Raw genomic sequence first — 56,485 nt, 5'->3', positions numbered from 1 at the left:
CGTTTTGATGAACGCCCCGAGCATGGGCTCTCGTGCGACCAGCCGCGCCTTGAATTCAGCATTCGTCATCATTTCCAGTACACTCCTTGGCCCTTAAGCCGTTTGCATTTCGACATTTTCCGCAGCGCCCAAGGCTTTGCGAGAGAAGACCACCAAGACCGCGAACACGACCGCGGCTGCCGCCGTCGCCGGCCAAGGCGGCATCAGCGCAAGCCCAATCGGCACGACCCAAAGCAGCCGCGACAGACCACCCCAAGGCAGCCGTGCGCCGCCCAGAAGATGCGCAACGCCCAAGGCGAAAACGCCTCCGGACAGGATGGCACGCAGGATGTCTCCGGCTTCGCCACCGCCCAACATTCCGGGATAGGCGAGGAACAGCATCGGCAAGGCATATGCGGTCGCCCCAAGGCGCAACGTCTCGCCCGCGACCTTCATCCACGGCGCCTGCGCAATGGTCGCCGCTACGAAAACACCAAGGCAGACAGGCGGCGTGATGACCGACAGCGCCGCGTAGTAGAGCACAAACATATGCACCACGAGCGGATCAATACCCTGTTGGATCAGCGCCGGGGCAAAAACAGCCGCGACCATGACGTAGGCTGCCGAGGTCGGCAGGCCCATGCCCGCGATCAGGCAGACAATGGCCATGAGCCCGGCAATGAGCCAGATTTGCCCCTGCCCGATCGACAACACCGCTGCTGTTACGGCGACACCAAACCCGGTGAGGTTGATCATGGCGACAAACACCTGTGCGCCGACCAGAAGGATCCCGACAATGACAACACCTTTTCCGCCCGCTTCCAGCGCACGAATGATAATGCCGATGACGGCACGGGGATCCTCACCACTCGAGATCCGCGCGACAAGGACGGCCACCAACATGGCAATCATGCCGTAACAGGCCGTCAGCTCGACGGAATTGCCGTTAAGGACGCCAAATCCAAGCCCCAGCAGGGCGGCGACAATAGGGGCGAGCCGCGCAAAGGTCATGGCACCGCGCCAGTCGGGTAGATCTTCAGACGTCACCGGACGAAAGCCCTGACGGCGCGCGATGACGTGAACGGTTGAATAGATGCCAAGGTAGAACAACAGCGCAGGCACAACGCCCGCGAGCGCGATAGACCAGTAGTTCACGCCCACAAGCTCGGCCATGACAAAGGCGGCTGTCCCCATGATCGGGGGGGCGAGCTGCCCGCCGGTCGATGCAATCGCCTCTACCGCGCCGGCATAGGCAGGGGGGTATTTCAGCCGCTTCATCAGGGGAATGGTGAAGTTCCCCGTCGTTGCGACATTGGCGACGGTCGAGCCGTTGATCGCACCAAAGAAGCCCGATGCGAAGGTCGCGATTTTCGCCGCCCCACCGGGCCGGGAGCCACCCAAACGGGCCGAGAGGTCAAAGAATGTCTCGCCTGCGCCCGTGTGCAACAGGATCGCGCCGAACAGCACAAATGCCGCCAGCGTCGTCGAGGCCACATTGACCAGCATACCCCATAGGCCACGGTCGGACAGGAAGATGATCTCGGTGAGATAGCCGGCGTCAAAGCCACGGTGCCCGAATTGGCCGGGGATCAAATAGCCGAAGAATGCATAGGTCACAGCCGCGATGACGATAAGGGGGAACACCCAGTTGGAGCTGCGCCTTGCCAGTTCAAGCACGCAGGCCAGTGTGCCGAACCCCATGAGCATATCCCAACCGTTCGCCCAAGGCAGATCGTTCATAATGGTTTCGTAGTTGGCTATGATATAGGCACCTGACACCGTCACCACGCCGACGATTACCGCATCGATCGCGATACCAAGCGGGCGCAGCCGGCTGCCTTCGAAAAGCGGGTGCATCAGCACGGCCAGGGCGGTGATCATCATCACAAAGATCGCACGCTGCACGAGCGATTCAAACGGCCCGTTGAAAGAGGTGTAGAACACAAACACCCCCAGAAGCACTGCAAGAGCCGCGATGGCGGTCTGTCGAAAATGAGCGAAGATCGGAAGATTATGCATCACGGCACCTTGGCGAAAATGGTAAATAGAGGGGCGACACGCGCCGCCCCTTTTGAGATCAGGTCTTTTACTTGAGGCGCGCGGGCACGGTCAGGCCGATTTCCTCGTAGTAGCGGATGGCACCAGGATGCAGCGGGCTGGTTGCGTATTGCAGGGTCAGCTCTGGCAGGTTCAAGCCTTTTACCGTCGGGAAAGCGGCGGATTGCTCGTCCATATTCTCCATCACGGCTTTGGTCAGGTCATAGGCCGTCTGGTCGTCCATATTGGGGCGCGCAGAGACACCGATCATGAATCCCCAGACCTTGTAAGGGCCCGTATTTTCCATCTCGCCGCCCGGCATGTCCACGATGGAAAGCTCCGGCAGCGCTTCGCGGATCTTGGCTTCTTGCGCGTCGTCGATGCCAAGCGCAGTCAGCGGCGTGAAGGCCGCGATATCGGTGGTAAGTGCATCGAAGGACGTTCCCACGGCGCTTTTGACAAAGCCTTCAGACCGGCCGTCTTTGATGGCGTTGGCCTGTTCGCTGTTGGTCCCGCGCACCCAATCAGGCGAGATTTCCAGCAGGTCGAACACAGCCAAGGCCGTGGCTTCGGTCGAAGATCCACGCATGCCCGGTCCGAACTTCTTGCCGTCGATATCCGACAGTTTCTCGATACCGGAATCGCGGCGAACGACTGCGTTCTGCGGTGCCAGAGAATAGGCCCACAGGAGTTTGGATTCGATCGGTTTGCCGTCGAAGCTCTTGATGCCATTGTAGGCGTGATACAGCGTCGACGTCGTGATCAGCCCGATATCCAACTGGTCGCGCGCCATGCGTTTGAGGTTATCGACCGTAGCACCCGTTTCCACGACCGAAGCCTGATAGGCGTCCGGATAGGCAGAGTTGATGATTTTCGCGAGCGAGGCGAAATAGGCATAATGCGCGCTTTGCGAATTGGTCGCACCGAAAGCAAGCCGCGTTTCAGCCTGAGCAGGCAATGCCACCCCAAGCCCGGCAAGAGACAGTGCAGCGGCGACAGCGAAGTTGCGTAGTTTCATGGGTATCCTCCAAATATCATGAAACGATCCCAATAGGGACGTTCGAACGGAGGTTAGCCACAGTGCATAGCCGCTATGCAATTCCTGTCTGCGTTAATGAAATAATTTCACTACCCGCTTTGACGTTCTTGGAGTTCACCCGCCAAAACACGGATATCACCGGTCCCGACATAGCTCTCGGCGCTTAATATGATATCGACCGCTTGATCCAGCATGCGGCGCAGTGGCTGGCGCATTGTGGTCAGCCGGTAGGATTCCCACGCCGCCATCGGAATGTCGTCGAACCCGATGACAGCCAGATCACCGGGGACCGAGATGCCTTTGTTTCGTGCAGCATCGAGCATGGCAATCGCCATGATGTCATTGGCGCAGAACACGGCGTCCGGCATCGGACGCTGGACCAACATTTCTTGCGCAGCGGCATAGGCTTGGCGGCAGCTGAACCCGCCGTCGAACTGCACAGCGATCTCGCGTCCGGCCTCTTCCAACTGGTCGCGAAACCCTCGCATGCGTTCCAGATGCGTCGAGGTATCACGCCGCCCACCGATAAAGGCGATGCGCTGTCGGCCACCGTCCAGAAACCGCCGCGCGATTGTCCGTGCGCCCCCGTAATTGTCGCAGCACACCGCCATCATGGTACTGTCGGTCTGTACCCGATTCAGCAACACGGCGGGAATCCCGTTCTGACGACAGGCACGCGCCAGCCCGGAGGTGATTGTGGAGCTTGCCAGAATGACCCCCTGCGTGCGGAAGTCGATGACTTGCCGGATCATCGTGTCCACATCTTCGGCCGCTGGCACCACATGCATAATCGCCTTGAGCCCGCGCCCTGGTAGCATTCGGGTCAATTCGTCCATCACAATGGGGTAGAACGGGTTGCGCATTTCGCTCAGCACCATCGAGATCGTGTTGCTGGATTGTTTGGCCAACACCTGATCGACTTTGCTCACATAGCCAAGCGCCGTGGCAGCAGCAAAGATCGCTTTGCGCTTATCCTCGGCAATCGGGGCATTCCCCCGATACGCGCGCGACACGGCGGACACCGAAACGCCCGCGCGGGCGGCAACATCTTTGGCAGTGACCTTTTTCATATCGATTGCCTTACCCGATTGCAGCGCTTGCCCGAAATGGGGACCGACGGCTGACCTCGCGCATAGTTTGACGAAGCAATGGCATGGGTGCAATTGTGAAACGTACCCGCCATTGTGTTCAAACACTTGGATGAATGCTGCCGAAAAGTAGCACGCTCAGAAAGCCCCCCCATGCCAGACCGTACAAATTTTTCGACCATTGTTTTCGACGTAAACGAAACCCTTCTGGATATCTCGACACTAGAGCCGTTTTTCGACCGCGTGTTCGGCAATGCCGCGGTCCTGCGCGAGTGGTTTCCAGAGCTGATCTTGTATTCACAAACAGTGACCTTGTCCGGGCTCTATGCGCCCTTCGGCGATCTGGCCAGCGGTGTTCTGCGGATGGTTGGCGACAATAAAAACATCGCCATTCAGGACAGCGACGTATCCGAACTGAAGTCACTGATTGGATCGATGCCCGCCCACGCCGATGTGGCCCCGGCCTTGACCAAATTGCGCGACGCGGGGTTCACGCTTGTAACCCTGACGAACTCCGCCCCATCCCCCGCACCGACACCCCTTGAAAAAGCCGGCATCGCAGCGCTTTTTGACCACCACTTTAGCGTAGCCGAGGTTGGTCACTTCAAACCACATCCGTCGACATATCAGATGGTTGCCGACCGTCTGGGCGTCGACATCTCAGGCCTGTGCATGGTCGCATGTCACATCTGGGACACCATCGGCGCGCAGTCCGTTGGGTGCCGCGGTGCCTTTATCGCGCGGCCACATAACAGCACCCTGCACGTGCCCGGCGTACCGGAACCTGACTTTACCTCACATGATCTCGCCAAGCTTGCCGAGCAGATCATTCAGGCACAGAAGTTGACTAAGTAGGCAGCAAAAAGCCCTGTTCGCCGTCGCGGTGCCGCAGGCCGCGGCCGTGTCGTAACGTCACCAATGTCTGTGACGCGGTACATGTTGTCGGGTGCATTTAATTCATATACGAACAAACTAGTTCACATGCGAATTGATTTATGGCCAATACATTCAAGGTTTTTCACAAGCTCCAGATCGCACATTCAGCGCTCTTTCGCGCTGCCGACCGTCGCACGCGCAATAAGATAGGGCTTACCACGTCACAGCTTGCGGTGCTGTTGATCCTGTCGCGAAGGGACGGGCAGCCCATCAGTGATCTCTCTTCGACCCTTGCAATGGGCAAGTCGAGCTTGACCGGTCTTGTGGATCGCATGTGCGCAAAGGGTCTGGTGCGTCGGTCACCGTCGCCGGTGGATGGCCGTGTCATACATATCTACCTTGAACAGCCGGGCCGCGCGGTGCTTGAACAGGGCGCGGGCGAAATCAGCCAGTTCAATGCGGCGCTGCTTGCGCCTTTTCCTGCTGAGGAACAGGTCATTATTGAACGGTTTCTGACGCATCTGGCAGACAATGCGGACGGCATTGTGAACGGCCCTACCCCGCCGAAGAAAGGGTCAGCCGATGACTGAAGACATTACCCAAACGACAATCCGCTTCGCCGCCACCGATGGATGGGAGCTGGAGGCGGACATCCATACCTCACCTTCGCCCAAAATCGCGGTATTGATCTCGGCCGGCACGGGGTTCCCGCGTCAGTTTTATACCGGCCTCGCGATGTATCTGGCCCGCCAAGGTGCCGTTGTCCTGACCTATGACTATCGGGGGATTGGGGGATCGAACGGCAAGGATCTGGCCGGATCCGGGATCGACTACCCTGACTGGGGACGGCTTGACGCACCCGCCGCCCTAAATACGTTGGAGGAGGCGGCACCGGGCCTGCCGCTGACCCATCTGTGCCACAGTGTAGGCGGGCATTTTGTCGGCCTCATGCCGAACCAGTCCAAGATCACCCGACATGCGTTTGTCTCTGTCGGGACCGGATTTTTCGGCGGCCACCACCTGCGCAATATCCCGTCCGAGCTTTATTTCTGGTGGGTGTTGGGCCCCTATTTGCTGCTGCGCTACGGCTATATCAAACCGGCGGGCGGCTGGCGGGGCGAAGCGCTGCCGCCGAAACTGTTCAAGACATGGTGCCGGTGGAGCCAGCGCCGCAGCTATTTTCAACCGGACCTCGCAACGAAACTGGCACCGCATCACTACGACGAGGTCAAAGCCCCTATCCGGTCTTGGATCTTTCCCGATGACCCGATTGCGACGCCGTCAACCGCATCCGACCTTTTAAAGTGTTATCCAGCCGCCCCGCACGAGGTGATCATCCGCAAACCATCGCAGGTCGGTGTAACGCGGATCGGGCACGAGGGCGCATTGCGCAAAGGCCGCGACGCTTTATGGGCCGAATTCAGCGATTGGCTCATGGGCGCGCCTTCAACCGCAACCGATTTCCACCGCCATTCAAATCAACAGGATCAAACATGACCGAAAACATCAAGCTACACACCGACCAACGCGTCACGACCATGACCATCGCGCGCCCCGAAAAGCGCAATGCCATCACGCAGGATATGTATGCCGCCATGGCCGACGCGCTGGAAGACTATGCCCAGTCCAACGCGGTACGCGCCTTCGTGATCACAGGTGCGGAAGACTACTTTACGTCCGGGAATGACTTGCAGGATTTTGCCAAGGGAACCCGCAGCGACGGTGTGCCGCCCGTTATCCGGTTTCTGACCGCGATCTCCACCTGCCCCAAACCATTGATTGCGGCCGTAAACGGCCCGGCCATTGGTGTCGGGGTGACGATGCTACTGCATTGCGACCTGATTATCGCCGCCGACACGGCCACATTCAGCACGCCATTCGTCCAACTGGGACTGGTGCCAGAGGCCGCCTCGTCGCTTTTGCTGCCCGCCACCGTCGGCATGGCCGTGGCGAACGATATGCTGCTGGCCAATCGCGTTCTTGATGCGGCAGAGGCGCTGCGTTTTGGGTTGGTGTCGCGTGTCGCTCCCTCGTCCGATTTTGCCACCGAAGTCGCGTCGCTTGCGGCTGGTTTGGCGCAGGCGGCACCGACCTCGGTTATCAAAACCAAGGCGCTGATCCGTCATGGCAAAGACCAGATGACCGCCCAGATGGAGCGTGAGTCACTACTGTTCGCCGAACAACTGAAATCTCCGGAATTCGCGGAGGTCGTCGCCGCCAAGATGCAAAAGCGCCAGCCGGTCTTCAAATAGCGCGTAGCCTTGCGCCAAGGCACCCGGCAGGCGAAGCTGAGGGTTCAACCCGGTTTTCCGGGCTGAACGCAGGCTCGCTTGCCGGGTGACGGGTCATATCTCGAAGGCATGACCGAAACCTATGCAAGCGGCCAGCCACTTAGGGCCTAGTTTCTTCAAAACGATCGTGTCAGGCCGATGCTGGCCGTTGCGTTGCGAAACCTGTTGATTGAGATGGTGGAGCGTTGCTCTTCAAACCCGAGCCTCAGAACCTGTGTAAAGCCCTTGTAGCTCCAGTTCTGGTTGGACAGGTTCAGCATGACGCTTGATTTCTTGTCGACGCGGGCAACGCCGAAGATGGGATGCACGCCGTCAAATTCGTTCCGGTCAAACGACAGGTCCAGCCCGACCCGAAGACCGCCGGCAAAGGAATAATCGCCGCCGATGGTGACGCCCGCCGCATGGCCCGCGACGGGGCTGTAAGAGCTGGCACGGGTTTCCGCGCGCATACCTACGCGAAACACAAGCTGCGACGATGCCGCATAAGCGAATTGCGCAGCACCTGCTGTTCGGTTCACGTCGACACCGCTGCCATCGTAGGTGATACGTTCGCGCTGAAGCACCGCCGTGGCGCGGGCGCGGGTGCCGAGGTTGCGCGTATAGGACAGGCCAAGGCCGTAGGTATGCGCATAGGCCGCGTCATCAATCCAGCGCTGCGATCCATAGATCTCGGCCGAGACAAGACGCCCCTCATTGGCGAAATGCAGCAATGATGCACTGGTCCGAAGGGTCACTTCATCGGGCGCACGCCCGTCGAAAAGCCGGGCATCCAGATCCAGCGCGAACCTGGCGCGTAAGGCGTCCGTAAGACGCGGCACGGTCGCGACGCCCGTGCCAATCTCGAACGCTGTGGCGGATTGGGCGCGGGAATTCGGGTCCAGCCGCAGCACAAAGCCGCTGAGGTTCACCGTCTCTGCAGAGGTCCGGCGGGCGGCATTGCTTTCGGGCACAATGGCAAAACGGAAATAGCCCTGCCATTTTTTCGGTTTGGCCAAACGGTCAAGCTCCGCCTGCACTTTTGCCTGGACAGGGGGCGACAAACCCGCACCTTTGGCCAGTTCAAGGTGATATCGCGCCCGTTCGATCTGGTCGCTTTTCACCAATGCGTTCGCCAGCTCAAGCCGGAACGTGGGATCGTCCGGCCGCAAGATCACAAGCCGCGCCAGCGGGGCAACAGCTTGGTGTGATTTTCCGGAACGGTTGTAGGCGACCCCTAGAATCCACATCCGGCGCAGGGTCTCTGTCTCAGTCTTGGGTGAATACCCCTCGAGCAATGGAATAACCTCTGCGGCTTTTCCCTTGAGGATGCTTTGTTCTGCATCATCAAGGGAAAAGGCCGCTAATGGCGAGGCCAGTAAGATTAAAAATAGATTGTATAAAATTCGCCGCATCAAAGACCTCGGCTGCCGCGGGGAAAGCGGGTTTTTGCGGCCGGTAATTGACCGCATCCAAGAGACCCGCTTATCCGTCGCTTCTATTTCTTGTTGGCGTAGAATGTACCACCGACGCCCGCGTCGAAAATCTGCGGCGAGGGATTGTTCACATCGTTGATACCGCCAGATACCGGTCCAAGCATCGATTCCGCACCCGGCCCCATGAAGTTGCCGCCGAACTGCAAGGTGGCGTCCCCTTCATTCTCGCCATTACTCAGCCGACCGGACATATGGAACAGCATCGCACCGGTGTTTTGCTCGGGGACATTGACGCCCGCGACGACCTGCGCCGGAATGGTGGTGCGGCTGAGCGAGGCTGGCAAGCCTTGATCGACCGTCAGCGTCCCGTCCAGTTTGACGGAGTTCGAGGTGCCCGCCTCTGTCGCGACGATGTTGGAGGCGGTTCCGGTGAACGGATTGGTGGTCTGCCCGTCGGTCCAATCCACATCGACTGCCAGATCGCCAATGATTTCCGCGCTATTCGCATCGATATCGGTGCCGAAAATCTGAGCCGATCCGCTGTTCACGCCGACCTTCATCTGACCTTCGTAGCTGGCTTTCAGCGACGTGGGCATATCCGAAGTGGGGGCCTTTTGACTGACAGCGTTAAAGGCTGTCTCAAAATCCTGCCCGCCGCCAGCAAGCCCGCCGGCAGAGCTGCTTCCATTGCAACCAGACAAGACCGTCGCCACCCCAAGGCTTGCAATAACAATACTAAGACGTGCGTGTTTCATGAAATTCCCCTTGCTTGATTTAAAAAATTCTTCTTCACTTTTTAGATACCTACTTCATGAAATCGTCTCCCCCCTGTTCAGGGGGTGTCCTTGGACAAGAGTATTTTGAGAAGATGAGCCGTATAGAATGATTAAATTTGCAATTATAAATTTCGCTGTGTGGTCCATAAGATGACACGTCCACATGTCGCCCCAGGAGCCGTTTTCGCGCTTTGCGTCGTGCTCTATCTGGCCGCCGCCGCTGCCCTGACGTGGGTGGCGACGGCCCAGCCGTGGCTCGGGCTCAGGCTTGGCGTGGTGGGGCAAAGCGTTGTCGTCACTGACATCGCGCAGGGCAGCGCCATGGATCGCGAAATGATCGGTAAGCGGCTTTTGAGCGTTTCAGCGGATAACCAACCCCCAATCCCGGTGACACCCCTAGACCTGATAGAAGAGCCCGACGGGATCAGCGATCAAGAGACCCTGCGTCGGTTCTTTGACCGTCAGGATCGCTTGCATGACGCGTTGCGCAGCGGCGCAGTCACCCTGACGTTCGACCAAGCCGACGGCCCTGAAAGCGTATCGGCAAGGGTCCAGGAAAGCCGTCCGGTTTCGGATCTGCCGATGAAATTCTGGACGCAAATTTTTGTCGCGTTCGTGGGCATGTTTATCGGGACCTGGGTCGTCTGCCTACGCCCTCATGAACAGGCCGGATGGTGGTTTCTGCTTTCCGGGATCGGGCTGGCCTTGGCATCGTCGAGCGCCGCGATCTACAGCTCTCGCGAGCTCGCGCTTAGTCTGAAGGCCTATTCGGTGGCCTGCCGGGTAAATCCCGGTGGATCGCTGCTGTTCGGGATCGGTATGGTGACGTTGTTCCTCTCGTACCCGCGGCGCATTGTTCCGAAACCTGTGCTCTGGCTACCGACACTTCTGATCGGTGCCTGTATCCTCTTGGTGCTTGGCCCCGGCTGGCCGGACAACCTGAACAATGCCCCGGATTTCATCGCGATCATCATGGTGGCCCTGTTGCTGGTCATTGCCGCACAAGTCGCCGCCAATCGCCGCGACCCGGCCGCGAGGGCGATGCTGGGCTGGCTTGGCGTGTCGGTTGCAGTTGGTGCGGGTGGCTTTGTGCTAACGTCCATCCTGCCGACGCTCATGGGGTTGGCCCCGGTGATCGAACAAAGCACCGCGTTTTTGTTTTTCCTGATTATCTACGCCGGTATTGCCCTGGCGGTGACGCGCTACCGTCTGTTCGACCTGGCGAATTGGTCCTACGGCATCTTGTTCTACGGCCTTGGGGTGGCTTTGCTTCTGGGGCTTGATGCCGCGCTCATCTACGGGCTTTCGGTGGGGCGCGCCCCTGCATTTGGCATCGCACTCGCGGCGATCTGCATGGTTTACCTGCCCTTGCGCGACAAAGTCTGGGTGCTGCTCAAGCGCAACCGCGAGATCCCGGCGGAAGAGCTGTATCGCAGGGTAACCCAGATCGCCCATGCGAGAGACCCCGAAGACAAGCAGAGGCTGCTGCGTAAGTTCTGGTCCGATATTTTCAATCCGTTGCGCATCAAGGATCAACCGGCGTCTACCACGATCACCGCACTGCAAGACGATGGCCGTATCCTGACGCTCGCATCTATCGGCAATCTGCCAGCACTGTCGCTTGAGCTGGCCGGGCAAGGATCGCGCCTTTTCTCGTCGCGCGATCTGGCGCGGGCCGATGCGATCCTCTCGTTGCTTGAGGCCAGCCTGTCCCAGCACGAGACCTATCTTCAGGCCGTCAGCGCAGAGCGGCTGCGCATCAATCGCGACATGCATGACAACATAGGGGTGCTGCTGCTCAGCGCGCTGCATACCGGCCCTCGGGAACGCAAAGATCTTCTTATCCGCCAGACCCTCGCCGATCTACGAGAGTTGATTTCAAACCCGGATCAGACTGATTGGGATCTCCGCGATCTGCTCGCCGATCTGCGTGCCGAAATCATCACCCATTTCGAGGCCGCCCATATCACCGTCACGTGGCAGGCCGACGAGATCACCAAAGGCCGTATATCCCATCGGTTGGCGCATGCGCTGCGCGCCTTCCTGCGAGAGGGGACCAGCAATATCCTACGCCACTCGGGCGCGACAGAGGCGAAGGTCCAGATTACCCTGGAAAGCGATGGGTTGCAGCTTACGCTAAGCGATAACGGCTCGGGCTTTGACAGCAGCGTCGCCTCGCTTGGCAATGGTTTTAGAAACCTGAGAAACCGCTTCACCCAGTTGCAAGGTGCCTTCAGCTACAGCACCGGTGCCAAGGGCACCACCTTGACCGCGTTTCTACCTCTTTTCAGCACTCAGAAAGAGGCCGCAGCAGAATGAAGCGTATCCTGATTGTCGAAGATATCGTCGAAACCCTGCGTTGGCTGGTCGAGATCGTACGATCAGCATATCCGGCGGCCACAATATGCACGGCCAACTCGGTACGGACGGCGCTGTCAAAACTGGATGGCCAGATAGATCTCGCCCTGATTGATCTGGGCCTGCCTGATGGGTCGGGTCTCGAAATCCTGCGCGGCCTGAACAAGGCCAGCCCCTCTGCAATCAAGGTCGTAACCACGGTAATGGGCGACGACGCGAGCATTGTTTCCTCACTCTCCGCCGGGGCGGACGGGTATCTGCTGAAAGAGACAGAGGCGGCGGTGCTCTCTCGCCAGCTGACGCAGCTTTCTATGGGGTTGCCGGCGATATCACCCTCTGTCGCCCGCCGCATCATGGAACACTTCCGCCTCACCGGGCCGGTCGCCAGCCTGGACGGGCGCCTGACGGAGAGGGAGACCGAAGTGCTCACGCTCATCTCCAAAGGCCTGCGCAACGCCGAGGTCGCCTCCGCATTGAACATCGCAGAAACGACCGTCGCGGGATATATCAAGATCGTCTATCGCAAGCTCGGCATCTCCTCACGGGCGGAAGCCGCCTGGCACGCGAACCGCTTGGGGCTTGGACTGAAACCGGAATAGCGCCTGTGCTTGGCAATCCGATTTCAACGAAGACGTGTCTGCCGTTGGCGTGTTGTAGGGTCTGTTCCGCGTAATATAGCAAGGCCTTCCGCTTCGACGCCCTACGCCACATCGCCCCCGGCGGGAACAAACCTACGCCAATCAACCCCGCGGCCCGCTGCGTAGTCCAGACCGATTTGCACCCAATCGATGGCACCCCCTGCGGCCACCGATGACGGGGTGCTGCCATAGGTGACCTGCCGCGTGCCTTCCTCGAACGCGTCGATGGATTGGGGCCAGACCTCATCGTCCCAATGCAGCGTCATCTTCCGGCGTTTGGGTTCGTATTCGGCGGTGAAAAGCGTGCCAAACCCTTCGGCGTAGCGGTCTTGCTTGAGCGGCGCTTGGGTGAACTGGCCTGCCAGCGCTGACGGCGTGACCCCTTCGGATAAGACACTCACAAGGTGTTTTGACCGTTCAAACGTGCGGGTAAAACTGCCTCTGTCGGGCGTGCTGCCGTCGGTCTGGTGGTTTGTGGCGACGAGCCGCGGCTGCACCTTTGCCCCGCCACCGGCATACATCTCGACGCTGGCACCCGCACCCGAGGCATCGGCGACCACCACATTATACGGCATATGCGACGGCACGCGTTGCAGCACGCGCAGCGCTTGGGGCACGGTTTCACAGGTTTCCAGAACGTAGCGCAGGATTGTGGTGATACCGAACCCGCGCCCTGTTTCCTGCCGCCCGCCATAAGCCAGCGCGATGCTGAGCCCCGCATCATTGATGCCATCGGACAGACCCCAAAGGAATTCGACCATACCCATCACGCGCCGACCGGTCCAGGCGCTGTGCAGCAGCAGACCTTCGTTCAAGTCAGGCGACAGATCGTAGTTGCGCACCAGCCGAATGTCGTCGTCCGATGTGGCCACGGCAAGGGAGCATCCGCCCAGATAGCTTGGCGGGCACCACGTGGACAGGAAGCGTGCTGCACGGTCCGACCCGCCCGCGAGCGCTGTGAGCTTGGCGTGAACAGGCACTAACTCGGGCATATGTTGCTTTAGGGCCGCCTCGCAGGCTGCGCGGTCAGGGCCATTGTCGCCGCCGCGTGCAGTGAACCATGCCTCGTAGGCGGGCCATGAACGGGCCCATCGGGCTGCCCATTTCGGGCCCGGCGTGGCTTCGCTGATGGCGTCAAAGGTAAGGGAGTGTGTCATATCATGCGCCTTTCCTAGGCAAATCGAGGAAGAACCGCAGCATTTCGCGGCTGGCATCTGGTCCTGTGGGGTCCGTATATGACCCCGCGCTGTTGCCGCCCGACCAAGCGTGACCAAGGCCCGAGACGGTCCATTGTTCCATCACGACATGGCCTTTCGGTGCCATCACGCTGCGGCGGGAAAAACGGCGCCCGCCCGTGTTGCCGTCGTCCAGAACCTCGGGTCCGTTTGGGGCGTGTTTGGCGATCGCATCCGCATTCGCGGCACTCACAGTGCTATCCGCATCGCCCTGAAAGATGATCGTCGGGATGAATTCCCCTGTGTCAGAGCCTGTTGCCCCCTGCCCCATGGCCGCAAAAGCCGATGGCACATCATGGGCCGCACGGTAGGGCAAACCGGAATGGGCACCCACCGCGTCAAAGACATCCCGATAGGTTTGTCCCAGCACCACAGCCATCGCCGCGCCGGCCGACAGCCCCGCAACAAAGCTACGCCCTTGGGGAATGGCATGGTCGCGATGAAGTTGTTGCATCAACCCTGCAAGGATCGCCGGTTCACCAGCGCCGCGCATCTGATCGGCGGGGTCAAACCATTTCCAGCAGTTCTGCATATTCGCCATGCGGGATTGCGCCGGATAGACCACGATCAACCCATGCGCCTCTGCCAGTTGGTTCATGCCCGTGCCCTTGGCAAAATCCACAGGGGATTGTTTGCACCCGTGCAGCATCATCACCAAACCTGTCGGCGCAGAGCCTTTGAGGTTGGGAATATAAAGCCGATAGTCGCGGCTGCCTGCGCTGCAGGAAAAGCTGCCGCTGTCGAATGTGGCCCCCTCGGGCAGGTCCGGCTCGATGCTGTCGCCGCCGTTCAGGGTTGATTGCGCCAGCCCCGAAAGCGTCTCGCGTAGGCCGCGGCCGATCTTGGCTTTACCAATGGGGCTTTTGCTACCTTTCGCCATGCTTCCCAACCCTCCGGTGCCAAGCGCGTTCTGGATGGCTTCGGTCGCCGCTTTGGGGTTACCAGCGCGCACAAGTTTTCCGGCACGGCGCAGGGCCGCGTTAAATTCATCTGTCATGTCGCATTCCTTTTAAGGATGATGCCGGAGCTAACTGATCCGGTCGCCGAGTGCTTTCTTGACTTCGGTGCTGGCTTGAAGCGCCCCCAGCACGTTGATGGAGCCGATGGTCGCAAGGGCCAGCTCTGGCGTCACATCGCGCGCGATACGGGCCAGTCCGACAACCTTGATGTGCAGCACTTCATTTGCTGCCTGCACCGCCTCGAGATCCGCGACGGAGTAATCGCGCAGACCCATTTCCATTGTGTGACGGTCGATAGACCGTGTCACCGTCTCCGACTGGTGATCCAACTGCTTGCGGATCGCCATGCGGATGAAATCGCTGCGGTTAGAATAAAACCCCTCCTGCACCAGCAGGTCGATCCGCCCGAGATCGACAAAGCCGAGGTTGATCGTGATCTTTTCGTTCTCGGGTTGCTTTTCCCGTAGCTGCCTGACGTTGCTCATCTCTATTCTCCATCCATGTGGATGGTATATGGCATCCCACATCCATATTGCAACTACCCCCTACGAAATTACGCCTTTTCAGGCCAACATTCGTACGGCGGCGGTCAAATCGTCTTGAAATTGGGCGGTTGCGTCGGCTTTAGCCTGAGGATCGGGGAGGCGCAAAAGATACGAGGGGTGTAGCGTCAGCAGGACCGGCGTGCCTGAAGGCGTTTGTTCGACCGTGCCACGGCGGGCGGTGATGGCATCGCGCCGTCCGGTCAGCCCTTCGGCGGCCGTCGCCCCCATGCCCAAAATCAGCTTGGGTTTGACCTGTGCGATCTCGGCATCCAGCCACCAGCGGCAATGTTGAATCTCTGACGCATTGGGCCGTTGGTGCAGTCGCCGTTTACCGCGCGGGGTGAATTTAAAGTGTTTCACCGCATTGGTCACAAACGCCTTGTCCCGCGCCAACCCCGCCCGCCCTGCGATCTGATCAAAGAGCTGCCCCGCAGGCCCGACAAAGGGCCGCCCGCTTAAATCCTCCTGATCGCCGGGCTGTTCACCCACGATCATCAGATCGGCATCCATGGGGCCCTCGCCCGGTACGGCCTGTGTCGCATTGCAATGCAAGGGACAGCGGGTGCAGGCGGCGATATCCTTGGCCAGCGCGTCTTTCGGGCCCTCCCATGCGGATTGATGCGCGGCAAGCTGCGCCTGCACCCGCGCCAATCGCTGCGGCGGGAAAGAGGGCGCGGCCTCGGCCATGGCGCGGGCGCGGGCGGGGGCGTCGGCGATCATTTGGGGGATATGCGCCGCCTCGGGCATGTCCTTCCAGTATTTCTTGGGCATCTCGGACTGCATGGCTTTGACCATCAGCCGCGCGGGATTAAAGATGTTCTGGAAATAGGTGATCCACAGCTGTTCGCTCGCGTCTTCAGGTAGGGCGGGCTTTTCCTGCCCCTCGCGGAAGGTCAGTTTGCCCCCCTCGAAAATCGCGCAGACATCCGGCGTGAGAATGCGCCAATCCATATCGCTGAACCGACGCAGGAAGAAGTCGGCGGTGGGTTCTACCGTGTGATACGTCGGCTCGAACCACGCGGCAAAGGACCGGCGGGGGGCATCGGGCGTGCCAATCTCTCGGAAACGGACGAAGGCTTTCATCTTGTGCTGGCAGCGGTGCACATTCTTCTCCATCCGCCGCAGACGCGACAGATCAGCATCGCCGCGATCCGTCATCAACTGCGGCGCGTCCTTCAACCGCCACAAAAACGCATAAAGTCGCGCAAACCGTTCGGGATCACTGTGCCAGACGACACTGCTTGCCATGCTGATGAAACTACGCGGCACGGTCACCTGCCCGCCCGTCTGCATCGGGGCAGTGTCGCCAAAAAGATCGGGCGCCGTGCTGGTATCGCCCCACAGGATCGCCTCGGGCGGGATGCCGGCGGCCAGAAACTGCCGCGCCGCATCACGCCACGCCTGCGCCGTGCCGATCTTGGGCATGACCGCGCGGTGCATCAGAACAGGGTCAACTGTTCAGGCGGCGGCGCAAACCGCGCGCGCAGATCAATACTGTCGGTCAGCCCGCCGGGGGACCAGCCCCCCGCAGTGACAAAGCTGCGCGCCTTTTTCATAGATGCGCCCATGCGGATCAGATCCTCGTAGCGCAGGGTGCGGTGGCGGCGGGTGGACAGGATGCGGTTCACCGTCTTCACCCCGAACCCCGGCACACGCAACAGCATCTCGCGGCTGGCGCGGTTCACATCCAGCGGGAACACCTCGCGGTGCACCAGCGCCCATGCGAGTTTCGGGTCGACCTCAAGATCAAGGTTCCCGTCCGCGGTGACGGATGTAATCTCGTCCAGCTGGAAGTCATAGAACCGCAGCAGCCAGTCCGCCTGATAAAGCCTGTGTTCGCGTTGCAAAGGCGGCCGGATCAGCGGCAGCTTGGCCGAGCTGTCAGGGATCGGCGAGAAGGCAGAATAATACACGCGCTTGAGCTTGTAGCTGGAATAGAGCCGCGTGGACTGGCCCAGAATGGCCGCATCATTCGACCCGTCCGCCCCGATGATCATCTGCGTCGACTGCCCCGCAGGCGCAAAGCGTGGTGGGAGCTTGCCGGTGTGGGATTTGTCTTTCGACACCTCTTTACGCAGCCGGAAATCGGCCATCGCTTTGCGGATCTGATCGGGCTTCTTTTCGGGCGCATATTGCTGAACGGCGGCATCGGTGGGCAGCTCGACGTTGATAGATAGTCGGTCTGCCAGCAGCCCTGCTTCGGCGATCAACTCTGGCGCGGCGTCGGGGATGGTTTTCAGGTGAATATAGCCGCGAAAATTCTCGTCGTGGCGCAGCTTGCGAGCGATCTGCACCATGTCAGACATCGTCGCATCGGGCGACTTGATGACGCCCGAGGACAGGAACAGCCCTTCGATATAATTGCGGCGATAGAATTCGATGGTCAGCTTCACCACTTCATCGACACTAAACCGCGCCCTAGTGACGTTGGACGAGGCACGGTTGATGCAATAGCTGCAATCATAGATGCAGAAATTCGTCATCAGGATTTTCAGAAGCGAGATACAGCGCCCGTCCGGCGCATAGGCATGACAGATGCCCGACCCCTCGTTCGACCCCACGCCCTTGCCATCGCGCGAGTCGCGTTTCGTCGACCCCGAAGAGGCGCAAGACGCGTCATATTTCGCCGCGTCGCTCAGGATTGCCAGTTTTTGCTCTACAGATTGCTTAGCCATATGTTCACTATATGTTCACACATGGCCGATGTCACTGCGGCAAAGCAGCCCTGCCCTGCGCCGCAGTGTCGCGGCGCGCGGGATTTTGCCTGCGGGTCCTTTTGGGAGGCCTTACTCGGTCTCTAGGCTTGGGTAGACACGGCGCAGCGTCTCGATCAGCTTCTGGCTGCTCACGGGCTTTTTCACGACGCGGTCGTCCGGCCCGAGAAAGCTGATCTGGTCGGCGTCATATGCGGTGATGAACACGAAAGGGATACCCCGTTCGCGCAGGATATCCGCCACGGGTTTCGATGTCTTGTTGCGCCCAAGGTTTACGTCAAGAAAGGCGATATCAATATCCCCATCACGCGCTTTTTCCTTGGCGTCTTCCAGATGGATACTCGGGCCTACGACGTTAAAGCCGATGTCTTCCAGCAGGTCGGACATCTCGAATGCGACCACGACCTCATCTTCGACGATGAAAATATTCTGAGGTTGATTTGTCATTCTACTGCCTGCTCTTCCGTCTGTTGCGGCATCTTCAAATGCCATTCATATCCATCTGGCCCGAAAACCGTATCGATTTTCCCGCCCGTTTCCGCCTCGAGGGCACGCCCTGTGATGAAGCTACCAAAACCTGTCTCGCTGGGTTTCTCGGCGGCAGGGCCGCCTTGTTCCACCCAGTGGAGTTCAAGGGGGGAACCCTCGGTGGCACTTCCTTGTTCCCAAGATAAATTCACAACACCGTCAGGAACCGACAGGGCGCCGTATTTCATCGCGTTTGTCGCCAGTTCATAAAATGCCATCGACAAGGACAGCGCCTGGCGCGATGGCACCTCTACCTCCGGCCCTTTCAACGTGATCCGACCGCCGCCTATAGGGTCGAGCACATCGGCAGCCACGGCACCAATAGCAGCACGGTCCCATGTGGTGCCCACCAGTTTGGAGTGGGCCGTCGCATAGGCGTTAAGCCGTTGGTCAATCGTTTCGCGGATACCGCGTTGAATGCTCATCTTGCGCAAGGACTGGCTGACGATGGATTTCACCACGCTAAATGCGTTCTTCACACGGTGGTTCAACTCGGCAATCAGGATGTTCTGCGCCTCGCGCAAGCGGCGTTCTTCGTCGATGTCGATCAGGGCGACGGTCGCGCCGATCCGCTCCCCCTCGCCGTCAAGCACCGGCTCGCCGATGATCCGCATCCAAAAGCGGGTGCCGTCGCCGCGCTGATAATCCACGTCGATCTCGACATGGTCCTCGCGGTTCTGGATCACCCGCGCCAGAGGGTATTCGTGGCTTTGTACACGGGACCCATCAGCATGGTACGATACCCATTCACCATAGGCGTCCACGTCGTCAGAATGCAACACAGGGTGGCGCACCATCTTTTCGACGTGGCTGTTGCCGTAGATAATCTTGCCTTCGGCATCGGCCATGACGACCCCGACGGGCACCGTCTCCATCATCGCTTCGAGGAAGTTCAACCGATGCGACGCCCGCTGCGCCCGTTTCTTCGGCGCATCCGCGTCAACATTCTTTGCCGCCAGCTCCTCTTGCACATGCAAAAGCTCTGTCGCCATCTTATCGGTGGGCTGTGTCGGCATGGTCTGTCCTGGGTGATTGGTGTGGTGTGTCGGTTGACATAGACCGTCAGACGCTGGTGTCTAGGTCTAGCGTCACATTTACGTCAGTCTGTCGAAGCTCATACGTCAACCGATATATATGTCAGCGCGCTGGCGTGGTGCCCGGCCCTACCCCATACGCTCCTGCGCGACGTGTGGCAGGATATAGCTTTGACCGGCTGCGGCGGGCGTATTGACGGTCAGGGTGCAGCCATAGGCTTGGGACAGGATGGCGTTTTGCATCACGTCGGCGGGCGTGCCGTGCTTCAGGATCTGGCCGTCTTTGATCATCGCCATGTGATCGGCGAACATGGCCGACAGGTTCAGATCATGCATGACCGCGACCACGCCGCCGCCGCGATTGGCGAATTCCTTGAGAAGCCGCATCACCATAAGCTGATGGCCGATATCCAGACTGGCAACAGGTTCGTCCAGCAGCAACCAACGGGGCAAGCCGTTCCGCACCGGATGCCAAACCTGACAGAGCACGCGTGCCAGCTGCGTGCGTTGCTGCTCTCCGCCCGAAAGCTCTTGATAAAGCTTGTCTGCGTAGCCCTCTAGCCCCACGGCATGCAGGGCGCGGGCGGGGATATCGTCGCGGTGTCCCGATATGCCGCGTCGTAGCCCCATGCGCACGACCTCGGCCACGGTAAAGGGGAACGCAAGCGTGGCAGACTGCGGCAGCACCGCGCGTATCGCTGCCAGTTCCCACGGGTGCAGATCGGCGACGTTTTCGCCGTTCAGCAGAATGCGGCCGGTGAAATCGACCTCGGCCGTGATCGCCTTGAGCAGCGTCGATTTGCCCGAGCCGTTGGGCCCGACAATCGCCGTAAGCGCGCCGGCATTGGCGGTGAAATCGACCCCATGCAGGATGTCTTTTTTGCCGATACGGGCAACAATATCGCAGGCGCGCAGCATTACAGATCCACCAACCCACGGCGCCGCAGTAGGATCCAGAAAAACACTGGTGCGCCCAGAATGGCGGTGATCAACCCGATGGGCAGTTCCGCCGGCGCGATGATGACGCGGCTGATGATGTCGGCGGTCAGCAACAGCGTGGCCCCCAGCAGGGCAGCGTTCACCAGCAGGGGTTCGTGATCGGGTCCCGTGGCAAGACGCAACAGATGGGGCACGACGATCCCGACAAAACCGATCCCGCCGGACATGGCGACCGCCGCACCGGTGGCGGCGGCGACCGTGAGGATGGCGGTATGCTTCACCCGCTGCACCGGCACCCCCATATGCGCGGCTGTTGCCTCCCCGAAAGCGAGCGCATTCAGCCCGCCGCCCAAGCGCATAGCCACACCCGTCGCCAGAAGGATCAGCGGCCCCGCAATGGCGACCTTGGTCCATGTGGCACCGGCAAGCGAGCCGAGCCCCCAGAACGTCAGATCGCGCAACTGCGTGTCATCCGCGAAATAGATCAGCAGCCCGCCCAAGGCCCCTGTCAGCGCGCCCAAGGCAATCCCCGCCAGCAGCATCGTCGCGACAGAGGTGCGCCCGCGCCGAGTCGACACGCGATATAGCAGCAAGGTTGCCGCCCATCCGCCCAGAAAGGCCGCCAGCGGGATCAGCCAAAAGCCTGCCATGGTGAGCACAGCCACCGGCAACAGCCCGCCCAGAACGATTGCCACGATCGCGCCCAATCCGGCACCCGCACTTACCCCAAGCAGGCCCGGGTCCGCGAGCGGGTTGCGAAACAGCCCCTGCATCACCGCGCCTGACACAGCCAGCGCGGCCCCGACACAGATGCCCATGATCAGCCGCGGCAAACGGATATCCCAAAGCACTACCCGTTCAAGCTGCGTCAGCGGCGCACCGGTCACGATCTTGGCCAGGGCATGCCACAGCGATGTGCCCGACGCCCCGATCGCAAGGCTGCCGATGGCGGCGACTGCCAGAACAGCCGCCAGCCACACATGCGCCTTGCGCGCGGCACGACGGCGGTCGCGGGGCGGGGCGAAATCTGCAAGCGCGGTCATCGGATCAGTCGGCGTAAAGCGCGGCGTGCAGATCGGTGACAGCATCTGCCGTGCGCGGCCCGAACCCCAGCAGATAAAGCCCGTCCATCCGCACCAGCGACCGGCTGGCCGCCGCAGGGCTGACGGATATGGCAGGCATCGCGAACAGCTCTGCCTCGGTGCTGTTGTGATCGCCTTCACGCGCCATCATCACCAGCACATCGGGCGCTGCGGCCAGCACGGCTTCGTCCGTGATGGGTTTGTAGCCCGCAAACCCCGTGACCGCATTCACCGCGCCAGCCAGTTCTATCATCGACGCGGCCGCGGTATCAGTGCCCGACGCCATGATCCGCCCGCCTTGGGTGCTGAGGATGAACATCACGCGCTTGCGCTCTGCCTCGGGCCGGTCTTGCGTCGCGCGGGACACGGCTGCCAGCTTTTGATGCACTTCAGCAGCCAGCGCTTCGGCCTGCGGCCCTTTCCCAAGCGCCTGCCCGACGGCGCGTATCTTGGTGCTGACCCCTTCGGCGGTATAGTCGTCAGGGACGATGACAAAGGGGATATCCGCCTGCTCAAGCACCTCGATTGTTTCGGGCGGTCCGGCACCTTCCTCGGCGATGATCAGCTTGGGGCCTGTGGCCAGCACCCCTTCGGGCGAGAGCGCGCGCATATAGCCCACGTCCGGCAAGGCAGCGGCTTCAGGCGGATAGCTAGAGGTCGTATCCCGCGCAACCAACTGATCCTGCGCGCCGAGGGCAAAGACGATCTCTGTCACCGCGCCGCCGATGGAGACGACGCCCCCTGTGGGTTCCTGTGCCGTGGCGGGCAGCGCTGTGATTAGGCCAAGCGCCGCGACGCTGATAGCGGTCGTGAAAGCGCGGATCATGCGGGCACCTCGACGTTCAGGCTCTCCAGCCCCGCGACAAGCTTGCCCCATGCGGGACGACAATCGCGCCCTTCCTTGCCGACGCCAAAGACCTGAAGGATAAGCCCCCCGTCCTTGTTGAAGGCCTCGACCGAAACAGCGGGGCCGCGTTGCGTGGGCTTGTCGACGGCCCAGACCTCGGCGATGTGATCAAGCCGCAGGTGCAGGTTAAAGCGGGGGTCCAGCACGTTTTGCCACGGGCCCATGGATTTCAGCGTGGTGATCGGGCCCGAATGAATCTGGATACACCCGCGATTGCCGGTAAAGACCATAATCTCAAGCTCTTGCGCGACCACCTGATGCAGCATGGCATCGACAGCAGAAGGCTGCAAAGCGCGTGCAAAGGGCTCGCCCGCGATGCGGTAGGCCCCTAAGCGGTTCATCTTGAGCTTGGAGGTCAGGCGCAAGAACTGATGCGTGTCGGTCAGCCGCGCCCATTCCTTTCGCAGGATGTCCAGCTTCGACAGATCGGATTTCGGCACCTCGTCAGGGTCGCGCGGTACCACGTCAAGGGTGGGGGATTGATCTTCCAGCGTCAGCCCTGCTTTGGCGCGATCAAAGGCCGCCACATCGGACCCGTCGCGCAGAAAGATCTTATGTACCGCATCCCCCGCAGCATCGAACACCTGCAGGCTGCGGCGCGTACCGGCGTCCGTCTCCTTCTCTACGGCAAAGGCATGATGCCACCGGCTGGGAAAGAGCCGCAGATCGATGTCATCGGTGAGGATCATCGATGCATGGGGACCGGGGTGGTAGTTATCATAGGTGCCGACCTTTTCGTTCACGCAGGACGGGTTGCGGGTCAGCGCCATAACCGCGCCCAGGGTCTGGGCGGCGCGCATGATCTCGTCGGGGTGCGCATTGATACGCCGCACGCCATCGCCGGTATAGGCCGCCAGCAACTGCGCCTCGCTGATCCTGAGCTTGTCGGCCACATCACGTTCGCGCAGCTTTGCGTGGTCGGCGCGGAAGGCGCGGATATCCTCGGGGGTCGGGGGAACGGAATGGGTCATGCAGCACCTTCGCCATATGGGTTAAAAGAGAGGGGGCTGGCGACGCGCGTCGGGCATCCGCTGGCAAAGGCGCAGATCAGAACCTGCCCTTTAATGTTGACACTTTTAGTCAGTCTTTTTAGAACCCGCAAGAGCGCAACCCCTCTACGCCCCTTTTTTCACCGCCAGCCCCTCGCAAGCATTCCGTCAAACCTATTGCTTGCAAGGATGTCTTCGATGACCAAAGCCGCTGGAACCCGTGCCCTATTAAGGGGTACGACAAGCCTGATACTTCTTTCCCTAACCCCGCTCCCCCTCGCCGCGCAGGAGGGCTTTCTAGGCACGCTCGTTCTGGGCGAGAGCAAACGCGAGGTGCAGACCGATACGGCAGTATCCATCACCACAGTCGACCAAGAGGAGATCGACGACCGTCAGGCGGGCACCGTGGCAGAGCTGATCGATTCAGTTCCCGGCGTGAGCCTTGTGAACGGGTCCACCCCGCAAGGGTCCGGCATCAACATCCGCGGCTTCGGCGCGAACGATATCTACGGTGCGGATTCCAAAGTCGCCGTGCAGATCGACGGGGCCACCACCGGGGCAGAGCGGCTTTACCGGATCGGCACCCAGCTGTTCACCGACCCGTTCCTTTACAAGTCGGTCGATGTGATCCGCGGGTCCGTCGGCAGCTTTGAATACGGATCCGGGATCGTGGGCGGTGTCGTCCGGCTTGAGACGAAAGACGCGTCGGATCTGACGGATGGTGAGCTTGGCTATGTACTGGGTCAAACGCTGGAGTTCAGCACGAACGGCGACGGCATCACGTCTTCCAGCGTGCTGGCGTGGCAACCGACCGAAGATATGGAGTTTCTGCTGAACTACACGTGGCGCGACCAGAACGATCAGGTGGATGGGGACGGGGCGACTATCGGTAACAGCGCCTTCACCCTGCCGTCGGGACTGATCAAGGCGAAATACAGCTTTGGCCAGAACCGCGATCAATCGCTGACCTTCAGCCTGTCGCACACCACCGCAAGCGACCGCGACGTGCCCTTTGACAGTTTTACCACCACGGCGGATTCCTTTGGCACCGTTGACCGCGATACGGAGTCCACGACCGCGGTGCTCACGTACAACTTTAACCCAGCTGACAATGATCTGGTGAACCTTGATGTCGTGCTATCCTACGCCGACCAACAGATCGACCAAAGCTATGTCTCGGGCAGCTCACCCCTTGAAGGCACCCCGCAAGGGGCCGGTGTTCTTGCCTTGGCGAATGCGGATCATCGATATCAAACAACGAAACTGGCGTTCAAAAACCAAAGCCTGTTCACCTCGGGCGTTGTCTCCCATGATCTGCGGACCGGGCTTGAACTGATCCACAAAGAACGCCTAGATGCCAGCAACGCCCCCGGCGGCAAGGACCGTCGCGTCGCTGTCTATGCGGTGGATGACATGCGCATCACTGATGCATGGACCGTGACACCGGCGCTGCGCTACGAGACATCGAAGATCACCGGATCAGCGGCACCGAATGATGGCACCTATGAAAACAACACGCTGATGGGCGGGCTATCGGTGCGCTATGCCTTCGGGAATGGTTTGGCCCTTTTCACCAGTGCCGCCTATACCGAAGGGCTGCCCATGATCGACCATCTGGGCACCGATGCCGCGATCACCTCTTCCGAGAAGGCAGAGACATACGAGATCGGTGCCTCGTTTGACCGTCATGATCTGTTCCGCAACGGGGACCAATTCGCGATCAAGGGTGTCTACTACGAGACCACCTTGACCGATGTCAGCAGCTATTCGGTCTCGGGGGTACGCCCGCCTGCACCGGCGCTGGACCGGGTCGAAACCTCGGGGCTGGAGCTTGAAGCCTCTTACGCGTTGGACACCGGTCTTTACTTTGACGTGAATGCCAATGTGGTGCGCGGGACGGAGTATGAACCGGGCGGTGCTTCCGGCGACTGGCGGTTGCTGCCTGCGGACAGTCTGCGGGTCACCGTGGGCAAGAAATTCGGCAAAGAGCTTGACCTGAGCTGGGAGGTCGTGGGCAACACATCCGTAACAGACGACGGCGAGACCTCGGCAGGATTTGGGGTCCATAATCTGCGCGCCACCTATGTCCCGCAAAACGGTATTCTCAAGGATACGCAGTTCCGCGTCGGGCTAGAGAACGCTTTTGACAAAACCTATACGCCGCATCTGTCGACCCGCACGGCACCGGGTCGGAACGTGAAATTCTCGATCTCGCGGATGTTCTGAAACGGCACGGGCCCCCGGGTGTAACGCACCTCGGGGCCTTGCCCTTTGGCTTAGTCGATCCCGTTCTCGCGCTGAAGGCGGCGGATATAGGCCACAATGTCCATCACATCGGCCTGCGTGATCCCTTCGACGGGAGGCATGTTTCCGAACGGCCAGTGATGCCCCCGCACCCCGTTTTGCGCGGCCAGCAGGAACGCCCGGTCGCCGTGGTGGCTGGGCTCGTAGATCACATGCACCAAGGGCGGTGCGACGCCGTCCTGCCCCTGACCATTGGCCCCGTGGCAGGCCGCACAAACCGCATCATAGGCGCGCTTTCCCAGCTGCTCCTGATCGGTGAAACTGTCCGGCACCTTCACGGGTGCCAAGGCCCCCTCCGCAAGCTCGGTCGGGCTGGTCTCGGGTTGATCATGATGCGAGAAATACCACCCGCCCGCCGCTGCCGTCAGCAGCGCAAAGGGGACAACCCACAGCAATACACGCGATGTTTTCATGTCTTCGCCTCTTATGGGGCGGGCACCGATGTATGACCGGAGCCCGCGTGTGGATTACTTCAACTCGACGACGGTCAGCTTGCCTTTGACGGGCTCTGCGACGAATTCGATGCTCTGACCTGCAGAGAGCTTGCCGATCATGGTTTCATCGGCGCGAAACACCATGGTCATCGCGGGCATATCAAGGTTGACCAATGGTCCGTGATCGATGGTGACCTTCCCGCCTTTGGTGTCAACTTTCTTGACGGTGCCCTTGGTATAGACGACCTCTGCCGCTTCGGTTTCTGCCTCGGCTTTGGCGCTGACTTCGATGGGGCCGTACATGCCGGATTCATAGTGACCGGGGATCAGGCAAGCGAATTCAAACGTGCCGGCATTGGCAAAGGTCCAGATCACCTCGCCCGATTGGCCGCCCTCAAGACGGACCGAATTGGGGTCGTCATGTTCCATATCCATCTTCGCCATCATTTCCTTGTGCTTGGCGTTGCCTTCAGCGTTATCGATCACGAACTCATGCTCAAGCTCGCCCTTGTTGGTGACCTCAAAGCGGATGGTTTCCCCCTGCTCGAACGCGAAACTGTCGGGTTCAAAGATCATATCGCCGTCGTCGGTCTCGCGCATGGTGACGGCAATGGTGCGGGTGACGTCAGCCGCCGTACCGGGTTTGCCCACTGCCATCATTTCGGCATGCTTGTCGGCGTGGTCGTCATCATGCCCGCCAGAGTGGGAACCCGCCGCAAAGGCAGGGCCGGTCAAAGCAATGGCGAAGGCGGTGGTCATCAGAAGGTTTTTCATTATGTTTTCCTGTATGGTTTTCAAAGTGTTATGTGGATGCAAAACGGGTTATCCCTTTTGCGTTGGTTTCGGGGTCAGGATGGTTTTGGGGCTGTTGTTCGTGGCGAATTCCGGTAGTTCTCCGGTCCACTCATAGGCTTCCTCGCCGGGGGGGTTATCGTACCATCCGGGGTCGGAATAATCGTCCGGCGCAATGCCGTCGCGTACCTTTACAACAGAGAACATGCCGCCCATTTCGATCGGCCCGTGTTTACCCCAGCCGTTCATCATGGGGATCGTGTTCTCGGGCAGTTCCATCGACATCTTGCCCATGTCCCCCATGCCCGCCGTACCCATCGGCATGTAGCCCGGCTTGAAGCTGCGCATCTTGGGGGTAAGCTGGGATTTATCGACACCGATAAAGGTCGGCACGTCGTGGCCCATGGCATTCATCGTGTGGTGCGACTTGTGGCAGTGGATCGCCCAATCGCCCAGGTGGTCCGCCGTGAACTCATAGGCGCGCATCGCGCCGACAGGAATGTCGATGCTGACCTCGGGCCATTGCGCGCTTTCCGGCACCCAGCCGCCGTCGGTGCAGGTGACCTTGAAATCATAGCCGTGCATGTGGATCGGGTGGTTTGTCATCGTCAGGTTGCCGACGCGCACCCGTACCCTGTCGCCCTTGTTCACGACCAGCGGATCAATATCGGGGAAAATCCGGCTGTTCCATGTCCATAGGTTAAAGTCGTTCATCGTCATGACGCGCGGCACATAGGTACCGGGGTCAATGTCGAACGCGTTGAGCATGATCAGGAAATCACGGTCCACCGGCATGAACGTCGGGTCTTTGGGGTGGACGACAAACATGCCCATCATCCCCATCGCCATCTGGACCATCTCATCCGCATGGGGGTGGTACATGAAGGTGCCGGATTTGGTCAGGTCGAACTCGTAGACAAAGGTCTTGCCCGGTTTGATCCCCGGATGGCTCAGCCCGACCACGCCATCCATGCCCGAGGGCAGGATCAGCCCGTGCCAGTGGACGGATGTGTTTTCTGGCAGCTTGTTGGTGACATAAATCCGCACACGGTCGCCTTCGACCGCTTCGATCGTGGGGCCGGTGGACTGGCCGTTATACCCCCACAGATGCGCGATCATGCCATCGGCCAGTTCGCGTTCTACGGGCTCCGCGACTAGGTGGAATTCCTTGACGCCGTTGTTCATGCGGTAGGGCAGCGTCCAGCCGTTCAGCGTGACCACGGGCGTGTAATCCACCCCCGTCGAGGGGCGCGCCGTGACCGCAGTCGCGGCGCTGTCCATATGCGCAACTTCCGGCAGCCCCATGTTCAGAGTTTTGCCCCACGCCTGAGAGGACACAAGTGTCGCCCCCGCCGCGCCGGCACCGAGTAGTTGACGTCTGTTCATCATATTGTTTCCTTTCAGTGTCCTGCGCCGCCACCAGCGGCCAACGTGGCGCCTTCGGAGGCTCCTCCGCCGCTGCCTGAACCGCCGCCGTAGATGGCCGCGGTCAGATCCGCCTGCGCCATAAAGAACGCCCGCTTCGCATCCGCGGCTTCCAGCTCGGCACCGAGCTTTTCACGCACATCGGTCAGCAGTTCGAAGGTGTTGGTGATCATGCCGTTGTAAGACAGCAGGGCTTCGTTCTCGACGGTCTTGCGTAGCGGAACAAGAACATCGCGGTAGTGGCGCGCGATCTTGTAAGAGGCATGGTAGGCCCGTTCGGCCCCCCGCGCTTCTGAACGTACATTGACCGCCCGTTCCGCCAGCACATTCGCCGCCTTCAGATACGACAGCTCTGCCTTGCGCATCCGCGCCTTGCCGCTGTCATAGATCGGGATCGCGAATTCCAGCTCTACCTGAGGTGTGATCTCTTTCTCGATATCGTCCCCCTCGGCTTCACGCTCAAGCTCGGCCCCTGCGACGATCTCAAGATCGCTAACGATGCGGGTCTGATCCGTCAGGCCAAAGGCTTTTGCCTGCGCTTCAAGACCCAGCTTTGCGACGCGCAGATCGACACGGTTGCGCAGCGCCTTGGCTTCGACATTGGCAACGCCGCCCACGGACCGCGGCAGCCCCGGCAAGGCATCAGGCACATAGTAGTTCACGTCAGCCCCCCAAAGCCCCATGAGGCGCGTCAGCTCTTCCTTCGCGGTGGTCGCGTCCAGCCGTGCCTTGGCAAGCTGTCCGGCAAGCTCCGCGTCGAACGCCTGCTCGCGGGCTTGGGCGGCTTTATTGAGCGCGCCGGTTTCCCCCAGCTTACGGGCCAGCTCCGATCCGGCGTCCGAGGTCGCCTTGGCGCGTTTCAAATACCCCACCACCTCAAAGGCGGACACGGCATTGACCCAGGCCTGACGGGTCTGGTTGGCCAATGTCAGCGTATCGTTCACCGCCGTCAGCTGCGCTTGACGAAAGCTCGCGTCAGCGATTGCGCGGCGTTGTTTACGCGTGGTGGCATCCAGAAGATTGGCGCGGATCAACCCTTCGATCGCACGGTAGGCACCCAGCTCGGGTGCCCCGATCCCCAGCACGCCGATGGACACGATCGGGTTTTCCGGCGTCGATTGCTGCCATGCTTCGGCGGCGGACAATCCGACATTCGCATAGGACGCCTGAAGCCCCTTGTTGTTGAGCAAGGCGACCTGAACCGCCGTATCGGCCGAGATTGTCTTGCCCTGCACCATCGCGCGCACTTCGCGTTTCACCGCTTCGTTTTCTGCTTGGGTCTCGGCAAAGACGGTGCGTTTACCAAGCGCGGGCGTGATCTGGCTGGCGACATTGGCAAAACCGGCTTTGGGGTCGGTATAAGCGCTTGGGATCGCCGTGGCGCAGGCCCCGAGCACAAGGGGAAAGCCGATGATCAGCGGCAGTTTACGGACGTGCATCAGTTCCCCTCCGATTGTTCTTGGTTCACGGTGCGCCAGTCACGCGGTCCTGTGGGCCCACGATACGTATATCCGGCCAGCGGGTTCGGGTGGCTGATGGGAGAGACGACGGTCGTGCTGAGCGTGGCTTCTTGCGTGGCTACGGCAGGCAGCGGTGTCGGCGTGTAGGGCAAGGGTCTGACATCCTGCGTGCAGGCGCCAAGGGTCAGGGTGCAAGCCCCCAAAACGAAATGGAATTTCATGTGATGTACCTGATTGATCTTCTAGGGATCGCGCCAGAAACGCTGGCGCGACGCAAAGACCCCAAAGCGGGTCTAAATCAGATCAGGATTGGGGAGGACGCAGAAAGCCATGCGCCTCAAGCGAACGCGCCTGCGCATGGCCGATCTTGTAGGTGCCCGCAGTGACGGCATCGTCTTGCGGATGCGCGTGGTCCATCAGCACGACGGACAGGCACATCCCGTTACAGCAATTGCCTGCACTGTCGTCAGGTGTGTTCGAAGGGGCTTTGTCACTGTGATTGTCGACAGCGTCACGATCCATAGTGCTATGATCATGCAGGGCGTCTTGCGCGTTTATATCGGCCACATCATCCATAACGTTGGCATAATGCCCGTCATGCATCCCCGACGCCGCGTGGGACGCGGACGGCGGAAACAGCACCAGCGCCGCAGCAAAGGCAAGACATGCCACTGCGTTCAGCCAGAAAGATATGGTGCGCTCAAAAGCCATGGGAGACAGTTGATGCACCCGCCCCTTCCTGTCAATCGGTCCTGCGCTGGAAGGTTTCGAAGTTTTTTACCCGGTGGGCGGCGGAAAGCCGCTATGCTTTTTTCGCACCGGCGTTCGAGATGGCGCTGACGCTGCGGTGGGTAATCTCCTCTCCGGTGACACGGTCCACCAGCATGGGCGCGATCGGCGTGCCCGCACTGCGCGAGACCAACGTGACCGACGGGCTGCCTTCAATCGGGACATGGGCGTTGGCCCAGTCGATCAGCGACACCAGCATCGGATACAGCGCCTTGCCCCGTTCGGTCAGCCGATATTCGTGGCGCAGGGGGCGCTCCTGATAGGCCTCGCGGCGCAGCACGCCGGCCCCCTCCAGCTTGCGCAACCGGTCCGCCAGCACATGCCGCGTGATCCCCAGCCGGTCCTGCATCTGCTCGAACCGGCGAATGCCCAGAAAGCAATCGCGCAGCACCAGCATGGTCCAGCGGTCGCCCACCACGGACAGCCCCCGCGCCACGGGGCAGGATTCATTCTGTAGCTCGTTCCATTTCATGCCTTGATCCTAGCAGGCATTGACAGGTTCCGAAAGAGAACTTACCCGTAGTGCATTCCAAAAAGGAACCGAGAGGCGAAAGCTCGCCACTCCAAGCATTCGAACGGGGGAAACCATGCCACATCAGGTCGCCACATCGCAGCTCGGCAAGGCCAGCTGATGGCCCGCGTCACCCCCAACGCCGCCCCTGCCCTTTCCGCCGCCGCGACGCAGGCTCGCGCCACCCGGACCCGCGCCCTGCTAGAGGCACCAATCGCGCCGACGCTGGCCAAGCTTGCCGCGCCCAATGTCCTGGCGATGTTCGTACAAACCGTGCAAAGCATATCCGAGGCGTATTTCGCCAGCCTCCTTGGGGTGACAGCGCTGGCCGGTCTGGCGCTGGTGTTCCCGCTGGTCATGCTGACGCAAATGCTGTCGGCGGGGGCCATCGGCGGGGCGATCTCGGCCGCGGTGGCGCGCGCACTTGGCGCGCAAGATAGCGCGCGGGCGGCCACATTGGCGGTGGTCGCGTGGATGATCGCAGGTGCCTTTGCCGTGATCATGGCCATTCTGGTCGGGCTGTTTGGCGTGGCGTTTTTTACCCTGCTGGGGGGCGGTGCCGATGCCGTTTCTGCCGCCGCGACCTATGCGCTGGTCTTCTTTCCCGGCTGCATGGCGATCTGGCTGTGCAACGCGTCGCTCAGCATTATTCGTGGCACGGGCGATATGCAGACCCCGGCCGTGCTCTTGCTGCTGGTGTCTATCATCTCGATCCCCTTGTCGGGCGGCTTCGCCCTGGGGTGGGGCCCGCTGCCCGCACTTGGCATGGCGGGGCTGCCCATCGGAGTCGTGCTCGCCTTTGCGATCGGGGCTGTGCTGGCGATGGCGCATATCCTGTCGGGGCGCACGGGGCTTAGCTTTGGCGGTGCCTTGGGCCGGATCGATATCAGCATGTTCCGCGATATCCTCAGCGTCGGGGCGCTGGCGGCGGTGAATACCCTGCTGACCACGATCACCATCATCATGATGACAGGGCTCGTGGGCCGGTTCGGCGAAGAGGCGCTGGCCGGTTACGGCCTTGGCGCGCGGCTCGAATTTCTGATGATCCCCGTGATCTTTGGCATCGGTGCCGCGATGACGGCGATGGTCGGGGCGAATATGGGTGCCGGTCAGGTGGACCGCGCCCTGCGCGTGGCCTGGACCGGGTCTTGCGCGGCGGCGGTGATCGTCGGCGGTATCGGGCTGCTGCTCGCCGTGTTTCCCGACCTTTGGCTTGGCATGTTCCTTGACCCGTCCAACACCGGCGCGCTGGACGCAGGGCGCAGCTATTTCCGCCTCGTGGCACCGTTCTACGCCTTCTTCGCCCTCGGTCTCGCGCTCTATTTCGCGTCGCAGGGGGCGGGGCATATGGTCTGGCCGGTGATCAGCAGCCTCAGCCGGATGGCGGTGGCGCTGATCGGCGCGTTGATCCTGATGCAAACCGGCGGCTTGGGCCTGCGCGGCATCTTCATCGCCATCGGCGGCGCGATGGTGGTCTATGGCACGGTGATCGGCCTTGCGATCTGGCGTAAGGGCTGGCGCGCGCGGGCTTAGTCGTAGACCTCTGCCGACAGCCCCTGCTGGATCAGCGCGGTGACCAAAGCCGCCAGCACCTCGGCGCGGCGCGAGGTGACCCGCTGCACCAGCCCCAGACGGCGATGGATCGGCGGCGCCCCGAAAGGGAACCAGTCAAGCGAGGCCGTCTCAGCATCGTGCAGCGCGATCTGCGGGATAATGGCAAAGCCCAGACCCGCGCGCACACAGCCCACCACGGCAGGCATCGTATTCACCGATACGATCTGGCGCGGCGCGGCGCCAAGGCGGGCGATTTCGGTGTCGATCTGACGCGCCAGCGGCACCTGCGTGCGATAGCGGATATAGGGCACGTCGCGGATCAGATCATCCAGCGTGATCGTCCCCGTGCCGGGCGGTGTGAGAACGATCAGCGGTTCGGTCAGCACAGGGGTCCAGCGCAGACTGCTGGGTACCGCCACGTGATCCGCCACAACCGCCGCATCCAGCTGGCCCGAGACGACCTCGCTCATCAGCTCCTCGGACACACCGACGCGCAGCCGAAAGTTCAGGTAGGGAAAGCTGGCGCGCAGCGTCGCAAGCGCCTGCGGCATCAGTGAATTTGCCCCGGTCCGCAACGACCCGAGCGCCACGGTGCCGCGCATCTGCTCCCCCGCGACGGAGGCTTTCGTGTCCGACACGATCTGCAGGATCGACTGGGCCGAGCGGACCATTTCTGCACCTTTGGTGGTCAAGGCGGGCGGGCGGCGGGTGCGGTCGAACAACTGCGTGCCGATCTCTGCCTCTAGCGCCGCGATCTGCTGGCTGACGGCAGAGGCGGTCAGGTTTACGGCCTGCGCCGCCGCGGCAAAGCCGCCGTGCTGGCTAATGGCCAATAAAGTCTCAAGCTGACGTGTATCCATACCTCAAGATAAGATATACTAAATGTAATGGCAAGAATTACACGCTTTGATATGGTTATTCTTGTGTTATTCACGAAACTGACACCAAACCCGTGGCGGATAAACCGCTGCTTCTCTCACAGGGAGTCCTCCTATGACGTTTCGTTCGGGCCTTGCCGCCCTTTTCACCGCTGCCAGCCTGATTGCAGCCCCCGCCACAGCCGACACCTACCCCGAACGCGCGGTAGAGTTCATCGTGCCCTGGTCACCCGGTGGCGGCTCTGACACGCTGATGCGTCTTGTGGCCAACAATGTGCAGCCCTTCCTTGGCGTGGAAATGCCCGTGATCAACATGCCCGGCGTCGGCGGCACCGTGGGCCTGCGCGAGGCCTCGCGCCGCGCCGCGGATGGCTATACCATCAGCCAGGTGCACGAAGGTCTGCTGGTCGCCACCGAAACCGGCATCACCGATCTGGCATGGGATGACTTTGACCCGATCGCACTGATGACAGCATCGCCCCAGTATCTGGTGGCGGGCAAATCCGACAACTACAGCAATTTCGAAGAATTCGTGACCTACGCCAAGGCACATCCCGGCGAGATCTCCATGGGCGTCACATTGGCCGGCGTCCCGCATCTGCACGCCGCGATGATCGAACAGGCCTTCGGGCTTGAATTCAAATACGTCGGCTATGAGGGCACGGGCGAACGCGTGCGCGCGCTGGTCGGCGGCAACCTTGATGTGGCGATCGGCGACATCAGCTCCTCCAAACAATTCGTCGACAACGGCGATCTGACCTTCCTTGCCGTCGGCGCGACCGACCGGGTGGACGCCGCCCCCGATGTGCCGACTTTCAAAGAGCTGGGTCAGGATCTTGAGCTGAACGTGACCCGCGGCATCGTGATGCCCAAAGGGGCCCCGCAAGAGGTCCGCGACACGCTTGAAGCCGCGCTGCAAGAGATGGCCCAAGACCCCACCTATATCGAGCAGACCAACAACGCGGGTGCCGATGTCGGGTTCCGCGGTCAGGAAGACTACCGCGCCTATCTGAGCAAACTGGACGAGACAGTGAAATCGCTGTCGTCGGTTCTGGCCCCATGAACGGGCACGACCCCATGAAGGCACAGGAGGCGGGCTTGGTTGCCCGCCTTCTGAGCTATGTCTTCCTCCTGCTGGCCTCGATCGCATTGTTCATCTCGGCCAGCGGCATTGCGACCTCGCGTTTTGAAAAGCTTGGTGCCGGGGCTTTCCCCAAGATCATCTTTGGCGCGATGGCGATCGTATCAGCCATCGCGATCATCGACGCGCTGCGCCAGATCCCCCGCCACGCTTACGGTGATTTCGCAGCACAGGCCGTAGCATGGGCCAAACGCTGCTATCTGGTGTTTGTCTGCCTTGGCGCGCTCACCGCCTATCTGCTGGTCATTCCGGTGCTGGGGTTTTCAATCGCCAGCCTGATCTTCCTTTTCGTGCTTCAGGTGATCCTGATGCCACGCACGCCCAAGTCAATCGCCCTCGCCGCTGTGGTGGCTGTGGTTTTCTCCTTCGGGCTGAACTGGCTTTTTGCCGAAGTGTTCACCGTCTTCCTGCCGCGCGGAGTGCTTTGAATGACTGATTTCATGACAGGGGCCGCGCAGATTTTCACGCTGGCGACACTCGCCTATATGCTGGCGGGGTCCGTCGCGGGCATCGTTGCGGCGGCGATCCCCGGTTTCACCGTCACCATGGCGATTGTGCTGACCCTGCCGCTGACCTTCACGATGGAGCCTTTGCAAGGCATCGCCGTGATGCTGTCGGTCTATGTGGGCGGCTATACTGGCGGGCTGATCTCGGCGGCATTGCTGGGCATTCCCGGCACGCCATCGTCGGTCGCCACCACCTTTGACGCCTTCCCCATGGCGCGCAACGGCGAACCGGGGCGCGCGCTGTCCATCGGGGTCTGGGCGTCCTTCTTTGGCACCGTCATCTCGACCATCGTGCTGATCTTCGCCGCACCGCCGCTCGCGCTTTTCGCCGTGCGCCTCGGCCCGTGGGAGTATTTTTCGCTCATCGTCTTTGCCCTGACAATCGTCGCCAGCCTTGTCGGCACCTCTGCCATGCGCGGCATTCTGGCGGGGCTGATCGGGCTTGCAATCTCTACCGTGGGGACGGACCCGATCATGGGCCGCCCGCGCTTTGATTTCGGCATAGAGATGCTGCAGGCCGGCCTGCCGTTTCTGGTCGTGCTGATCGGGATCTTCGCCATTTCCCAGCTTGTGTCAGAGGTAGAGAATGCCGACAGCGTGCGGTCGGGCAATGCGCTGGTCACTGGGGCCATCGATTTCCAGACATGGACCGTGATGAAGGAAGTGTTGATGCGTCCCGTCAACCTGCTGCGGTCGTCCATCGTCGGCGTGCTGATCGGCGCCCTGCCCGGTGCGGGCGGGTCCATCGCCAACCTCGTCGCCTATGACCAGGCCAAGCGCGGGTCCAAGAATAGTGACAAATTCGGCACCGGTGAACCCGACGGCATCGTCGCCTCCGAGGCGGGCAACTCCGCCACCGCGGGCGGCGGGCTGATCCCGCTTATCGGTCTGGGCATCCCCGGATCGGCTGTCGATGCGATCCTCATGGCGTCGCTGATGGTGCATGGCATCTCGGTCGGGCCACGGCTGATCATGGATCACGGTGACCTTGTCTATGGCATGTTCATCGCAATGGTGGTCGCGTCCTTCATGATGTTGATCGTGTCGATCTGTTCTATGCGGCTGTTCCTGCGGGTGACCGAAGTGCCCAAATGGCTGATCGTGCCGGTGGTGATGACCTGCTGCGTCGTGGGCACCTTTGCGCTGAACAACCGCGTGACCGACCTTTACCTGCTGATCTTTATCGGCATCACCGGCTACACGTTGCGCGCCCTTGGCTATGCGCTGGCACCTTTGGTGCTGGGGGTCATTCTGGGCCCGATCGCCGAAACCAACCTGCGGCGCGCGCTGATGACGGACGAAGACCCGACGCTGTTCTTCACCCGCCCCATCAGCCTGATTTTCCTGATTGCGGCTTTCGTGTCCATTGTCTGGGCCATCCGCAGTCACCTCAAAAACCGTACATCTACAGAAAGGCCATCCCATGCGCCTACGTCATGATCCCGTCTACCCGTCGCGCCGCTCGCCCATCCTGGCCGAGAATGTCGTCGCCACCTCGCAACCGCTGGCGACCCAAGCCGGTCTGTCCATCCTGCAACAAGGCGGCAACGCTGTGGATGCGGCCATCGCCACGGCGGCTGTGCTAACAATCGTCGAGCCCACGGGCTGCGGCCTTGGCTCTGATGCGTTCTGCATCCTGTGGGACGGCAAGCAACTGCACGGGCTGAACGCCTCGGGCCGCGCGCCCGCCGCCTGGACGCCCGAGTATTTCAAGGACGGCATCCCCGAACATGGCTGGGACGCCGTGACCGTCCCCGGTGCCGTCAGCGCCTGGGTCGAACTGTCTGAAAAATTCGGCAGCCTCGGCCTGTCGACCGTGCTGGCCCCCGCGATCCGCTATGCCGAAGACGGCTTTATCGTGTCGCCTGTCGTGGGCACGGCATGGGCCAAAGGGGCCGCGGTGCTCAAGGACCAGCCCGGCTTTGCCGAGACTTTCATGCCCGAGGGGCGCGCGCCCAAACCCGGCGAACGCTTCCGCAACCCCGGCGCCGCACGCACCCTGCGCGCCATCGCCGAAACCAAGGGTCGCGCCTTCTATGAAGGCGAGATCGCGCAAGAGATCGCGGCCTTCGCCAAGGCCAATGGCGGCGCGATGACAGCCGACGATCTGGCTGCGCATCACAACGACTGGTGCGGCACCATCAGCCAAAGATTTGACGACGTGGAATTGCACGAGATCCCGCCAAACGGTCAGGGCATCGCCGCGCTGATGGCGCTTGGCATGTTGCAGCACACCGACATCCGCGACCACGGCCCCGACGATCTGGCTGCCGTGCATTTGCAGATCGAGGCGATCAAGCTCGCCTATGCCGATCTGCACGCCTATGTCGCCGATCGCGATCACATGACCGACGTGGACGAAGCGGCCCTGCTTGACCCCGATTACCTTAGATCCCGTGCCGCATTGATTGATGCCAACAAGGCGCAGAACTTTGGCGCAGGGGCCCCGAAACAGGGCGGCACCGTGCTGCTGAACGTCGGTGATGCCTCGGGCATGATGGTCAGCTTTATCCAGTCGAACTACGCGGGCTTCGGCTCTGGCGTGGTGGTGCCGGGCACGGGTGTGTCCATGCAGAACCGCGGCTTTGGCTTCACGACGCAGGACGGCCACCCCAATCAGGTCGCGCCGGGCAAACGCCCCTTTCACACGATCATTCCGGGCTTCGCCATGAAGAACGGCGCGCCGCTGATGGCCTTTGGCATGATGGGGGGGCCGATTCAGGCACAGGGCCATATGCAGCTTTTGCTGCGCACGCAGCTGTGGGACCAAGACCCCCAGACCGCGGCCGATGCCCCCCGCTGGCGCGCGATCGAGGGGTTGGCCGTCGCCTGCGAACCGTCGATGCCTGCCGATCTGCTCGACGGGCTCAAGGCGCTTGGCCATGCGATCCAGATCGAGGCACCGGACAACGCCTTTGGCTTCGGCGGCGCGCAACTGGTGCAACGCAATGCGGCAGGCGGCTACGCCGCGGGATCTGATCCGCGCAAAGACGGGCAAGCCGCAGGCTTCTGATCCCGCGCCACAGGGGCGAGCGGGGTGTCACGCCCCCGCTCGCCCTTTACGGGCCGGCAGCGCCCCTATATCGATCTTTCGACAACGCAGGCATTCCCATGAACTATATCAAACGCATCGGCATCGACGCCTATATGATCTTGCTGCTGGCCACCGTGATCGCGGGCATTGTGCTTCCTGCCACAGGTATCGCCGCCGAGGGCCTGCGCGGGGTGACCTTCTGGGCCGTCTCGCTGCTGTTCTTTCTTTATGGGGCCAAGCTGGACCCAAGCGCGGTCAAGGCTGGCATCACAAATTGGCGCCTGCAGGGGATGACCTTTGGCGCGACCTATGTGCTGTTTCCGCTGATTGGCCTGGTTCTGGCGACGCTGTGCAGCCCGATCCTCGGGGCGACGGTGACCATGGGGCTGCTGTTTTTGTCGGTGCTGCCCTCGACCGTGCAATCCTCTATCGCCTTCACCTCGATTGCGGGCGGCAATGTGCCTGCGGCGATCTGCGCGGCGTCCGTCTCCAACCTCATCGGGGTCATTCTGACGCCGGTGCTGGTGACCTTGCTGCTGCATCAGGGCGACGGCGGCGTCAGTCTGGATGCCATCGGCAAAATCGGCGTGCAGATCTTGCTGCCTTTCATCGTCGGGCAGGTGATGCGGCCGCTGGTGGGCGGGTTTGTGCAACGCCACAAGCTGCTGACCATGATCGTGGACCGCGGGTCGATCATGCTGATCATCTACTCTGCTTTCAGCGCGGGCACAGTCTCGGGCCTTTGGTCTGCGATCCCCGTCACCACGCTGATGCTGCTTTTCGCCGTGGTCTGGCTGTTTCTGGCCGTGGGCATGTGGTCGATGATCGCCCTTGGCAAGGCTGCGGGGATGCCCGACGCGGATCGCGCGGTGCTGTTCTACTGCGGGTCCACCAAAAGCCTTGCCAGCGGGTTGCCCATTGCCACGGCGCTTTTTGCGCCTGATCTGGTCGGTGCCATCGTTTTGCCGCTGATGATCTACCATATCTCGCAACTTCTGGTCTGCGCCTTCGTCTCGCAGCGCGCGTCGCGTCGGGCCGCTGCGGCGCCTGCCTAAAGTTACCCATGGGTATCCTTTTTGCCGATCACCCCCGCGCCCGCGCGCGGGTCTTTGCCGGTCGGTGCACCACGGCCTAAGCCACAGCAGAAGCACGCAATTTTCCGCCGAGATTTGGCGGGGTGGCGGCGTGCATCGATAGGGGAAACGCGTTACGAAAACGCGAAAAGGCAGCAGGCTGCCCACCCGACAAGAAGGACCCTTTCGATGGCAGATAAATCAAAACGAAGCTGGTTTGGCCGTACTGTACTGGCCGCGGTGATGCCCGTGGCCGCGCAGGCCCAGACCGTACAGGACGGCATGGCCGCGTTCGAGCAAGGCGATTATACCCACGCGCTGGAACTGCTGCTGCCGCTGGCCGAACAGGGCGACGCCGAGGCGCAATGTCAGGTTGGCCGCCTGTACTATCGCGGCGGCGATGGTGTGCCGCAAAGCTTTGATGATTCCGTCGCATGGGCCAAGAAGTCTGCCGAGCAGAACAACCCCTGCGGGTTGAACTCTCTGGGCGTGTCCTACCGCTTTGGTCAGGGCGTCGACCCCGACGCGAAAACCGCGTTCGATTATTTCACCCGCGCTGCGGCCCAAGGGTTTGACAAGGCGCAGTTCAGTCTGGGCAACATGCATGAACTGGGCGAAGGCACAGCGCAAAGCGATGCAGAGGCCCGCGCCTGGTATCGTAAAGCGGCAGAGCAAGGCAATGCTATGGGCCAATACCGCTTGGGCATCCTGGTGCTGGAAGGTCGCGGCGGCGAGGCAGCCCCCGAAGAAGCACAGCAGCTTTTGCGTGCCTCGGCGGAACAGGGTCTGGCCGACGCGCAATATTCGCTGGGCTGGATGGCCAACCACGGCGTCGGGGTAAAGCAGGACCACGGCCAAGCGCTTGAATGGTATCGGCTCGCGGCAGAACAGGGCTATGCCCCCGCGCAGATCAATCTGGGCAACCTCTATGCCGAGGGGCTTGGCACCTCGCAAGATGACGAGAAAGCCGTCGGCTGGTACTATGAGGCAGCGCGCAATGGCGTCCCCGCTGCGCAGGTCAACATGGGTAAGCACTATGCGCTTGGGCGCGGTGTGCAGCAGGACTTTGACGAGGCGATGGTCTGGTATCAGCAAGCTGCGGAATACGGCGAACCCGTTGCCTATCTGAACGTCGGATTGCTGTATGAAAACGGTCAGGGCCGCCCCGCCGATCCGGCAGAGGCCGCGCGCTGGTACCGTGCCGCCGCCGAACGCGGAGAGCCCCGATCCCTTGCCAAGCTCGCGCATTTCTATGCCGAAGGGATCAGCGTCACACCGGACGCCGTGACCGCATGGGCGTTGCAGGATACCGCGATGGCCTATGACCGCGACGGCGCGCTGGACGCGCCCGAAAAACGTTTGATGCAAATGGGCCAGCAGTTGGCACCCCAGCAAAAGGGTGAGGCAAAGGCGCTGGCGCAAAGCTGGCAGAACGGGGAAGAACTGGTCTTGCCTTAACGGTCCAGCCAAAACTGTGACCACGGCCTATATGGACAAAATGTCCATTTTGCCTATATTGTGCGGTGACGCTACAGGAGAGCCCCATGACACGTGTCACCGCCACCGAATTCAAGAACAACATCGGCGCATTCAGCGATGCGGCGATGAGCGAGCCTGTCATCATCACCAGCCATCAACGTGACCGTCTGGTGCTGTTGTCAGCGGATGAATACCGTCGCCTGACCGCCCTGACCGAAGGGGTGACCGCGCAGGATAAAGACCGCGTGGCGCGCGGGCTTGAACGGCATCGCAGCACGATACTGGAACTCGCCAAACGATGACGGAGCCCCGCTGGGTTACCCGCGAACTTGTTGAATACATGCATGATTGCGTTCTGGAACTGGCGGGCGGCGCGCGCGGGTTGCGCGATGGTGACTTACTGGAATCCGCACTGGCCCGCCCGATGAACCTATATGCCTTTGGCGAAACGTCGGTTTTTGAACTGGCCGCCTGCTATGCCGAAGCCATCGCCCGCAACCACGCTTTTGTCGATGGTAACAAGCGCACGGCCTTCTTTGTCGCCAGCGATTTTCTGGACCAGAACGGATACGAGCTGCAGGCCGCTGTGGATCAGGAACACGCCGATATGATGGTGGAACTGGCCCAAGGCAAAATGACCCGTGCCGACGCTGCCGCACATTTACGCAGCCACAGCATCAAGACCTCTGCGACCTGACGTTTCGCGTTGGCGCGTAACTTTAGATAGAATTAATCATTGTTTCCCTGCTAGAAACACCGGTGTGATAAACGCCACCCGTGGGCCGGCAAGGAGACGACAATGAATACACAGAATATGCCTGCGCCCGATGGGGCGACACCGGCGCACCCGATCCCTGTCGAGGCGGATCTGGCCAAGGCCGATGTCGGGTTGATCGACTTTGCCAAAAAAGCGGGAAAGAACATCTTTTCGGTGATCCCCGATGCGACGCGCACGCAAAGCTATCTGAAAGGGCCGGCCAAGATCCATTATGTCTGTGACCCCGATATGGTGACCGAACTGCTGGCCGGTGTCGGGCGTCGCTTTCCCAAGGCGGAGTTTACACATAACGTCATCGGCCCCGTTGTCGGCAACGGCATGATCCTGTCGGAAGGCGAGAAATGGCGCATGCAACGGCATCGCTATGCCCCGCTTTTTGCCGCGCGCAACCTGCCCGTGCTGACCCGACATTTTGCCCAGACCGGCGACGAGCTGGCGGATTTCTTTGCGCGCACGGCGGGCGAGGTCGATGTATCGGATGCGGCGCAAGAGGCGACGCTCACCAATATCTCGCGGGTGATGTTCTCGGGGAACGAGGCTGTGTCCAAGCAGGATGTCCGTCAGGGGATGCGACGGTTCACCGACTATATCAGCTATATGTCGCTGTTCGATCTGATGGGGCTGCCGAAGTGGGTGCCCCGTCTGAAATGGCTGCGCAGCAAGAAAGCGATCCGTGATCTGCGGCAGTTGACCCATGACGTGATCGCCAACCGCCGCGCGCAGCGCCATGCAGAGGCGGTCGATTTTCTTGACCTGCTGATCGAGGCGCTTGAGACGGATAAGGAAGATGTCGAAACGACGGTCGATAACCTGCTGACCTTTGTCGCGGCGGGCTATGAAACCTCGGCCAATACAATCGCTTGGGGGCTCTATCTGCTGGCGATGCACCCCGATGTACAGACCGATCTGCGCGCCGAGGTGATGGAGGCCTGCGGTGACGGGCCCATCGGCTTTCACGATCTGCCCAAAATGCCCAAGCTGCACGCACATGTGCGGGAAACCCTGCGGATGTACCCCGCAGGTGCCTTGTTCGCCCGTGATGCGACGGATGAGGTAACGATCAAGGATGTGACGTTCAAGAAGGGCGACGTGATCATGTTCCCGGTCTATGCGCTGCACCGGAACGAGCTGCTGTGGGACAACGCGGCGCTGTACCAGCATGACCGGTTTCTGGACCGTAAGTACCCGCGCGGACAGTATATTCCCTTTGGGGACGGGCCGCGCATCTGCATCGGGGCGCAATATGCCGAGACAGAGATTATGGTGCTGCTGGCCTCGGCGCTACGGCGGGCGTCTTTTGAACTGACGGACCACCCTGTCGCGCCGCCGAACCTGACCTTTACCATGCGGCCCGATGGCCCGCTGATGTTGCGGGCCGTGCCGGTAGATCAGGCGGCGGTGGAATAGCTTTCGGGCTTAACCGCCTTGGCCGCATCCGCTGCCTTGAGCACAACACAGAAGGTGGTGCCCACGCCGAGCTTGCTTTTATAGGCGATGCTGCCGCCGTGGGCATCGACGATACGTTTCGAGATAGACAGGCCAAGGCCCGTGCCCTGAAACTTGCGCTGATCGCTTGAATCGATCTGACCGAATTCCTCGAAGATGACGCTTTCACTGCCTTCGGGAATCCCGATGCCCTGATCCGCGACCGAAATCACGAGGTTCTCGTCCTCGCGTTTGAGGCCCACACGGATAGTGCCCCCCGCCTCGGAGAATTTGGCGGCATTGGACAGCAGGTTCACGATCACCTGATCGAGCCGTTTCTTGTCGCCGCGCACGATGGGCTGGTCTGCGGCAACGTTGATCTCTACCGCGACGCCAAAGCGGCTGGCATAGGGCTGGAACGAATGGGCGGCCGTGCTCACGACCTCGGCCAGATCCACGTTACCCAGATCAAGCGAGAATTTCCCCACATCCGCTGATTGCAAAAGCAGCAAATCCCCGACCAGGTCCCCCAGACGGTTCGAGTTGCGCGTCGCGATATCGAGCAGCCGCGACATTTTGTCCGGCACCTCGCCCGCTGACCCTGCGTTGATCAGGTCAAGCGCACCGCGGATCGACGTGAGCGGCGTGCGCAATTCGTGGCTGACGGTGGACAGGAAACGGGTCTTGGCCTCGCTTGCGGCGAGGGCATTCTTGTTCTCGGTCTGAAGCGCGAGGCGGTTCTTCATCAGCGCGGAATACCCCTTGATGAAGGTCCGGGCGAGTTCGAACACGAAGCCCAGAACAAACAGCGCGGTAAAGAGGTTCAGCCAGATTTCAGAATCCAGCGACGGGCGCGCCACGACGACATCGCGGATCGGGATATAGAGGATCGCCCCGATGTAGATCGCCAGCCGAAACCCCAGCACATACAAAAACTGGTGGTTGTTCATCGCCGCGAAGATAGAGGCGGAAATCAACAGGAAAAGCGGCAGAAAGTGGCTGTTTCCCACGCCCTGCTGGATCGCGATCGAGATGCAGAAAAGCGCAATCGTCGTCGCACTGAGCGCCGTGGTCATGTAGATGTGGAACAGCGATTTGCGGATCTTCAGGGTCTTGGACCGGGTGTTGCGCAGGATGTAGCGCAGCACGACGATGTCATAGATTTCGCATAAGGCGATCGCGAAAAAGAAAAACAGCGCGACCCTCAGTTCATAGTAATAGCCTGCCAAAGCAATAGCTGCGGTATAGATGATCGCCCGCTGGCCAAACGCACGACTGCCCACAAGCGCATAATCCCGCAGCCGGCTTAGAACCGGGCGGGCCTGAGGCAAATTAACATTGTCAATTGCTTCCATGTTGCGCTTCCTCCGTCAGCCTGGCGCGGAATTGAGCGCCAAACGAATCTGCTGATATTTCACTACGATACACCTCAACTATTGGTGGAAAATTTGTTGCGATCATGGCAGAACCGTGGCTGTATGCATTTTGTTAACTTTTTCGTTACTTGAGCGGAGCTTTAGGCAGAGAACAATGGGTATCCAGAACGCAAAATCGCACCAGCGTGCAGAGACGATCCAGTTGGAGCCTTCGGTTCAGGCCGCTCTTCAGACACGACCCGTTGAAAGTGATGTCCCTTCATACGCGACACGGCTGGAAGAGACAGTGGTGCATATCGGCAACCAATATCGGTATGGCCAACTCTATTCAGATTTTCTGAAAGCACGCAAATCAGTTTTTATCGACCAAAAGGAATGGGATCTGCCCCATACCGAAGGGATGGAGTTTGACCAGTACGACACCCCCCAAAGCCGGTCTGTCGTGATCCATGAATACGGTCGGGTGCTGGCGGGCGTACGGTTGCTGCCGACCACGGCGCAATGCGGCTGTTATACCTATATGCTGAAAGACGCGCAGCGCGGTATGTTGCCGGATATCCCTGAATATGTGCTTTACGAAGACGCGCCGGTGATGCCCCATGTCTGGGAGGCCACGCGGCTGTTTTTGTCAAGAAACGAGCCCGCGCACCGGCGGCTGGCGATCCAGACCAAGCTGATCCGGGGCATGGCGCGTGCCGCGACCGAACAAGGGGCGACCCATGTGATCGGGATCGTGCCTGCCGTGTTCCAACGCTGGATGAACCGTCTGGGGATGAGCGCCCTGCCCTTGGGCCCCAAGCTGAACATCAGCGGCGACAATACCCAGGCCGCGATCATGCATGTGGCGAATTACGCCGACCCGACCCCGTCTGAAGCCCGATAAGCGACCAGAATGGTATCGACCGCACGGGTGACATGCTGGTCGACATCCTTGTAGGGGAGCGTCGTCAGCCCCAGTTGCGCACGGACCATGCCAAAGCCCTTGAGCAATGAAATAAGGTCTTCGGCCACATCACGCGGGTCGAAATCGTCGCGCAGGTCGCCGTTTTCCTGCCCTTGCACCAGCAGACCGCAAACGGCGGCGCACACCGCCTCGAAGGCGGCGGTATAGAAGGTGCGCCCGATCTGCGGGTAATCGCGAGCGACCTCGTGGATCAGACAGGTAAATTCGACCGAGTCCTGCTCCCCCAGAAAGCTCAGAAATTTCCGCCCGAACGACATCAGCGCGGTGCGCAAATCGGGATGGTCTGAGATATCTCCCAACACCTCGGCGCGAAAAACCTCTGCCTCGGCCTCGAGCACATTTTGCAGGATCTCCGACATATTGTCGAAATGGCGGTAAATCGTCGCCTTGGACACAGAAGCCTCGCGCGCCAAAAGGTCCGTCGTGACTTTTTCAAAGCCTTTGACAAAGAACAGGGCGCGCGCTGTCGACAGTATTCGCGATTTTGATGCGTTTTCATTCATATTGCAGAACTAGGACGTGTATGGGTGAAATAAAAGTGCTGAACGGTACCAAGGGGGGTTGAACTGTACGTCACTGCGCGTAAGTACCGCCCAGTACTCGAAAGGCCTTTGACATGAAGCAGCTGATTTCCGTCCTTTTATGCGCCACCCTTGCGACGCCTCTCGTTGCACAGGACGCAGACGACCTGACCCCCTCGGGCACGCCCGCGCCGATCAGGTCGGTCAAATTGATAGAGGCGGGCGGCGCCGCGTCGCAGGTGCAGCGGGTCTTTTTCGGCAAGATCGCAGCGCTGGAAACAGTGGACCTGTCGTTCGAGGTCGGCGGCCGCATGGTGATGTTCGACGCACAAGAAGGGCAGTTCCTGCAAGAAGGCGTGCAGATCGCGGCGCTGGACCCGGTGCCGTTTGAACGCGCGGTACAACGTGCCGAGGTGCAGCTGACCCAAGCCGAACGGGATTTCGAACGTTCGCAAACGCTGGCCAAAAGCAATGCAGTTTCCACGGCACAGGCGCAGGATACGGAAACCGCCCGCGATCTGGCGCGGATCGCATTGAGCGAGGCCCGCGAGGCGCTGGACCACGCAACGCTGATCGCCCCTTTCCGCGCCTTGGTCGCCTCGCGTCTGACGCCGAATTATGCCAATGTCTCTCCGGGTCAGGCCATTGTGCGACTGCATGACATGTCGGAAGTGCGGGTCGAGATCGACGTTCCCGAGCAGATGTTCCAGATGTATTCAAATGCGGCTGACGTCGAATTTACCGGCACGTCGCCGCTGTTTGCCGGTGGTGTGCCGCTTGAATTGCGCGAATTCAACGCCGAAACGCAAAGCATCGGGCAAAGCTACCGCGTGACGCTGGCGCTCCCCTCTGATCGGGTCACGCCCAAACTGATCCCCGGCGCATCGATGAGCGTCACCGCGCGGATCGCGGCTGGTGACGACACTGCAACGACCCTGCCCCCTTCTGCCGTGGTCATGGCGGACGATCAGGCGCGGGTCATGGTCTATACCCCCGACGAGACCGGCGAACAGGGTCAGGTCAGCTGGGTCAACGTCGACGTGTCCTCGAATACCGGCACAGATATCATCGCCACGGGGCTTGAACCGGGCACCCTGGTTGTTGGCGCTGGCACACAGTTGCTGCGCGAGGGCGACACCGTGCGCCCCTTCAACGGGTTGAGCATCGAGTAAACTATGAAAATCGCACGTTTCTCCATTGAAAATCCGCTTTATACGTGGATTTTCATCCTCTTTGCCCTGTTTGGGGGTGTGTTTGGCTACCTGTCGGTCGGCAAGCTGGAAGACCCGAGCTTTACCTTGAAATCCGCCATCGTCGCCACCGCCTATCCCGGTGCCAGCGCGGCAGAGGTGGCGACCGAAATCTCTGAGGTGCTAGAGGCTGAAATCCAGCAGATGGACGAGGTCAAGACCGTCACCTCGCGCAATACCCACGGGCTGTCGGTCATCGAAGTCGAGATGCAGGATGAATACGACGGGACCGAGCTGCCACAGGTCTGGGATGATCTGCGGGATCGTGTGTCTGACGCGGCAAGCTCACTGCCCTCGGGGGCCTATCCGTCACAGGTGAACGACGATTTTGGCGATGTTTTCGGTATCCTTTATGCCGTCTCCGCCCCCGGCTTTTCGGATTCCGAGATCTGGGAGATCGCGACCTTTATCCGGCGTGACCTGCTGACGGTCGACGGTGTTGCCAATGTCGATATCGACGGGCTGCCGGAAGAGGCGATTTTTGTCGAACCGTCGTCGCAAAAGATGTCACAGCTTGGCATTGATCCCAGCGTGATCATCGGCGCGATCAGTGAATCCACAGCGATCAACCCCACCGGCTTTGTCGAAACTGGCGATACCAACCTGCGGATCGACGGTCCTTCGGGCGATGATAGTGTCAATGACATCAGCGCCTTGACCTTCGGCTTTCAGGGCGAGGTGCTGAATCTGCTGGACGTGGCAACCGTGTCGCGGGGCCGTGTGGACGCCCCCGACCACCTTTTGCGTCAAGACGGGCAAGAGGTCTTCACCCTTGGCGTTTCGGGACTGGAATCGGAAAATATCGTCGAGGTTGGCAAACGCGTCGAAGCGCAGCTTGAGACCTTGCAAACCTTCCTTCCCGTCGGGGTAGAGATCACGCCGATCTACGAACAACACCGCGTCGTGGATGAAGCCAACAACAGCTTCCTTTTGTCTCTTGCCATGTCCGTGGGCGTGGTGATCGGGGTGCTCGCGCTGTTCATGGGGGTCCGCGCCTCGGTTGTTGTCGGTGTATCGCTTTTGCTGACCGTGCTGGCCACGTTCTTCTTCATGTATCTGTTCGGCGTCAAAGTTGAACGGATCAGCCTTGGGGCCTTGATCATCGCCATGGGGATGCTGGTGGATAACGCCATCGTCATCGCCGAGGGTATGCAGCAAGAAATGCGCAAGGGGCGGCCCTCGGTCGCCGCCGCGGATACAGCGGCGCAGAATACGCAGATCCCCCTGCTGGGGGCCACGGTCATCGGGATCATGGCTTTTGCCGGGATCGGTCTGTCGCCTGACGCCACGGGCGAATTCATGTTCTCGCTTTTTGCGGTGATCGCGATCTCGTTATTGATGTCGTGGGTCGTGGCGGTGACTGTGACGCCTTTGCTGGGGCACTATATGCTGAAGATCGGCGGGCTGGCGGATGACGACAGCGGGTATAACGGCCCGATTTTCCGCAGCTATGGCAACCTTGTCCGGCTGGTGCTGCGGTTCCGCTGGCTGGTGTTTGCCGGCCTGATCGGCACCACGGTGGCCTGTGTGATGATCTTTGGTCAGGTCAAACAGCAGTTTTTCCCCGCGTCCAACACGCCGCTGTTCTACTTTGAATACAAGGCAGAGCAGGGCAGCTCTATCCAGTCGACCTCCCGCGATCTTGCGGTGATCGAGGATTGGCTGCTCGCGCGCGACGACGTGGACACTGTGACGACGACCATCGGTGCCGGTCTGACGCGCTATGTTCTGACCTACACGCCCGGGGACAGCGACCCTTCGATCGGGCAGCTGGTGGTGCGCGCCACCTCGGCTGATGCGATCCCCGCCCTGCGCGCCGAGCTTGACCAGTTCGCGATCAACGCGCTGCCTTGGGCAGAGGTGCAGACCAAGCGGATCATTTTCGGTCCCGGTGGCGGGTCGGATATCGAGGCGCGTTTTTCAGGGCCAGACCCCGAAGTGCTGCGCGATCTGGCCGATCAGGCAGAAGATATCCTGCGTGACGCGACCCCGCTGCTGCATACCGAACATGTCGATTGGCGCGAGAAAGTGCTTGTGACCCGTCCCGTCTATGCGGAGGATCGTGCGCAGGCCGTGGGCATTGGGCGCAGCGATGTGGCGGATGCGATTGCCCTGTCGACCAATGGGATCACCGCGGGCACCTACCGCGAACGGGACCGGTTGATCGACATCATCGTGCGGGTGCCGCGTGCGGAATCCGCGAGCAATGGGCAGCTGCCCGACCAGATCGTCTATTCTGCCGCGCTTGGGGACTACCTGCCGCTGAGCCAAGTGATCGACGGGTTCAAGGTAACCGCCGAAAACGCGGTGATCGAACGGCGCAACCGCGTGCAGACGATCACGGTACAGGCCAACGTCATCGAAGGCGTCACCCCGCCCACCGTCTTCCCGCAGATCCGCCCGCTGATCGAGGCGATCGAACTGCCGGTCGGCTATACCCTTGAATGGGGCGGAGAGTTCGAGAACGCGGGCGACGCGCAGGCTTCGCTTGGCAAGCAGATGCCGCTGAGCTTCGGGACCATGTTGCTGATCACCATCCTGCTGTTCGGCAAACTGCGCCAGACCGCGGTGATCTGGACCATCGTGCCCATGGCGATCAACGGGGCGGCACTGGGGCTGTTGTTCTCGGGGTTGGCGTTCAGCTTTACCGCGCTGCTGGGGCTGCTGTCGCTGTCGGGTATGTTGATCAAGAACGCCATTGTTCTGGTCGAAGAGATCGACGTGCAGAAAGAAAACGGCCTGAACCAGCACGACGCCATTGTCACCGCCAGTGTCAGCCGTTTGCGCCCAGTGGTTCTGGCGGCGGTCACAACGATCCTCGGGATGGTGCCGCTGCTGGCCGATTCGTTCTTTGCCGCGATGGCGGTGACGATCATGGGCGGTTTGGGCTTTGCCTCTGTTCTGACGCTGATCGGTGTGCCGGCGCTATATCACACCTATCTCGCGAAAGAGCGCCGTGCGGATGCGGCGGCCAAACCGGCCTAGGAAAACGGATTATGCCGTGGTGCCATGCACCACGGCATGCGCCAAAGCGCGGGCCAGCGCGTCACGCTCCCCCTCGGATTGATCGGGACGGATACGGTACCAGTCAACCAGCCCGTTCAGTGCACCCATCAACGCTCGGCTGGCGATTTCGATGCTCGGCACGTCCAGCTCCCCCTGCGCCACACCCGCGCGCAGCACCTCGCGGTAGAGATTTTCATAGTCGTTGCGCAGGGTAATCAGCTCGCGCAGCACGCCGCGCTCTGCCTCGGTGGTGGAGCCGCGCAAATAAACCTCTACGCCCAAGCGGATACTGCGCTGATAGGGCAGCGTATCCATCATCACCCGCGCATGGGCATGGGCCATCAATTCAAGCTTGCTGATGCTGGAAGTATCCAATGATATCAGCGGGGTAACCGCGTCAAAACAATATTGCATCGCCTGTCGGTATACCGCGAAGTAGATCGCGTTCTTGGACCGGAAATGGTGGTACACCCGCCCCTTGGTCGCGCCCAGAACATCGGCGATATCGTCCATCGTCGCCTTGTCGAGCCCCTTGAGCATAAAGCACTGCGCCGCCGCCTCGATGATCTCGCGGCGGCTGTCGTGCTTGGGTGCGGCCCCCTCGGTGGCGTCCGTCAGCGTGTCGTCATCGATGTGTTCGTCCATTCGGTTCAGCCTTTGACAGCGGGTGCGCAGTAAAGAACGGGGGTTTTGCCCGTGTGGCGTGAATACTGAGCCGAAAAAAACGGTTGTGACAAGCCGTTGCGTCAGCGGACCCCCCGTAATTATCCGTTAGCGCACTTACATCACCAACAGCTATTGACACCTGCGCGCCCTGTTACGAGAGTAACATACTACTCGGAATGTTGGACCGTCAAATCATAGGCTCAACACATCAGACCGTGGGAATGGACGCTGTACCGAGTACCGATAATCAAGGGAGCAACCACGCGTTTTGCGCGGTTGCGTGACCCGAAATATATGTTTGGGAGGACATACATGACTTATAAATCATCCGTCGCAGTCACCGCATTGGTCGCTGCTGTTGCCATCGCCGGTCAGGCCAGCGCGAAAGAGCGTCTGAACTTTGCCTATGGCTATCCGAATAACTCTGCCATCGGTCTGGCCGTTGACGCCTACGCCGAAGCCGTGGCCGAACGCTCTGATGGTGAAGTCGACGTAACCGGTTTCGCGATGTCCCTGCTGAGCCTGCCTGAAACCTCGCCCGGTGTGCGCGACGGTCTGGCGGATGTCGGCTTTGTGCTGCCGCCCTACTACCCGGCGGAATATTCCACCAACCTCTTCCTGCACGAGATGAACCTGCTGGTGAACCTTGTTGAAAAACCCACAGGTAAAGAGCCGCTGGCCTTCACCGGCGCGATGGTCGAATACACCTTCACCAAATGCCCCGAGTGTCTGGAAGAATATAGCGCACAAAATCAGGTCTATACCGGTGGCGGCGTGACACCGCTGTACAACCTGCTGTGCAAGGACGTCAAAGTCACCTCCGTCGAGGATCTGAACGGTCTGCGTCTGCGTGCCGGTGGTGCGGGTTTCGTGCGCTTCGCCGAAGCTTTCGGCGCCCAAGGCGTGCGTCTGCCCGTTTCCGAAGCCTATGAAGCGCTGGATCAAGGCATCATCGACTGCGCCATGCTGTCCGCGCCCGAGCTGACAAACTACAACCTGCACGAGGTCGTAACCGACATCACGCTGGCCGTACCGGGCGGTGTCTTTGCGGGCGTTTCCTCGGCGAATGTGAATGCGGACCGCTGGAAGGGCATGGACGACGCATCGCGCGAAGCCCTGCTGTGGGGTGGCAGCCAGATGACGGCGCATACCACATGGAACTTCTACACTGACGATGCCGCGGCGATCGAACATGCGCGTGGGGCCGGGATCAACATCCACGAACCCGACGCAGAGCTGCTGGCAGCGGTCAAGGAATTCAGCCGTCAGGACCTCAAGACCGTTTCCGCCCTGTTCAAAGACACTTACGACGTTGCGCGGGCCGATGAAATCGCCGCCGATTTCGAGCCCCTGTTGGCCAAGTGGAACGATCTGGTGGTCGACGTGGACAGCCCTGACGCGTTGAACCAAGTGATCTGGGATCAGGTGATTTCCAAAGTGGACCCAGCGACTTACGCGCAGTAAGCCGCCCATCCGCTGATCACAACGGGGTGCCGCGCCGATGCGCGTGGCCCCCCGACGGCCCCTTTTGCAAACGGATACTCCGATGAAACTTATCGCGTCAGTGATCTCTGCGGTGATCACGTTGACCGCTTCGCTGGCTGGTATCATTGTTCTGATGCTGGTTGCCCATGTCACCATCGACGTGGTCATGCGCTTTGCGTTCGATACGCCGCTGAACTCTACTATTCTTTACGTCTCGGCCTTTTATATGGTCGCGATCGCCTTTCTGCCTCTCGCCGCGGTGGAGCAAAACGACAGCCACATCGCGGTTGAACTGCTGGTCGAAAGGTTTCCCACCAAAGTACAAAGCTTTCTCGCGGGGCTGGCCTTGCTGCTGACCTGCATCGTGACCGCCACCGTCGCGATCCGCACCGGAGACGAGGCTTTGGCGAAATTTATCGGCGGCTCCTATTCGATCGAGGCAGGCGGCAAGGTGACCACATGGCCCACCTATTTGGCGCTGCCCTTGGGCTTTGGCCTGATGTCGATCGTCGCCGCGTGGAAATTCATCTGTCACCTTACCGGCCGCCCCCACGGGTTGAACGCCTTGCAGGTTGAAGACCCCTATCTAGCCGGCGGAGACGCACAATGACCGAGTTACAAATCGCAGGCATCTTTATCGCGATCCTGCTGGCGATGATCCTGATGCGTATCCCGATCGGCATCTCGCTGATCGCCGTGTCCTTTGGCGGGCTTTGGTCCATGTTCAACTGGAACATCGCCTGGGGGAGCCTCGGGATCGTGCCCTATAGCTTTGCCAATTCATGGGTGCTGAGCTCTATCCCCGCCTTCTTGTTCATGGGGTTCATCTGTTATCACACAAGGCTGACGCAAGGGCTGTTCAACGCCGCGCAGATCTGGCTGTCGAGCCTGCCGGGCGGCCTTGCGATTGCGTCGGTCTTTGGCTGCGCGGGTTTTGCCGCTGTGACCGGATCGTCGGTCGCCTGCTCTGCGGCGATGGGTAAAATCGCGGTGCCTGAAATGGTGCGTCACCGGTACAGCCCCGAACTCGCGACGGGCACCGTTGCCGCGGCGGGGACCATTGGTGCCCTGATCCCGCCATCGATCCTGATGATCCTTTACGGCATCATTTCGCGGCAGTCTGTCAGTGCCCTATTCCTGGGGGGGCTGGTGGTCGGGGTGATCACGCTGGTCGCCTATATCGTGCTGATCCTCGTGCGGGTGAAGATGAACCCTGATCTTGCACCTCCGGTCCAGATCAGCGCGACGCGCACAGAGAAGATCAAGGCATTGGGTCAGACATGGCCGGTGCTGCTGATCGTGATCGGTGTGTTCGCGGGTCTGTTTGGCGGGGCGTTCACCCCGACCGAAGCGGGTGCCATCGGGGCCATGCTGTCGACCATTGTCGCCCTGCTGTACCGCACGCTGACGTTCAAGGCATTGCGCATGGCGATCACCGAAACACTGACCACCACCGCCGCTTTGCTGATCATCGCCGTGGGGGCCAGCCTGCTGACACGCTTTCTGGCGCTGTCGGGGATCGGGGACGCGCTGTCCGATGCGATCCTGGGCTTTGGTGCCGCGCCGCTGTTGATCATGATCGGCATCGTTTGCGTCTATCTTGCGCTTGGCATGATGCTGGAGCCCGTCGGTGCGATGCTGCTGACCTTGCCTATCGTTCTGCCCATCGTCGAAGAGACGGGCTATAGCCTGCTGTGGTTCGGTGTGGTGCTGGTCAAGCTGCTCGAGATCGGGATGATCACGCCGCCCATGGGGATGAATGTCTTTGTGATCAAAGGTGTGGTCGGCAATACCGCGTCGCTGTCCACGATCTTCAAGGGCGTGTTCTGGTTCGTCATCGTTGATCTGCTGATCGTCGCGGCGTTGATCGCCGTGCCCGATATCGTGATGTTCCTGCCCGATTGGGTCGGCCGCTAAGACATCGCCTCCGGCGCGGAGTTTCCTGCGCCGGAGCCCTTCACAGCGTGATAGCTTGCCCGTGAGGCGTCCGCGCCGCCGCTTCGTGCCATGCGTCTTTACATGCCGCCAGCTCGTCCGCCGTTGTCAGCTGCTTTTGCGCCACGATCTTTTCCAGCGCGGTCAGCCAGTGCTGGTAGTAGTCACGCTCTGTCCCTGAATGCACCTCTGCGGTCAGCGCTTGCGCCCATTCTGCCCATGTGAAGGCCCCCGATTGATGCAGGGACACCGCCATCGCAAAGGCCTGCGCCTGCCACGGCGCGTCAAACACCGGTTCATCATCCGACAACGCAATATCGGGCAATAGCGAAAGATCGGGCAGGGTCATGATACGGTCCTTAGATAGGGTTCCCACAGATCAAGAGTCACGCTGTCATCCGCGCGCGCCTGATCGCCCCAAAGCGTGCGCGCCGAAAAGGCCACCTGATACAGCCATTGCGGATTCTCGCCCTGCCCTTGCGCATTGCTATCGGGAAAGACGTGAAACCCGTGCACCTTGGTGATCGTCCCGATCTTGTCGCGGGCATAGCGTGCCATACGGGTGTGGGTTGCGGGATGGTTGTTGATCGTTCTGATCTGATCCCCGACGGCAAAGGCGGGAGTCCCTGTCGCGGGTCGGTCCGCCGGACCACCGGCCGCCAACATGGCGTCGACATCTTCGGCAGCAAGCTTGCGTTTGATCGGCGCGGCGGGGGTCAGCGGCACCGATTGCGCGATCTCTGCCTCGGTGAGCATCCCCTTTTCCACCATCAACCGCTTGGCCGCTTTCAGCCAGATCGCGTAATAGGGCGTGCGGGTATAATCGCCCGGATGCATATCCTCGCGCGCGGATCGCGCAGCATCGATATTCCACTGCCCACAGGCCCCAAGCGCCACAACGATACCAAGCGCGCGGGCCTCCCAGGGGGCGTGAAACAGCGGTTCGTCCTCTTCTTGCACCACGGGGCCAAAGCCCATCATCCCGCCAAGGTCCGCGCCGCCGTTCATGATGCCACCTGCGGCGCGCGCGCCAGCCCTGTCCCGATCATCGCATTGCGGGTCACCAGGTCGGCCAGCTGTTCCATCGAATAGCCTTCGGTTCCTGCGGGGCGCTGCGGGATCACGAGATAGCGGATCTCGGCGGTTGAATCATGCACCTCGACCCGCGTTGCCGGATCAAGGGTCACGCCGAACTCCGCCAGTACCCCACGCGGATCAATCACCGCCCGCGACCGGAAGGGAGGCGATTTATACCACGTCGGCGGCAGCCCCAGCACCGACCACGGGTAGCAAGAGCACAGCGTGCAGACGACCAGATGATGCACCTCGTCCGAGTTGAACACCGCTTCGATATGCTCGCCCTGACGGGAATGGTACCCGAGCGAATGGATCGCTGCGGAGGAATCGCGCCGCAGCCATGCCTCGAACTCCGGCTCTACCCATGATTTCGCCACCACATGCGCACCGTTGCGCGGGCCGATCTTGGTCTCGTAAGTCTGGATGATCCGGTCCACCGCCGCGCTGTCGATATAGCCCTTGTCGCTCAGCAGGCTTTCCAGCGCCCTCACCCGCGCCTCGGTTTCTGTCAGATGTGAATGATCGCCGTTGTGATCATGCCCGTGGGATGTCATCGTTCCGCCCCCTTCGCCCTGCGTATTGATGCAACGATAGGAGGGAACGCCGCGATTGGAAACCACCATATGTGTGGGCGGCCCGCCGCGACTTCCGTCACGTCAACATACCTTACTTATCCCCCCGTCCTGACACGAAGCGACCGCAGGAATGCCTAATTTGTTAACCAAGTTGACCCAAAGCCAAGGAGCCCCGCATGAGAACCTATCCGATCCCCTTTAACGAAGAAGCCCGCCTGCGCGCCGTTTTTGATATTCCGGGACTGACCGCACAAAACGAAGCGTTGTTTGACACGATATGCGAGGCGGCGCGCACCCTGCTCGACTGCCCGATTGCGCATATCAGCGTGGTCGAAGAGGACAGCCAGTGGTATAAATCCGTTGTGGGCATGCATCTGGACCCGATGCCCAAGGACACCGGTTTTTGTGCGCACACCATTATGTCCGACGCGCCGATGATCGTGCCCGACCTCAGCAAGGACGCCCGCTTTGAACGGCACCCGATGGTCGCCAAGGGTGGGCCGGAGGCGCGCTATTACGCCGGTGTGCCGCTTATCCTGTCCTCCGGTCACCGCTTTGGAAGCCTGTGTGCGCTGGACCTGAAGCCCCATGAATACCCTTCGGAAAAGCAGATTGCCCTGC

General features: G+C 60.8%; 55 protein-coding genes (2 of these 55 cut by a window edge). 24 read left to right on the top strand and 31 right to left on the bottom strand.

Going from position 1 to position 56,485, the window contains the following annotated elements:
* The 4 genes from ABM428_RS15635 to ABM428_RS15620 all read right to left on the bottom strand — a co-directional run.
* On the bottom strand, positions 1 to 72 hold the beginning of the coding sequence (locus ABM428_RS15635) for an HpcH/HpaI aldolase/citrate lyase family protein (RefSeq protein ID WP_005848611.1). Its footprint begins 693 nt before the window's first position; 72 of the gene's 765 nt are visible here — the first part of the coding sequence; the start codon lies at positions 70 to 72; the stop codon falls past the left edge of the window.
* A gap of 21 nt (positions 73 to 93) precedes the next feature.
* Entirely contained in the window at positions 94 to 1,998 is a 1,905-nt protein-coding gene (locus ABM428_RS15630; RefSeq protein ID WP_353628421.1) for a TRAP transporter fused permease subunit, read from the bottom strand.
* Positions 1,999 to 2,065: 67 nt separating this feature from the next.
* Positions 2,066 to 3,034, bottom strand: a complete 969-nt coding sequence (locus ABM428_RS15625) for a TAXI family TRAP transporter solute-binding subunit (protein WP_168592878.1) — start codon at positions 3,032 to 3,034, stop codon at positions 2,066 to 2,068.
* 110 nt (positions 3,035 to 3,144) lie between these two features.
* Positions 3,145 to 4,125 (bottom strand): LacI family DNA-binding transcriptional regulator, encoded by a 981-nt coding sequence (locus ABM428_RS15620; protein WP_353628420.1) that lies wholly within the window; start codon positions 4,123 to 4,125, stop codon positions 3,145 to 3,147.
* 171 nt (positions 4,126 to 4,296) lie between these two features.
* On the opposite strand from ABM428_RS15620, the gene ABM428_RS15615 reads away from it, so the two are divergent.
* From ABM428_RS15615 to ABM428_RS15600, 4 genes are all read left to right on the top strand, one after another.
* Positions 4,297 to 4,998, top strand: a complete 702-nt coding sequence (locus ABM428_RS15615; RefSeq protein ID WP_353628419.1) for a haloacid dehalogenase type II — start codon at positions 4,297 to 4,299, stop codon at positions 4,996 to 4,998.
* Positions 4,999 to 5,138: 140 nt separating this feature from the next.
* Positions 5,139 to 5,609: a MarR family winged helix-turn-helix transcriptional regulator gene (locus ABM428_RS15610; RefSeq protein WP_353628418.1), complete on the top strand. Its 471-nt coding sequence runs from the start codon at positions 5,139 to 5,141 to the stop codon at positions 5,607 to 5,609.
* On the top strand, positions 5,602 to 6,516 hold the full coding sequence (locus ABM428_RS15605) for a serine aminopeptidase domain-containing protein (protein ID WP_353628417.1): 915 nt from the start codon (positions 5,602 to 5,604) through the stop codon (positions 6,514 to 6,516). Before ABM428_RS15610 ends, ABM428_RS15605 begins: the two co-directional genes overlap by 8 nt.
* The gene (locus tag ABM428_RS15600) at positions 6,513 to 7,271 is read left to right on the top strand and encodes an enoyl-CoA hydratase (protein ID WP_353628416.1); all 759 of its coding nucleotides are present in this window, start codon (positions 6,513 to 6,515) and stop codon (positions 7,269 to 7,271) included. The genes ABM428_RS15605 and ABM428_RS15600 overlap by 4 nt, the downstream gene beginning before the upstream one ends.
* A gap of 155 nt (positions 7,272 to 7,426) precedes the next feature.
* Here ABM428_RS15600 and ABM428_RS15595 read toward each other — a convergent pair whose 3' ends face one another.
* Both ABM428_RS15595 and ABM428_RS15590 read right to left on the bottom strand, forming a co-directional pair.
* Positions 7,427 to 8,701, bottom strand: coding sequence for a surface lipoprotein assembly modifier (locus tag ABM428_RS15595; protein WP_353628415.1), 1,275 nt, complete (start codon positions 8,699 to 8,701; stop codon positions 7,427 to 7,429).
* 83 nt (positions 8,702 to 8,784) lie between these two features.
* Entirely contained in the window at positions 8,785 to 9,477 is a 693-nt protein-coding gene (locus ABM428_RS15590) for a hypothetical protein (protein ID WP_353628414.1), read from the bottom strand.
* A gap of 171 nt (positions 9,478 to 9,648) precedes the next feature.
* Between ABM428_RS15590 and ABM428_RS15585 the strand changes: the two genes are divergently transcribed.
* Positions 9,649 to 11,817, top strand: a complete 2,169-nt coding sequence (locus ABM428_RS15585) for an ATPase (protein WP_353628413.1) — start codon at positions 9,649 to 9,651, stop codon at positions 11,815 to 11,817.
* The gene (locus ABM428_RS15580; protein WP_005848636.1) at positions 11,814 to 12,455 is read left to right on the top strand and encodes a response regulator transcription factor; all 642 of its coding nucleotides are present in this window, start codon (positions 11,814 to 11,816) and stop codon (positions 12,453 to 12,455) included. Before ABM428_RS15585 ends, ABM428_RS15580 begins: the two co-directional genes overlap by 4 nt.
* Positions 12,456 to 12,556: 101 nt before the next feature.
* Here the strand turns inward: ABM428_RS15580 and ABM428_RS15575 are convergent, their stop codons facing one another.
* The 11 genes from ABM428_RS15575 to ABM428_RS15525 form a co-directional block, all read right to left on the bottom strand.
* Positions 12,557 to 13,651, bottom strand: coding sequence for a C45 family peptidase (locus ABM428_RS15575; protein ID WP_353628412.1), 1,095 nt, complete (start codon positions 13,649 to 13,651; stop codon positions 12,557 to 12,559).
* A gap of 1 nt (position 13,652) precedes the next feature.
* Complete coding sequence (locus tag ABM428_RS15570) at positions 13,653 to 14,726, bottom strand: PHB depolymerase family esterase (protein WP_353628411.1); 1,074 nt, start codon at positions 14,724 to 14,726, stop codon at positions 13,653 to 13,655.
* Positions 14,727 to 14,756: 30 nt separating this feature from the next.
* Positions 14,757 to 15,173, bottom strand: coding sequence for a CopG family transcriptional regulator (locus tag ABM428_RS15565; RefSeq protein ID WP_353628410.1), 417 nt, complete (start codon positions 15,171 to 15,173; stop codon positions 14,757 to 14,759).
* Between the two features lie 78 nt (positions 15,174 to 15,251).
* Positions 15,252 to 16,673, bottom strand: coding sequence for a UdgX family uracil-DNA binding protein (locus ABM428_RS15560; RefSeq protein WP_353628409.1), 1,422 nt, complete (start codon positions 16,671 to 16,673; stop codon positions 15,252 to 15,254).
* Positions 16,673 to 17,908, bottom strand: coding sequence for a putative DNA modification/repair radical SAM protein (locus ABM428_RS15555; protein ID WP_353628408.1), 1,236 nt, complete (start codon positions 17,906 to 17,908; stop codon positions 16,673 to 16,675). The genes ABM428_RS15560 and ABM428_RS15555 overlap by 1 nt, the downstream gene beginning before the upstream one ends.
* A 111-nt stretch (positions 17,909 to 18,019) precedes the next feature.
* The gene (locus ABM428_RS15550; RefSeq protein WP_005848648.1) at positions 18,020 to 18,394 is read right to left on the bottom strand and encodes a response regulator; all 375 of its coding nucleotides are present in this window, start codon (positions 18,392 to 18,394) and stop codon (positions 18,020 to 18,022) included.
* The gene (locus ABM428_RS15545) at positions 18,391 to 19,491 is read right to left on the bottom strand and encodes an HWE histidine kinase domain-containing protein (RefSeq protein WP_353628407.1); all 1,101 of its coding nucleotides are present in this window, start codon (positions 19,489 to 19,491) and stop codon (positions 18,391 to 18,393) included. The genes ABM428_RS15550 and ABM428_RS15545 overlap by 4 nt, the downstream gene beginning before the upstream one ends.
* A 147-nt stretch (positions 19,492 to 19,638) precedes the next feature.
* On the bottom strand, positions 19,639 to 20,427 hold the full coding sequence (locus ABM428_RS15540; RefSeq protein WP_353628406.1) for a heme ABC transporter ATP-binding protein: 789 nt from the start codon (positions 20,425 to 20,427) through the stop codon (positions 19,639 to 19,641).
* On the bottom strand, positions 20,427 to 21,536 hold the full coding sequence (locus tag ABM428_RS15535; RefSeq protein WP_353628405.1) for an iron ABC transporter permease: 1,110 nt from the start codon (positions 21,534 to 21,536) through the stop codon (positions 20,427 to 20,429). The genes ABM428_RS15540 and ABM428_RS15535 overlap by 1 nt, the downstream gene beginning before the upstream one ends.
* Positions 21,496 to 22,356 carry an ABC transporter substrate-binding protein gene (locus ABM428_RS15530; RefSeq protein ID WP_353628404.1) on the bottom strand — a complete coding sequence of 287 codons (861 nt, stop codon included), beginning with the start codon at positions 22,354 to 22,356 and terminating at the stop codon, positions 21,496 to 21,498. Before ABM428_RS15530 ends, ABM428_RS15535 begins: the two co-directional genes overlap by 41 nt.
* On the bottom strand, positions 22,353 to 23,408 hold the full coding sequence (locus tag ABM428_RS15525) for a ChuX/HutX family heme-like substrate-binding protein (protein ID WP_353628403.1): 1,056 nt from the start codon (positions 23,406 to 23,408) through the stop codon (positions 22,353 to 22,355). Before ABM428_RS15525 ends, ABM428_RS15530 begins: the two co-directional genes overlap by 4 nt.
* A 216-nt stretch (positions 23,409 to 23,624) precedes the next feature.
* Here ABM428_RS15525 and ABM428_RS15520 point away from each other — a divergent pair, with 216 nt between their 5' ends.
* Positions 23,625 to 25,652 carry a TonB-dependent receptor domain-containing protein gene (locus ABM428_RS15520; RefSeq protein ID WP_353628402.1) on the top strand — a complete coding sequence of 676 codons (2,028 nt, stop codon included), beginning with the start codon at positions 23,625 to 23,627 and terminating at the stop codon, positions 25,650 to 25,652.
* Between the two features lie 50 nt (positions 25,653 to 25,702).
* On the opposite strand, the gene ABM428_RS15515 is transcribed toward ABM428_RS15520, so the two are convergent.
* From ABM428_RS15515 to ABM428_RS15485, 7 genes are all read right to left on the bottom strand, one after another.
* On the bottom strand, positions 25,703 to 26,143 hold the full coding sequence (locus ABM428_RS15515; RefSeq protein ID WP_037966964.1) for a cytochrome c: 441 nt from the start codon (positions 26,141 to 26,143) through the stop codon (positions 25,703 to 25,705).
* 54 nt (positions 26,144 to 26,197) lie between these two features.
* Complete coding sequence (locus tag ABM428_RS15510; RefSeq protein WP_353628401.1) at positions 26,198 to 26,938, bottom strand: copper-binding protein; 741 nt, start codon at positions 26,936 to 26,938, stop codon at positions 26,198 to 26,200.
* Positions 26,939 to 26,986: 48 nt separating this feature from the next.
* Positions 26,987 to 28,345: a copper oxidase gene (locus ABM428_RS15505; RefSeq protein ID WP_353628400.1), complete on the bottom strand. Its 1,359-nt coding sequence runs from the start codon at positions 28,343 to 28,345 to the stop codon at positions 26,987 to 26,989.
* 11 nt (positions 28,346 to 28,356) lie between these two features.
* Entirely contained in the window at positions 28,357 to 29,820 is a 1,464-nt protein-coding gene (locus ABM428_RS15500) for a TolC family protein (protein WP_353628399.1), read from the bottom strand.
* Positions 29,820 to 30,062, bottom strand: coding sequence for a hypothetical protein (locus tag ABM428_RS15495; protein ID WP_064215685.1), 243 nt, complete (start codon positions 30,060 to 30,062; stop codon positions 29,820 to 29,822). The genes ABM428_RS15500 and ABM428_RS15495 overlap by 1 nt, the downstream gene beginning before the upstream one ends.
* 82 nt (positions 30,063 to 30,144) lie before the next feature.
* A complete protein-coding gene (locus ABM428_RS15490) occupies positions 30,145 to 30,552 on the bottom strand; it encodes a hypothetical protein (RefSeq protein WP_353628398.1) in 408 nt (135 codons plus the stop codon).
* A gap of 91 nt (positions 30,553 to 30,643) precedes the next feature.
* Positions 30,644 to 31,102, bottom strand: coding sequence for a helix-turn-helix domain-containing protein (locus tag ABM428_RS15485; RefSeq protein WP_037941432.1), 459 nt, complete (start codon positions 31,100 to 31,102; stop codon positions 30,644 to 30,646).
* A 159-nt stretch (positions 31,103 to 31,261) separates the two neighbouring features.
* Between ABM428_RS15485 and ABM428_RS15480 the strand changes: the two genes are divergently transcribed.
* Complete coding sequence (locus ABM428_RS15480; RefSeq protein WP_353628397.1) at positions 31,262 to 32,674, top strand: MATE family efflux transporter; 1,413 nt, start codon at positions 31,262 to 31,264, stop codon at positions 32,672 to 32,674.
* On the opposite strand, the gene ABM428_RS15475 is transcribed toward ABM428_RS15480, so the two are convergent.
* Positions 32,671 to 33,555, bottom strand: coding sequence for a LysR family transcriptional regulator (locus ABM428_RS15475; protein ID WP_132998061.1), 885 nt, complete (start codon positions 33,553 to 33,555; stop codon positions 32,671 to 32,673). The two genes, ABM428_RS15480 and ABM428_RS15475, sit on opposite strands and share 4 nt — an antisense overlap.
* Positions 33,556 to 33,688: 133 nt before the next feature.
* Here ABM428_RS15475 and ABM428_RS15470 point away from each other — a divergent pair, with 133 nt between their 5' ends.
* From ABM428_RS15470 to ABM428_RS15430, 9 genes are all read left to right on the top strand, one after another.
* Positions 33,689 to 34,636, top strand: a complete 948-nt coding sequence (locus tag ABM428_RS15470) for a tripartite tricarboxylate transporter substrate binding protein (protein WP_005848679.1) — start codon at positions 33,689 to 33,691, stop codon at positions 34,634 to 34,636.
* Between the two features lie 35 nt (positions 34,637 to 34,671).
* The gene (locus tag ABM428_RS15465) at positions 34,672 to 35,142 is read left to right on the top strand and encodes a tripartite tricarboxylate transporter TctB family protein (RefSeq protein ID WP_240790874.1); all 471 of its coding nucleotides are present in this window, start codon (positions 34,672 to 34,674) and stop codon (positions 35,140 to 35,142) included.
* Positions 35,143 to 36,660: a tripartite tricarboxylate transporter permease gene (locus ABM428_RS15460; protein ID WP_064215692.1), complete on the top strand. Its 1,518-nt coding sequence runs from the start codon at positions 35,143 to 35,145 to the stop codon at positions 36,658 to 36,660.
* Positions 36,644 to 38,233, top strand: a complete 1,590-nt coding sequence (locus ABM428_RS15455; protein WP_353628396.1) for a gamma-glutamyltransferase family protein — start codon at positions 36,644 to 36,646, stop codon at positions 38,231 to 38,233. Before ABM428_RS15460 ends, ABM428_RS15455 begins: the two co-directional genes overlap by 17 nt.
* A 98-nt stretch (positions 38,234 to 38,331) precedes the next feature.
* Positions 38,332 to 39,309, top strand: coding sequence for a bile acid:sodium symporter family protein (locus ABM428_RS15450; RefSeq protein ID WP_353628395.1), 978 nt, complete (start codon positions 38,332 to 38,334; stop codon positions 39,307 to 39,309).
* A 207-nt stretch (positions 39,310 to 39,516) separates the two neighbouring features.
* A complete protein-coding gene (locus tag ABM428_RS15445; RefSeq protein ID WP_353628394.1) occupies positions 39,517 to 40,785 on the top strand; it encodes a tetratricopeptide repeat protein in 1,269 nt (422 codons plus the stop codon).
* 86 nt (positions 40,786 to 40,871) lie between these two features.
* A complete protein-coding gene (locus ABM428_RS15440) occupies positions 40,872 to 41,108 on the top strand; it encodes a type II toxin-antitoxin system Phd/YefM family antitoxin (RefSeq protein WP_005848692.1) in 237 nt (78 codons plus the stop codon).
* Positions 41,105 to 41,503, top strand: coding sequence for a type II toxin-antitoxin system death-on-curing family toxin (locus ABM428_RS15435; RefSeq protein ID WP_353628393.1), 399 nt, complete (start codon positions 41,105 to 41,107; stop codon positions 41,501 to 41,503). Before ABM428_RS15440 ends, ABM428_RS15435 begins: the two co-directional genes overlap by 4 nt.
* 102 nt (positions 41,504 to 41,605) lie before the next feature.
* A complete protein-coding gene (locus ABM428_RS15430) occupies positions 41,606 to 42,991 on the top strand; it encodes a cytochrome P450 (RefSeq protein WP_353628392.1) in 1,386 nt (461 codons plus the stop codon).
* On the opposite strand, the gene ABM428_RS15425 is transcribed toward ABM428_RS15430, so the two are convergent.
* A complete protein-coding gene (locus ABM428_RS15425; protein ID WP_353628391.1) occupies positions 42,973 to 44,364 on the bottom strand; it encodes a HAMP domain-containing sensor histidine kinase in 1,392 nt (463 codons plus the stop codon). The two genes, ABM428_RS15430 and ABM428_RS15425, sit on opposite strands and share 19 nt — an antisense overlap.
* A gap of 175 nt (positions 44,365 to 44,539) precedes the next feature.
* Here ABM428_RS15425 and ABM428_RS15420 point away from each other — a divergent pair, with 175 nt between their 5' ends.
* On the top strand, positions 44,540 to 45,268 hold the full coding sequence (locus tag ABM428_RS15420) for an acyl-homoserine-lactone synthase (RefSeq protein WP_340238651.1): 729 nt from the start codon (positions 44,540 to 44,542) through the stop codon (positions 45,266 to 45,268).
* On the opposite strand, the gene ABM428_RS15415 is transcribed toward ABM428_RS15420, so the two are convergent.
* The gene (locus ABM428_RS15415; protein WP_353628390.1) at positions 45,235 to 45,852 is read right to left on the bottom strand and encodes a TetR/AcrR family transcriptional regulator; all 618 of its coding nucleotides are present in this window, start codon (positions 45,850 to 45,852) and stop codon (positions 45,235 to 45,237) included. The genes ABM428_RS15420 and ABM428_RS15415 overlap by 34 nt on opposite strands.
* A gap of 113 nt (positions 45,853 to 45,965) precedes the next feature.
* On the opposite strand from ABM428_RS15415, the gene ABM428_RS15410 reads away from it, so the two are divergent.
* Both ABM428_RS15410 and ABM428_RS15405 read left to right on the top strand, forming a co-directional pair.
* On the top strand, positions 45,966 to 47,042 hold the full coding sequence (locus tag ABM428_RS15410; protein WP_168593273.1) for an efflux RND transporter periplasmic adaptor subunit: 1,077 nt from the start codon (positions 45,966 to 45,968) through the stop codon (positions 47,040 to 47,042).
* A 3-nt stretch (positions 47,043 to 47,045) separates the two neighbouring features.
* The gene (locus ABM428_RS15405; protein ID WP_353628389.1) at positions 47,046 to 50,105 is read left to right on the top strand and encodes an efflux RND transporter permease subunit; all 3,060 of its coding nucleotides are present in this window, start codon (positions 47,046 to 47,048) and stop codon (positions 50,103 to 50,105) included.
* 9 nt (positions 50,106 to 50,114) lie between these two features.
* On the opposite strand, the gene ABM428_RS15400 is transcribed toward ABM428_RS15405, so the two are convergent.
* The gene (locus ABM428_RS15400) at positions 50,115 to 50,771 is read right to left on the bottom strand and encodes a TetR/AcrR family transcriptional regulator (protein ID WP_353628388.1); all 657 of its coding nucleotides are present in this window, start codon (positions 50,769 to 50,771) and stop codon (positions 50,115 to 50,117) included.
* 333 nt (positions 50,772 to 51,104) lie between these two features.
* On the opposite strand from ABM428_RS15400, the gene ABM428_RS15395 reads away from it, so the two are divergent.
* From ABM428_RS15395 to ABM428_RS15385, 3 genes are all read left to right on the top strand, one after another.
* On the top strand, positions 51,105 to 52,256 hold the full coding sequence (locus tag ABM428_RS15395) for a C4-dicarboxylate TRAP transporter substrate-binding protein (RefSeq protein ID WP_353628387.1): 1,152 nt from the start codon (positions 51,105 to 51,107) through the stop codon (positions 52,254 to 52,256).
* Between the two features lie 82 nt (positions 52,257 to 52,338).
* Complete coding sequence (locus ABM428_RS15390) at positions 52,339 to 52,887, top strand: TRAP transporter small permease (protein WP_009824216.1); 549 nt, start codon at positions 52,339 to 52,341, stop codon at positions 52,885 to 52,887.
* A complete protein-coding gene (locus ABM428_RS15385) occupies positions 52,884 to 54,194 on the top strand; it encodes a TRAP transporter large permease (protein ID WP_353628386.1) in 1,311 nt (436 codons plus the stop codon). The genes ABM428_RS15390 and ABM428_RS15385 overlap by 4 nt, the downstream gene beginning before the upstream one ends.
* Positions 54,195 to 54,234: 40 nt before the next feature.
* On the opposite strand, the gene ABM428_RS15380 is transcribed toward ABM428_RS15385, so the two are convergent.
* From ABM428_RS15380 to nthA, 3 genes are read right to left on the bottom strand one after another with little or no spacing between them, the layout of a single operon-like run.
* Entirely contained in the window at positions 54,235 to 54,561 is a 327-nt protein-coding gene (locus ABM428_RS15380; protein WP_132998048.1) for a nitrile hydratase accessory protein, read from the bottom strand.
* Positions 54,558 to 55,220, bottom strand: coding sequence for a nitrile hydratase subunit beta (nthB, locus tag ABM428_RS15375; RefSeq protein ID WP_353628385.1), 663 nt, complete (start codon positions 55,218 to 55,220; stop codon positions 54,558 to 54,560). The genes ABM428_RS15380 and nthB overlap by 4 nt, the downstream gene beginning before the upstream one ends.
* Complete coding sequence (gene nthA, locus ABM428_RS15370; RefSeq protein WP_353628384.1) at positions 55,217 to 55,843, bottom strand: nitrile hydratase subunit alpha; 627 nt, start codon at positions 55,841 to 55,843, stop codon at positions 55,217 to 55,219. The genes nthB and nthA overlap by 4 nt, the downstream gene beginning before the upstream one ends.
* A 197-nt stretch (positions 55,844 to 56,040) precedes the next feature.
* On the opposite strand from nthA, the gene ABM428_RS15365 reads away from it, so the two are divergent.
* Positions 56,041 to 56,485, top strand: the 5' portion of a protein-coding gene (locus ABM428_RS15365) for a GAF domain-containing sensor histidine kinase (protein WP_353628383.1). Its footprint extends 824 nt past the window's final position; the window shows 445 of its 1,269 coding nt (coding positions 1-445); it begins with the start codon at positions 56,041 to 56,043; its stop codon lies beyond the right edge, outside the window.

It is taken from the genome of Sulfitobacter sp. TCYB15 (assembly GCF_040435955.1).
In the GTDB taxonomy this organism is placed as follows: Bacteria; Pseudomonadota; Alphaproteobacteria; order Rhodobacterales; family Rhodobacteraceae; genus Sulfitobacter; species Sulfitobacter pontiacus.
The sequence above is the reverse complement of the archived record's forward strand: the minus strand, read 5'-3'. Positions and strand labels throughout refer to the sequence as shown.

Coding starts and splice junctions, on each gene's coding strand:
- ABM428_RS15630 (WP_353628421.1), bottom strand. CDS start 1,998: ATGCATAATCTTCCGATCTTCGCTCATTTTCGACAGACCGCCATCGCG.
- ABM428_RS15625 (WP_168592878.1), bottom strand. CDS start 3,034: ATGAAACTACGCAACTTCGCTGTCGCCGCTGCACTGTCTCTTGCCGGG.
- ABM428_RS15620 (WP_353628420.1), bottom strand. CDS start 4,125: ATGAAAAAGGTCACTGCCAAAGATGTTGCCGCCCGCGCGGGCGTTTCG.
- ABM428_RS15615 (WP_353628419.1), top strand. CDS start 4,297: ATGCCAGACCGTACAAATTTTTCGACCATTGTTTTCGACGTAAACGAA.
- ABM428_RS15610 (WP_353628418.1), top strand. CDS start 5,139: ATGGCCAATACATTCAAGGTTTTTCACAAGCTCCAGATCGCACATTCA.
- ABM428_RS15605 (WP_353628417.1), top strand. CDS start 5,602: ATGACTGAAGACATTACCCAAACGACAATCCGCTTCGCCGCCACCGAT.
- ABM428_RS15600 (WP_353628416.1), top strand. CDS start 6,513: ATGACCGAAAACATCAAGCTACACACCGACCAACGCGTCACGACCATG.
- ABM428_RS15595 (WP_353628415.1), bottom strand. CDS start 8,701: ATGCGGCGAATTTTATACAATCTATTTTTAATCTTACTGGCCTCGCCA.
- ABM428_RS15590 (WP_353628414.1), bottom strand. CDS start 9,477: ATGAAACACGCACGTCTTAGTATTGTTATTGCAAGCCTTGGGGTGGCG.
- ABM428_RS15585 (WP_353628413.1), top strand. CDS start 9,649: ATGACACGTCCACATGTCGCCCCAGGAGCCGTTTTCGCGCTTTGCGTC.
- ABM428_RS15580 (WP_005848636.1), top strand. CDS start 11,814: ATGAAGCGTATCCTGATTGTCGAAGATATCGTCGAAACCCTGCGTTGG.
- ABM428_RS15575 (WP_353628412.1), bottom strand. CDS start 13,651: ATGACACACTCCCTTACCTTTGACGCCATCAGCGAAGCCACGCCGGGC.
- ABM428_RS15570 (WP_353628411.1), bottom strand. CDS start 14,726: ATGACAGATGAATTTAACGCGGCCCTGCGCCGTGCCGGAAAACTTGTG.
- ABM428_RS15565 (WP_353628410.1), bottom strand. CDS start 15,173: ATGAGCAACGTCAGGCAGCTACGGGAAAAGCAACCCGAGAACGAAAAG.
- ABM428_RS15560 (WP_353628409.1), bottom strand. CDS start 16,673: ATGCACCGCGCGGTCATGCCCAAGATCGGCACGGCGCAGGCGTGGCGT.
- ABM428_RS15555 (WP_353628408.1), bottom strand. CDS start 17,908: ATGGCTAAGCAATCTGTAGAGCAAAAACTGGCAATCCTGAGCGACGCG.
- ABM428_RS15550 (WP_005848648.1), bottom strand. CDS start 18,394: ATGACAAATCAACCTCAGAATATTTTCATCGTCGAAGATGAGGTCGTG.
- ABM428_RS15545 (WP_353628407.1), bottom strand. CDS start 19,491: ATGCCGACACAGCCCACCGATAAGATGGCGACAGAGCTTTTGCATGTG.
- ABM428_RS15540 (WP_353628406.1), bottom strand. CDS start 20,427: ATGCTGCGCGCCTGCGATATTGTTGCCCGTATCGGCAAAAAAGACATC.
- ABM428_RS15535 (WP_353628405.1), bottom strand. CDS start 21,536: ATGCTGTCACCGATCTGCACGCCGCGCTTTACGCCGACTGATCCGATG.
- ABM428_RS15530 (WP_353628404.1), bottom strand. CDS start 22,356: ATGATCCGCGCTTTCACGACCGCTATCAGCGTCGCGGCGCTTGGCCTA.
- ABM428_RS15525 (WP_353628403.1), bottom strand. CDS start 23,408: ATGACCCATTCCGTTCCCCCGACCCCCGAGGATATCCGCGCCTTCCGC.
- ABM428_RS15520 (WP_353628402.1), top strand. CDS start 23,625: ATGACCAAAGCCGCTGGAACCCGTGCCCTATTAAGGGGTACGACAAGC.
- ABM428_RS15515 (WP_037966964.1), bottom strand. CDS start 26,143: ATGAAAACATCGCGTGTATTGCTGTGGGTTGTCCCCTTTGCGCTGCTG.
- ABM428_RS15510 (WP_353628401.1), bottom strand. CDS start 26,938: ATGAAAAACCTTCTGATGACCACCGCCTTCGCCATTGCTTTGACCGGC.
- ABM428_RS15505 (WP_353628400.1), bottom strand. CDS start 28,345: ATGATGAACAGACGTCAACTACTCGGTGCCGGCGCGGCGGGGGCGACA.
- ABM428_RS15500 (WP_353628399.1), bottom strand. CDS start 29,820: ATGCACGTCCGTAAACTGCCGCTGATCATCGGCTTTCCCCTTGTGCTC.
- ABM428_RS15495 (WP_064215685.1), bottom strand. CDS start 30,062: ATGAAATTCCATTTCGTTTTGGGGGCTTGCACCCTGACCCTTGGCGCC.
- ABM428_RS15490 (WP_353628398.1), bottom strand. CDS start 30,552: ATGGCTTTTGAGCGCACCATATCTTTCTGGCTGAACGCAGTGGCATGT.
- ABM428_RS15485 (WP_037941432.1), bottom strand. CDS start 31,102: ATGAAATGGAACGAGCTACAGAATGAATCCTGCCCCGTGGCGCGGGGG.
- ABM428_RS15480 (WP_353628397.1), top strand. CDS start 31,262: ATGGCCCGCGTCACCCCCAACGCCGCCCCTGCCCTTTCCGCCGCCGCG.
- ABM428_RS15475 (WP_132998061.1), bottom strand. CDS start 33,555: ATGGATACACGTCAGCTTGAGACTTTATTGGCCATTAGCCAGCACGGC.
- ABM428_RS15470 (WP_005848679.1), top strand. CDS start 33,689: ATGACGTTTCGTTCGGGCCTTGCCGCCCTTTTCACCGCTGCCAGCCTG.
- ABM428_RS15460 (WP_064215692.1), top strand. CDS start 35,143: ATGACTGATTTCATGACAGGGGCCGCGCAGATTTTCACGCTGGCGACA.
- ABM428_RS15455 (WP_353628396.1), top strand. CDS start 36,644: ATGCGCCTACGTCATGATCCCGTCTACCCGTCGCGCCGCTCGCCCATC.
- ABM428_RS15450 (WP_353628395.1), top strand. CDS start 38,332: ATGAACTATATCAAACGCATCGGCATCGACGCCTATATGATCTTGCTG.
- ABM428_RS15445 (WP_353628394.1), top strand. CDS start 39,517: ATGGCAGATAAATCAAAACGAAGCTGGTTTGGCCGTACTGTACTGGCC.
- ABM428_RS15440 (WP_005848692.1), top strand. CDS start 40,872: ATGACACGTGTCACCGCCACCGAATTCAAGAACAACATCGGCGCATTC.
- ABM428_RS15435 (WP_353628393.1), top strand. CDS start 41,105: ATGACGGAGCCCCGCTGGGTTACCCGCGAACTTGTTGAATACATGCAT.
- ABM428_RS15430 (WP_353628392.1), top strand. CDS start 41,606: ATGAATACACAGAATATGCCTGCGCCCGATGGGGCGACACCGGCGCAC.
- ABM428_RS15425 (WP_353628391.1), bottom strand. CDS start 44,364: ATGGAAGCAATTGACAATGTTAATTTGCCTCAGGCCCGCCCGGTTCTA.
- ABM428_RS15420 (WP_340238651.1), top strand. CDS start 44,540: ATGGGTATCCAGAACGCAAAATCGCACCAGCGTGCAGAGACGATCCAG.
- ABM428_RS15415 (WP_353628390.1), bottom strand. CDS start 45,852: ATGAATGAAAACGCATCAAAATCGCGAATACTGTCGACAGCGCGCGCC.
- ABM428_RS15410 (WP_168593273.1), top strand. CDS start 45,966: ATGAAGCAGCTGATTTCCGTCCTTTTATGCGCCACCCTTGCGACGCCT.
- ABM428_RS15405 (WP_353628389.1), top strand. CDS start 47,046: ATGAAAATCGCACGTTTCTCCATTGAAAATCCGCTTTATACGTGGATT.
- ABM428_RS15400 (WP_353628388.1), bottom strand. CDS start 50,771: ATGGACGAACACATCGATGACGACACGCTGACGGACGCCACCGAGGGG.
- ABM428_RS15395 (WP_353628387.1), top strand. CDS start 51,105: ATGACTTATAAATCATCCGTCGCAGTCACCGCATTGGTCGCTGCTGTT.
- ABM428_RS15390 (WP_009824216.1), top strand. CDS start 52,339: ATGAAACTTATCGCGTCAGTGATCTCTGCGGTGATCACGTTGACCGCT.
- ABM428_RS15385 (WP_353628386.1), top strand. CDS start 52,884: ATGACCGAGTTACAAATCGCAGGCATCTTTATCGCGATCCTGCTGGCG.
- ABM428_RS15380 (WP_132998048.1), bottom strand. CDS start 54,561: ATGACCCTGCCCGATCTTTCGCTATTGCCCGATATTGCGTTGTCGGAT.
- nthB (WP_353628385.1), bottom strand. CDS start 55,220: ATGAACGGCGGCGCGGACCTTGGCGGGATGATGGGCTTTGGCCCCGTG.
- nthA (WP_353628384.1), bottom strand. CDS start 55,843: ATGACATCCCACGGGCATGATCACAACGGCGATCATTCACATCTGACA.